Origin of the sequence: Pseudomonas sp. 2024-210, assembly GCF_045062345.1 — a bacterium.
Taxonomy (GTDB): Bacteria; Pseudomonadota; Gammaproteobacteria; order Pseudomonadales; family Pseudomonadaceae; genus Aquipseudomonas.
In genome coordinates this window covers 57,293-112,657 of record NZ_JBJGEJ010000002.1, presented here as the reverse complement: position 1 = coordinate 112,657, position 55,365 = coordinate 57,293, and the positions used below count along the sequence as shown (strand labels likewise).

The window sequence follows — 55,365 nt, the reverse complement described above, 5'->3', positions numbered from 1 at the left end:
GGCATTTTTCAAGGTGCTGGCCTTGGTGCAGCTTGTGAGTACGGCCTTGTCATAGGCAGCCCATGCGTCGGGACTGGAGGCACTGGCGTGAGTGGCCACAGCCGTCAGGCAAAGGAAGGTCAACGAGGAGAGTTTCATGGTTCGGTGCATCCTTGGGTGTCCGTTAATTGTTGAGATTTGAGTATTGCGCACAGGACAGGTTCAATAACCCCCTTAGCCCGTAAAGGACACACGTTCATGGCAACGCCAACGAAACAGCAGAAACACGCACAGCGGGCCAAATCCAAGGCCAAACAGAACCGCATGGGCAAGCCGGGTAAAACCACGTCTGCAACCCTCATCGACCACCCGTTCGATGACGTAAAAATCGACCTCAGCACCTTTGATTTTCAGGACATTAAAGAAAACGGCTTTGAACCGTCCGATTTCGATGATTTGTTTGAGGCCATGAAGGCCGCCGAAGCAAAAGGGCTGCAAGCGATGTGCAGCCTCTTTCTGCAATACCCGGTGCTGGAATTGGTGATCGCCGAGGAAGAGGAAGACGATGCCACTGACTTCCTGATGGGCTTGTTGATCGCCTTCCGCATGACCGTTCACGGTGATGACGAAGACAGTGCGATGGCGTGGGTCGAATCCCCCGAGTTTTCCAACGCCTACGTTGAGGCGTCGCGCCTGCTGGCTGAGCGGGGTGAGCGAAGCGCGCACTGACGGCAGGGAGGGGCCTTGGCGGCGGCGCTTCAGAGTGTGTGAACGTCAGCTCCCCTCACCCCAACCCTCTCCCGGAGGGAGAGGGGGCTGATAGGGTTGTTTTCGGATTCTGTGCAAGGCTTAAGAACCCCCCGAATCAGCTCTCTCAGTTGTTCACAATCAATAAAACCTGCAAGCATTCCCCGATCAGTCCCCTCGGTTGTTCAGAATCACTACACCCTGCAAGCATCCCCCGATCAGCCCTCTCGGTTGTTCAGAATCACTACAACCTGCAAGCATCCCCCGATCAGTCCCCTCGGTTGTTCAGAATCACTACAACCGGCAAGCATCCCCCGATCAGTCCCCTCTCCCTCTGGGAGAGGGCTAGGGTGAGGGGCTTATGAAGGCTTGCCATGAGATTGGCCGAGCGCTAAAGTCCCCAGCGTCGCGGTCAATCCCGCGGCCGGGCTTGGAAACCCGAATCGTAAACGGTGCTACAGCGCCAATGTGAGTATTTCAGGCGTTTTTTTTTGCCTGAAATAAAACTCTATGGCAGCTGTGCGTGGGAGGCCTCGTGCCTGCCGGGTTCCGTTTACCCCGGTTTTCCAACCTGCGCACGGCTGCCACCCATTCGCTTGGAAACGAACGTGGCAGCTCTCATCAGTAAACGGAGCTTCTCGAATGACCCACTTTCTTACCACCCCTCTCGCCTTCCACCCCACCGGACACGCTCGGCTCAATCAAATGCTGTTCAGCGTCACGCCCAATATTGCAGCCAGCGATGCCTTAAATAGCGCTTCGGACATCCTGTCAGCCGCCGCCCACTCACTGGAGGCCGCTGCAACCGGCGCCTGCATCATTGATGCTCATCAGGCCTTTTTGCTCTGCCACGCCCTGCGTGCGGCTAAAGCAACGGTGGATGCGCTCACTCAGTAACACGATCCATCCCCTGGCCCGCCGGACGGCAACCGTCGGGCTTATAGACCCGTGTGGTCGAAGCAGGATTGTTCGCCAGTTTTTCAGCCGGCCTACGCGGCCGCACCAGCAATTCGCCGCCGCAATTAGGGCAAAGCCCACCCAGCGCCTGCTCTGAACAAGACGCGCAAAACGTGCACTCAAAAGAGCAAATCCGCGCCAGGGGTGAATCAGGCGGCAATTCGCAGTGACAGCACTCACAATTGGGGCGTAATTCGAGCATGGGCACCTCACCTTGAACGAATAGATTTCCAGCCTACATTTAAGACGCTTCACACGATGTGCGACTCACTCGATAGCAAATTAATCGCACTTTTTTAATGCCGTGGCTTCAAATAGCCATGAGCGCTTATTTCATGCGCACCCAGAGAGCCCCGTAATAAGGCATGCCACATGACACTCCCCCCCCACCCTCGTCATCTGTGCTGAGCGCGCTGCGCGCCGGTACTCAGACCTTGCATGTTGCCCTCGAAAAACGCTTGCCGTTTTTCTCCGAGAGGCTTGATCTTGAGCGATACAAACAGTTACTGGCGGCGTATTACGGCTTCTATCAGCCACTGGAGGGCAACCTGCTGGCCTGTGAACTCCCGGAAGGGTTTGAGCTGTCGACACGGCTCAAAACACCGGCGCTGGAGCAGGATTTGCGCGCGTTGAATGTCCCCCTTCAGGCGTTACCCGTGTGCGACAACCTACCACCACTCGATCACCCTGCGAGCGTGCTCGGCGTGTTGTACGTACTGGAAGGTGCCACGCTGGGCGGCAATGTACTGCGCAAACACCTGTCCGAGCAGCTAGGTCTGGAGGCGGGCAACGGCTGCGCATTTCTCTATGTTTACGGGCAAGACACGGGGATGCAATGGAAGGCCTTTCTCGATTTTCTAGGCCGCGTGCCCCTCGATGCTCCGTCGCGAGCGCGGGCCGTACACGCTGCCTGTTCTACGTTTAGTTGTTTCGAGCAGTGGCTCGAACGGCAGGAGGTGTTGTTATGACCCCACTCGATCCTCAAGCCTTTGAGGTATTGCTGGCCAATTGTGCCGATGAGCCCATCCGCTTTCCCGGCGCCATTCAGCCACACGGCCTGTTGGTGACGCTGAGTGAACCCGATCTGCGAATTCAGCAAATCAGTACCAACGTGCACGCCCTCTTTGGATTAAGTGCCCAATCACTGCTGGGCCAGCCGCTCAGCGCACTGACTGGCGACGAGGCGGCAGTTGCCGTGCAACAGGCCAGTGCGTATCCGTCGTTGAGCGAAGCGCCGCCATTAGCCTTGAGCCTGCATGGCGGTGAGTACGAAGGCCTGCTGCACCGCGAACAAGGCGTCCTGGTGCTGGAACTGGAGGTCAAACCCGACGCCTCAGCGCTTGAGGGCACCATGAGCAAGTTGCGCAACCTGAGCCGCATGTTGCAACGGCTCCAGGCCGCAGCGACGCTGCCAGCGCTCTATGAGATCTGTGTGCGCGAAATTCAGGCGCTCACGGGCTATGACCGCGTGCTCATTTACCGCTTTGAGGAAGAGGGTCACGGGCAGGTGATTGCCGAAGCGTCCTCCCCGTCTATGGAATTGTTCAGCGGGATGTTTTTTCCCGCGTCTGATATTCCCGAGCAAGCCCGCGAGCTGTACCGCACCCATTGGCTGCGCATTATTCCCAATGCCGACTACCAACCTGTGGCGCTGCTGCCGCTTCTGCGCCCGGACACCGGGGCCGCGCTGGACTTGAGTGGCGCTTCGCTGCGCAGTGTTTCTCCGATTCACTGCCAGTACATGAAAAACATGGGCGTGCTCTCGTCCATGAGCATTTCTTTGATGGACGGCGACCGGCTGTGGGGCCTGATCAGTTGCGGGCATCGCCAGCCGCTGCACGTATCCCATGAGCTGCGCATGGCCTGTCAAACCATTGGCCAAGTGTTGTCATTGCAAATAAGCGCCCTGCAGACCCTTGAGATCAGCCGCCAGCGCGAGGCCAAGATGGATGCTCTGGTGCTCTTGAACACTGCCATGGTGAACAGCCCTGACGCCGTGTTCGATGGTTTGGTGCAGACGCCTGAGACGCTGATGCAACTGACGGGCGCCAGTGGTGTGGCGATTCTTGAAGACAAGGCACTGCATTGTTATGGCCTGTGCCCTTCGCCGCTGGCTATTCGAGAGCTGTATCAATGGTTCAAGGGCAGCGGCAAGTCGGTGTTCTCCAGCCATAACCTCTGCGGGGTCTATGCACCCGCTGAGCAGTACAAAGACGTCGCCAGCGGCCTGCTGGCCATGAGCCTGCCCAAACCGGTCGATAACGCGGTGATGTGGTTTCGCAGCGAAGTCAAAGAAAGCATTCAGTGGAGCGGCGACCCCAACAAGCCGTTGAACCTGGAGCCCAGTGCCAGCGGACTGCGGTTGAGCCCACGCACGTCGTTTGAAATCTGGAAGGTGGAGATGGAAGGCATTTCCACGCCCTGGAGCCACGGTGACCTGTTCGCCGCCAATGACCTGCGTCGCTCGGCGCTGGAGAATGACCTGTCGCGCCAAGTGCTGCGCGAGCAGGCGGCGGTTCGGGCGCGTGATGAGCTGGTGGCCGTGGTGTCACATGACCTGCGCAACCCCATGACCATCATTTCGATGCTGTGCGGCATGATGCAAAAAGCTTTCAGCAACAACGGCCCACACACCTCTAGGCGCATTACCTCGGCCATCGACACCATGCAGCAGGCCAGCAACCGCATGAGTGTGCTGCTCGATGATTTGCTCGACACCTCCAAGATCGAAGCCGGGCGCTACACCATCAGCCCGCAATCGCTGGACGTAAGTCAGATTTTCGAAGAGGCGTTCTCGTTGCTTACGCCGCTGGCGCTGGAGAAGGCTGTGGAGCTGACCTTTCACGCCGAGCCGGATCTGAAAATGCATGCCGACCCTGAGCGCCTGTTTCAAGTGCTGTCCAACCTGATCGGTAATGCGATCAAGTTCACCCCGGCACAAGGCAAGATCGGTGTGGTCGCGATGGCCAATGGCAATGACATTGTTTTCAGCGTGCGCGATTCAGGCAAGGGCATTGCGCCGGAGCAGTTGCCCCACATCTTCGACCGTTACTGGACAGCCAAAGAAGGCAATGCACTGGGCACGGGCTTAGGCCTGTATATCTCCCAGGGCATCATCAAGGCCCACGGCGGCCATCTGCTGGCCGAAAGCACGCTGGGTGAAGGCAGCGAGTTCCGCTTCACGGTGCCCAAAACGGCCTGACACCCCGCTAGCACCCACAAAAAAGCCGCCACCCCTAAGGGTGGCGGCTTGTTGCGTCACTCAACCGTTACACCGTCCTTGTGCTTAGCTGAGTACTGTTGCCCCCAGTCTCTCCATACGCCGACGGCGTGCCACCAACAGACCCGCCGTCACCACCAGAATGCTCAGCAACCCAGTGGCCATGATTTCCACCCGATGGGCTTCCTGAAACAGCATAACGGTCAGAATCGCCACGATAAACACGATCACCGCCCAGGTCAGGCCCGGAAACAGCCACATTTTGAACGAGATGGTCTCACCCAGCGCCATCCGTTTTTGACGCATGCGCAGTTGCGAAATGGCAATCACCAGGTAAACCAACAAAGCAATTGCACCGGAGCTGGCCAACAGGAACTCGAACACAGCAGCCGGCGCCACGTAGTTGGCGAACACGGCCAAAAAGGCTGCGCCTGTGGACATCATCACGGCCCAGTAAGGCGTGCCGCTGGCGTTGGTGCGCTTGGCCGCAGCCGGTGCGTCACCGCGCTTGCTGAGCGAGAAGAGCATGCGTGACGAGGTGTACAGCGCCGAGTTCAGGCAGCTGGTGACCGCGATCAATACCACAATATCAACGATCAGTTTGGCATTGGGAATGCCCATGCGATCGAGTACGGTCTGGTAGGAGCCAAATTGTGCAAGGCCCGCATCGTTCCACGGCACCAGGGCCACAACGATGAAAATCGACACCAGATAGAACAAACCAATCCGCCAGATCACCGAGTTGGTGGCCTTGGTGATTTGCTTGCTCGGGTCTTTGGATTCCGCCGCCGCGATGGTGACGATTTCGGTGCCCATAAACGAGAACATGGTGGTCAACATGGCGGCAAGCACCGCGCCCAGACCATTAGGCATAAAGCCGATGGTATCGACCAGATGCGACACGCCGCTGACCTGACTGTTCGGCAACAGGCCGAAAATCGCCATCACGCCCAAGATGATAAAGCCCACAATGGCCAGCACTTTGACCAGCGCAAACCAGAATTCGAATTCGCCGTAGTTTTTGACGCTGAACAGGTTGGTCGCGGTCAGTAACAGGGTGATGACCAAGGTAAACACCCAGACTTCGGTGCCCGGGAACCACGCATGCAGGATGGTCGCGGCCGCGACGGCTTCCAGCGGGATCACCAGCACCCAGAACCACCAGTACAGCCAGCCAATGGTGAAACCGGCCCAATGCCCGATGGCACGGTCGGCGTAGGTGGAGAACGATCCGGTGTCCGGTGAGGCAACGGCCATTTCGGCCAGCATGCGCATCACCAGTACCACCAATGTGCCCGCTGCGGCGTAGGCCAGCAGCACAGCAGGACCCGCTTGTGCAATTGCGTGTCCGGAGCCGACAAACAAGCCGGCACCAATGACCCCGGCAATTGACAGCATGGTGACATGCCGTGGCTTGAGCCCTTGCTCCAGGTCGTTAGAGGTTTGCGTATTGCTCATGGAGACTACCTTTGCAGTGAAAGCCATTCCGAGCGCCGTGTAACGTTACCTTCTCGTAAAAAGTAACCTACGGGGCGTTTAAAATTATTGACGCAATAAGTGCGCCAAAATGTGACAAGTGCACAGTTCTAGCGGGCTGCAACGAGGCTGTAGCCCCTTGCAACCGCCTGACAAAAATGGTTTTTCGCGAATTCGTTACCGTAACACTCAGTTACAGAGTGCCAGATGCACCAAAAATACCCAAAACGGCCTATATAGCCCAAAAGCGGTGCACAACTTGACCCTTTAGTAGGTTGGCGCTTCCAACACCGGGCCAAAGCTGGCAACATCGCGACCTTTTTTACGCGACACCTGTCTGGCCGAACGGCGCATAACAGGTTGGTTGTTGTCGACGCGACAGTCTGCTGTAGCGATGCGACACCCGACAACCTTGGCGCTTTTTTGTGCTGCGAGGGCGGCTGGTTGCCTTGGCGGCCTTATGCTAGCTTGGCCTGCGCCAGGCTCCACGCACGCCGCCCAACCGCAGGTTCGCACCCGAACACAATGAGGAACGCACATGGCTTTGGCCACGCCCGCGCTTGAAATCCGCAACTTGCACAAACGCTACGGCGAGCTTGAGGTCCTTAAAGGGATCTCGCTGACCGCACGCGACGGCGACGTGATCTCGATCCTGGGTTCTTCCGGTTCAGGCAAGTCCACCCTGTTGCGCTGCATCAACCTGCTGGAAAACCCGCATGAGGGCCAGATCCTGGTCGCCGGCGAAGCGCTCAAACTCAAAAAAGCCAAAAATGGCGAACTGGTCGCGGCCGATGGCAAGCAGATCAATCGCATGCGCAGTGAGTTGGGTTTTGTGTTTCAAAACTTTAACCTGTGGCCGCACATGACCATCCTCGATAACGTTATCGAGGCGCCACGGCGTGTGTTGGGCCAGAGCAAAGCCGAAGCCATCGAGGTGGCTGAAGCCTTGCTGGCCAAGGTGGGCATTGCTGACAAGCGCCACGCCTATCCGTCCGAGCTGTCCGGTGGCCAGCAACAACGTGCCGCCATTGCTCGCACGCTGGCCATGCAGCCCAAAGTCATCCTGTTCGATGAACCGACATCGGCGCTTGACCCGGAAATGGTCCAGGAAGTACTTAGTGTGATCCGCGCGCTCGCCGAAGAAGGCCGCACTATGCTGTTGGTCACCCATGAGATGGGCTTTGCTCGTCAGGTGTCCACCGAAGTGGTGTTTTTGCACCAGGGCCTGATCGAAGAGCAAGGGTCGCCTGAACAGGTGTTCGACAACCCGGTTTCAGCGCGCTGCAAACAATTCATGTCCAGCAATCGCTAACGGAGCAATACGAATGCAGAACTATAAAAAGCTTCTTCTGGCCGCTGCCGCCACGCTGGTGTTCAGCGCCAATGCCTTGGCTGTGGATAAGTACAAAGTGGGTATTGAGGGCGCTTACCCGCCGTTCAACAACAAGAACGCCAGTGGCCAAGTGGTCGGTTTTGACTACGACATCGCCATGGCCCTGTGCGCCAAGATGAAAGCCGAGTGCGAGGTTGTGACCTCTGACTGGGATGGCATCATCCCTGCCCTGAACGCCAAGAAATACGACTTCATCGTTTCGTCCTTGTCGATCACCGATGAACGCAAGCAGGCCGTTGACTTCACAGACCCGTACTACTCCAACAAGCAGCAATTCGTGGCCAAAAAAGGTGTCGATTTCAAAACCGATATCGAGTCACTGAAAAGCAAAAAGCTGGGCACCCAACGTTCAACTCAGGCCGCAACATGGCTGGAAGATAACGTAGGCGATGACATCGCGCTGTATGACACCCAGGAAAACGCTTATCTCGACTTGTCCTCAGGCCGTGTAGATGCGCTGCTGGCTGACAAGTACGCGATCTATGGTTGGTTGAAGGATGACCCGGCGGGCAAGGACTACGAGTTCAAAGGTGAGCCGATCAACGAAGACGACAAGGTCGGTATTGCTCTGCGTAAAGGCGAAAGCGAATTGCGCTCCAAGTTGAACCTTGCACTCAAAGAAATCAAAGAAGACGGCACCTACAAGAAGATCAACGACAAGTATTTCCCATTCAGCATTGAATGATCTGCCTGACCGGTGCTGCCTTGCGCAGCACCGGTCCCTAGCAAAGCCTGCCTAACCTATGACTATCGATTTATACGGATTCGGCCCGGCGCTTGCCGCTGGCGCGCTGATGACCGTCAAACTGGCACTTGCCGCATTGTGCCTGGGCCTGGTGCTCGGGCTGCTCGGTGCACTGGCCAAAACGTCCCCCTACAAACCCCTTAAGTGGTTGGGCGGCGCCTATTCGACGCTGGTTCGCGGCGTTCCCGAGCTGCTTTGGGTACTGCTGATCTACTTTGGCAGCGTCAACGCCGTTCGCGCTATCGGTGAGTTCATCGGTATGCCGGACCTCACCCTGAGCGCTTTCGCTGCGGGTGTAATCGCGCTGGGCCTGTGCTTTGGTGCCTATGCCACCGAAGTGTTTCGTGGCGCCATTCTGGCCATCCCCAAAGGCCACCGTGAAGCGGGCATGGCACTGGGCCTGTCCAAGCCGCGTATTTTCACTCGGCTGGTGTTGCCGCAAATGTGGCGCATCGCCCTGCCCGGGCTGGGCAACCTGTTCATGATCCTGATGAAAGACACCGCGCTGGTGTCGGTTATCGGACTGGAAGAAATCATGCGTCAGGCGCAAAACGCCGTGACCTTCGCCAAACACCCGTTCACCTTCTACATGGTGGCTGCCGTGATGTACCTGGGCCTGACCGTACTGGCCATGGGCACGATGCACGTGCTTGAAAAACGCGCGGCGCGCGGCTTCGTGAGGAGAACGTAATGTTGTTGGAACTCTTCATCAAGTGGCTGCCCAAGCTGATTCAAGGTGCAACCTTGACGCTGGAACTGACGGCGATCTCGGTCATCGCCGGTTTGATCGTCGCCATTCCGCTGGGCATCGCCCGCTCATCCAAGCTGTGGTACGTGCGCTCGTTGCCGTATGCCTACATCTTTTTCTTCCGCGGCACGCCGCTGCTGATTCAGTTGTTTCTGGTCTATTACGGCCTCGGGCAGTTTGAAGCGGTGCGTGACAGCGTGTTGTGGCCCTATCTGCGCAGTCCATTCTGGTGCGCGGTTATTACCATGACGCTGCACACGGCGGCCTATATCGCCGAGATTCTGCGTGGCGCGATTCAGGCCATTCCGCCGGGTGAAATCGAGGCTGCTCGTGCGTTGGGCATGTCGCGCTTCAAAACGCTGGTGCATATCGTGATGCCCCGAGCTGCACGCATCGGCCTGCCGGCGTACAGCAATGAAGTGATCCTGATGCTCAAGGCCAGCTCGCTGGCCAGCACCGTGACCCTGCTGGAACTGACGGGCATGACCCGCACCATCATTGCCCGCACGTACCAGACGGTGGACATGTTCCTGATTGCCGGACTGATTTATCTGGTGATGTCGTTTGTATTGATTCAAGGCTTCAAGCTGCTGGAGCGCTGGTTGCGCGTCGATGCCTGCCAAGGGCGCTGATCTGCTCGCCCACTTCGAGGCACTGGACACGTACCTGCGTGATCACCAGTACCTGTGGCGCCCACGGCCATTCACACAGTTGAATGTGCCGTGGGAAGCGCACCACCCGCACCTGTCACGGTGGCTGCGCCAGCGTTCGCTGCAAGATGCCGAAGCCAGCCATAACACCCCACACGATTTAATCGCGCCGGCGCCGTTCTCTGAATGGGCGGCGACCTCGCTTGCCTTGAGCGCAATGCCGCGACTGCCTGCACACCCGCTCACGCCCGCCCCCCAGCGCTTGCAGGTGGACGTGCCGGGCCGCAAATGGCAGCAAATCGAAGCCTTCGCGCAACGTCTGAGTTTCCAACACGCCCCTGATCACTGGCTCGACTGGTGCGCAGGCAAGGGCCATTTGGGCCGTCGGTTACTCCGCCCCGGCCAGCACCTGACGTGCCTGGAATACGACCCGGTGCTGATCAAATCCGGCCAGCAACTGAGCCAGCGCCATCATTTGCCTGCCCGGCATGTGCAGCAGGATGTGCTGCTTGCCGATGCAGCGTTACAGCTCACCGCGCAGATGACGCCGGTGGCGCTGCATGCCTGTGGCGATTTGCATGTGCGGCTACTGCAACTGGCCAGCGCTGCGGGCTGTGCACAACTTGCCGTATCGCCTTGCTGCTACAACCGGATTGCGGCGTCGCATTATCAGCCGTTGTCCACAGCCGCCAAATCGTCAACGTTACGTTTGTCGCAAGAAGACTTGAGCTTGCCCATGAGTGAAACCGTAACGGCCGGTAGCCGTGTACGGCGTCAGCGCGATGAGTCGATGGCGCGGCGCTTGGGGTTTGATCTGTGGCAGCGCCAGCGACGTGGCTGTGATGACTACTTACCCACACCCTCACTGCCCAGCGCCTGGCTAAACAAGCCATTTGCGCAGTATTGCGAGGACTTGGCGGCGCTCAAGCAGTTATCCACAGCAGGCGACGAAGACTGGGCGGCATTGGAAGCTGCAGGCTGGGAGCGACTGGCGCAGGTGCGCAATCTCGAACTGGTGCGCGGGCTGTTCCGCCGTCCGCTGGAGGTATGGCTGGTGCTGGATCGAGCGTTGTACCTGCGTGAAAACGGCTACGACGTGCAGGTCGGCGAGTTTTGCGACAGCCAGCTGACGCCGCGTAATTTGATGGTGCTGGCCCAGCGCTGTGGATAACTTCAAGGCCTGCCCTCACCCTAGCCCTCTCCCGGAGTGAGAGGGAACTAAAGGCAAAAGCCGATCAGCTCCCTCTCCCTTGGGGAGAGGGCTGGGGTGAGGGTGCTACTACGACCCGCGATAGGTCGAGAAACCATACGGGCTGAGCAACAACGGAATGTGGTAATGCTGGTCCACATTCTTCACTTCAAAAATCACCGGAATTTCCGGGAAGAAAGTGTCACGCCCAACCTTTTTGAAATACTCGCCCGTTTTGAACACCACACGATACTCGCCTGCCTCCAGCGCTTGCTTGGCCGGAAACAATTCGCCAATGCGCCCTTGTTCGTTGGTCACGCCCTGAGACAACGCCTGCCAGTCCTTGCCCACGTGTTTTTCCAGCGTCACGTTCACGCCCGGTGAAGGCAGGCCGTTCTCCAGATTAAGCACGTGCACGCTCAACGGGTTACCTGCCGCCAATACCAGGCTGGAGAAGGCGCTCAGGCCCAAAGCCGCTACGGTCATTCGCAAAGTATTCATGGTTCATCCTCAAGTAATGGTTAAAAAACGCTCAACTCAGCGTTGAGCTTTCAGGCCAATCTGTTCAGCGGCTTTGATTGCGCACGCTTCGTCTTGCTCCGCGCCTCCCGCGCCGGCTATCCCCAGGGCACCTACCAGTTCACTGTCAGCAAACAACGGCACACCGCCGCCCAACAACAGCAACTCGGCAATGGAGTTGAGGTTGGCCGCTTCAGGGTTGGTGCGGGCACGCTCGGCAAACAGCCGGGTCGGGGTTTTGGTCGACAGTGCGGTGTAGGCCTTGCGCTGGCTGGCCAACAAGTTGTGCGGGCCAACACCTTCCGGGCGCATGGCCGCCAGTACATTGCCGCCCCGGTCCAGCACGGTCAGCGCACCGGTGCACTGTGTGAGCGCGGCGTCGGCCAGTTGACGGGCGGTGGCCAGATCCAGGTCGGCATGGCGCACCAGATTCGGCGCGGCAATCGCACTGCCCGTTACACCCAGGGCAGTCCATATCAGTAGGGTTTTCAACATGATGAGCACACTCCTGTTCGAATGCGTCCACCTTAACCAGTGACCTCCGTCAGAACCCCGTCAGTTGGATTACAAGTTTGTAATAGGCAACCCGGGTGAACACGCCTAGCCTGTGCAGACGATTGATCGAGGTGTGCGATGCGTTTGTTAGTGGTGGAAGACGAAGCCAAGACGGCAGAGTTCGTGGCCAAAGGCCTTAAAGAGTCAGGTTTTGCAGTCGATGTAGCGCTGAACGGGCTGGACGGCCGTTACTTTATTGAGCAGCAGGAATATGACCTGATCATCCTCGACGTCATGCTACCGGGCCTTAATGGCTGGCAATTGCTGCAACTGATTCGCCAGCGCGGGGCTACGCCAGTGCTGTTTCTGACCGCCAAAGACGCCATCGAAGACCGCGTTCGCGGCCTCGAACTGGGCGCCGATGACTATCTGCTCAAGCCCTTTGCCTTTGCCGAATTACTGGCGCGGGTGCGCACGTTGCTGCGACGCGGCCCAATGCGCGAAGCCGAGTCCTACAGCATTGCCGACCTTGAGATTGACGTACTGCGACGTCGCGTCAGCCGGGGCGGACAACGTATCAGCCTGACCAACAAAGAGTTCGCGCTCTTGCAACTGCTGGCCAGCCGCCAGGGCGAGGTGTTATCGCGCACCTTGATCGCCTCTCAGGTCTGGAACCTCAACTTCGACAGTGACACCAACATGGTCGAAGTGGCTGTGCGCCGCCTGCGCTCCAAAGTCGACGACCCTTACATGCCCAAATTGATTCATACCGTGCGCGGCGTCGGCTATCAGCTGGAAGCCCCCGATGAGTAAATCCATCGCCTGGCGTCTGGCCCTGGCGATTGCACTGACCTGCGCCTTAGTCCTGAGTGTGGTCGGGGTGTTTCTGTATCGCTCGCTTGCGTCAGAACTGGCCTTTCGCGACGATCAGGCGTTACTCGGTCGCCTTGAGCAGGTACGCGCCCTGTTGCATGACAGCGACAGCCTGGAGGCCCTGCAAGAGCGCCCACGGCTGTACCAGAACATGCTGGGCAACGTGGACAGCGTGCTGCGGGTAGCGCGCGAAGATGGTAGCCCGCTGATTGCCATTAACCCGCATCAACAACCTTTGCCCAATGTGCCCGCCATTGCTCAGGCACAGGCGCCCCAACGCAGCGACATTCATACCGTGGACGCCATGATCGTACTGGCCGGGGTCGCTCAAGGCCCCGCCGGTGAAACCCTTAGCGTGCTGGTCGGTAAACGCCTTGATGAACGTGAGCACATGCTCGCCAGCTACCGTCTGCGCTTATATGCCGCGGTGGGACTGGGCGCCTTGGTGGCGTTCGGGCTGGGCTTGCTGCTCTTGCGCCGCGGCCTCTTGCCCCTGCGCGAACTGGCGCAAAGCATGCGCGGCATCGACCCGCGCAGCCTTGATCAGCGCATGCCCGCCGATGCGGTGCCGACTGAGCTCAAGGAGCCGGTACAGGCGCTGAATGCCATGCTGGCGCGCCTTGAAGACAGCTTTGCGCGGTTATCGCAGTTCTCGGCGGATCTGGCCCATGAAATCCGTACGCCTCTGCATAACCTGCTGGGCAGCAACAGCCTGGCCTTGAATCAACCTCGCAGTCCTGCCGAGTATCAGGACGTGCTGGCCTCAAATATCGAGGAATACGAGCGTCTTAACCGAATGGCCGAAAACCTGATGTTTCTCGCTCGCGCTGAACACGGCCAACGCCCCCTGCACCTGCAAACGCTGGATCTGCATGACGTGGGTGCCGAGCTCTGTGATTACTTCGAGGCGCTGGCCGAAGATCGCCAACTGAACATCGAGAATCAGCTCACTGGCTCACTGGTGGCCGATCAGCAACTGTTGCAACGGGCACTGGGCAACCTGCTGGCCAATGCCGTGCGCCATGCCCAAGCGGGTTCAACCCTGCACTTGCAACGCCGCGATGATGAGGCGATGTGCTGGGTGGGCGTGCACAACCTCGGCCAACCGATTGCCACGCAACATCTCGACAAGCTGTTTGATCGCTTCTACCGGGTCGACCCGTCACGCGCCCAACCGGGCGACTCGGGTGGGCTGGGACTGGCGATTGTGCAGTCAATCATGCACCTGCATGGCGGCCAGGTGCAGGTGCGCAGCGATGCTCACGGCACACTGTTTGAGCTGGGGTTCAGCAAGCCTGAGCATTCGGTTTGATAGGTCAACGCATCACTGATGGCATGCCCGCTGGCAGTGTTGTCGAAAATAAACCAATACTCGTTGGCTGACCTCGCCCGTGCGTGACGCGCCAAGGCCTGAAGCCGCGCCGCGCCATACTCGCTGTGGTAGATGCGCGGCGAACCATGCAAGCGCCAATATTGCAGCCCCGTCCAGCCCCCCGGCTCAACGCCAGCGCTCAACACCGCTGGATCGGCAGCGACGCGAGCGATGTGCAGGCTGCACATCAATGCATCAGCCGCCACCCACGAATCATGCCTGGGCTCCAGCGCCAATGCCCCTGCGTAGCGAGCACGCACTGCTTGCAAAAACGCCTGCGCGACGTGTGCGTCATAGACCAATGACGGCGGCAACTGCACCAGCACACACCCCAGCCGATCGCCCAGATGGCTGCATTGCGAAAAAAAGTCATCCAGCAGACCTTCACAATCTTTCAGGCGTCGCTCATGGGTGATGCTGCGCGGCAGTTTGACCGAAAAACGAAAATCCGGCCCTACGCTGTCTGCCCATCGTTTATACGTTTGCGGCCGATGAGGGCGGTAAAACGAGCTATTGATTTCCACGGCTGAAAATTGCCCCGCATAGCGCTGCAAATGAGTGCCCTGCTCCGCGAACCGTGGCCAATGGTCTCGCCCGATGCTCCAGCCGGCACAGCCAATGAAGACGCCGCTCAAAACAGCACCGGTGCGGCGTCACGCATGAAAATTTCTACGGTTTTAGGCCCAACCCCGTCGAACTCAAGTAAACGGCGCTCGAAGGCCTGCCGATCATTATTGGCGCTATACAGCGAACTGAAACTACCGCCGTACTCATTGACCAGTTTGAGGGCCAACGCGGACAGGCGGGTGGCCGTGGACTCGTCATAGCGCACGTAATGGGCCTTGCCGAGAATCGCCACCAGTTGGCGATGGGACAGTCGGGCCAGACGGTCTGGCGAGTCGCACCCATGCTCATTCACCAGCACGTGGTAAGCCTTGGCCGCAATAGGGGCCTGAATCCGCTTGCCCATCAAAAAGCTGGCCACAAACCATTTGAACAAGGCGCACTCATCTTTGGCGTCCAGCGTGATGCCCAAATCGTGGGCAGTGATCACTTCAGTCATGGCGCTTGCGCTCCTCAAACCCTGTACAGGTATGAAAAAGACAGCCGTCAGAAGTTCGATTTTTCGGGCCTGCCGACGAAAGAGTAAAAATAGTCTGTTATCAGGGGTTTACAAGCTCAAACATCCGGGTATACTCGTCGCCCATAACGCCGGTATAGCTCAGTTGGTAGAGCAACTGACTTGTAATCAGTAGGTCCCGAGTTCGACTCTTGGTGCCGGCACCATACAAAGCTTCACAGACAGTTTTCACAGTCTTTGAAGCTCCCGAAAAACCCGCCTTCTGGCGGGTTTTTTCGTTTCTGACTCTGATACGGACGAAGGCTGCCCATTAACCGGTTGCCGAGAACAATATTCACAAGGAGCTACACAGATGAAGAAGATTGAAGGTACGGATATTTGGTGGTCTGTTTTGAAAAAGACAGCAAGCAGCCTCATAGGCGCGGTGTTTGGTGCGGTGTTGACGTATTTTCTCGTGTGGGAAAACAGGGATATGCTGGTGCTTTCTTTCTTTATTCTTATTGGCCTCGGTGGATTACTCATCCTGTTCACGTGTTACATCTTCAAAAAACCTGTCGATCGAACCATCAGCGCTAATTATTCACGATACTTCGTCAGAGATGTTTTCAAATCTCTGTTCAACACCCTTCTATTCGCAGCGTCTCTTTTCAAATTAGCCCTCTGTGTCTACGCGTACAAAAGCACCGATAACGAAAGTTTTTACCTTGCTTTGCCTACGGCCTTCCAAAACCAAATCAGCGTAAACAGCCCAATGCTGGATGGTTTTTTAACTGTTTTGATCGCCTCGGCTATCTATATGGCGTTCAACATGACCATCAACTACATCACCGCCGACAGCGAAAAGAAAGCCAAAGACGCCCTAGAAGCTAAAAAATCACTAGCCAACGCGATGTAAGACAACGGCTACGATCAGGCAAAAAAAACGCCCCGAACGGGGCGTTTTTTATTCAGATGTCCAGCCTGTCTGTCAGGCCGGTAGCATCAGAAAATGCTGATCGGGTAATCAACATACACACGCACTTCGTTGCCGCCGACGTTGTAGGCGCTGGCGTTGTTCGACACACGCAACCACGAACCACGCAGGCGCACGCTCATGTCTTTAACCGGGCCGCTTTGCACAACGTATTTCGCCTGGTTGAAGATTTCACGCTCGGTGCCACGACCACGGCCTGTGCCGTCGTCGATGTTGGTGCCGCGTACGTAAGCAATGTTGTAAGTCAGACCCGGAATGCCTACGGAGCCGAAGTCGAAGCCGTAACCCAACTGCCACGAACGCTCGTCTTTGGCGTTGAAGTCCGACCAGTATGAGTTGGCCAGCAAGATGGTATTGCCGCCATCGCCCACGCCTTCCGCATTGCGGTAGCCGCCGTACGGGTAGCCGATTTCGCCGGTGCTGCTCTGGAACGCCAAGGTCACGGTATGCGCGTCAAAGGCGTAGGTGCTCGCCAAGCTCCAGATCTTGTTGTCCTGACCGTCAAGCTTCAGCACATCACGGGCATAGTCTTCGTTGAGGTGCGTACGGTAGCCGTTGAAGTCAAACGTCAGCGACTGTTTGTCTGGCAACGCAAGTACGTAGGTCATGCCCAGGTATTGCTTACGCAGCTCTTCTTTCATTTCGGAGCCGTACAGCGACGCCGTGAAGTTGTCGGTGAACTTGTAGCTACCGCCGAATACGTCGATGCGTTTCAGGTCACCACTGTCGCGGCCCTCGGCACTTTTACGCGATTCGGCGGTGAAACGACCGACATTCAACTCAAGGCCGTCGATCTCTTTGGAGGTCAACAGGGTGCCGGTGTAACTTTCAGGCATCAGACGCGAATTGTCGTACATCAATACCGGCAGGGCCGGCATTTGATCACCGTACTTGAGCACGGTGTTGGAGACGCGCACTTTGACCGCAGCGCCCGCTTTAGCAATGTCGCGCGCGGCTTTGCCGCTGTCACCTTGCTTAAAGAAGTCGATACCACCCGCGCCGCTGTTACCGCGGCCGCCGTCCAGGCGCAATGCGTAAATACCAAAAGCATCTACACCCACGCCCACGGTGCCTTGAGTAAAGCCCGAGGTGAAGGTGCCGAGAAAGCCTTGGCCCCATTCGGCTTTATCTTGTTTGTGGTTTTTGTAGTCACGGCTGATGTAGGCGTTACGCGCCAGGACATCGAGGTGGCTGTCTTCTACAAAACCTTTTGCATCAGCTTGATCATTAGCCATGGCTTGGGTAGCACTGAGTACGCCCAAAGCGATAAGGCCTATTCGTTTTTTGTACATATTATTTTCCTTATTTCTGAATAGAGCGCGCTGTGGATTTCAAGCTGAAACATTGAGTGGTGGTTGCTTCACATAAACAAAAAAGACCCGCACTCAGTTTCAGTGCCGGTCTTCCAAAAAGTTGGTGTATGGCTTTGCGCCACAGGCGTTGGCGCGAATCCTATCCGTCGTGAAGGCGAGGTGTCAATTTCGTGAAAAAATTGTTAATTGGCAGGAGATAGTTTCACTTAGCTGCAAATGACAGAAAGTGTGACTGATGATTAGGCTTGGGCATTACCTGTAGTCGCAAAATGGCACATGTCGGTGCGTCAGGTTTTACGACGGCTTTGCCGCCGATCGCAGCCTTCGTTCCTCGTCAGCGGCTACAGCAATCCTTAACCTGTAGCCGCTGCCGAAGGCTGCGATCGAGCGCGAAGCGGTCGCGGCCTTCGTTCCGCGTCAACGGCTACTCATGTTGTATCGCCTATTATGCTTTGTGCGGCGCGGGTTGCTGTTGAGTCAGGCAGTGAATGTTTCCGCCGCCCAGCAGCAACTCGCGGCCCGGCACCATGACCACTTCGTGTTGCGGGAAGAGGTTTTGCAAAATGACTTTGGCTTGCGCGTCCATCGGGTCGTTAAAGCTGGGGGCGATAATGCCGCCGTTAACGATCAGGAAGTTCACGTAAGAACCGGCCAAACGCTCGGACGGATTGCGATCCTGACTGCCCGCCACTTTATCGACGCCATCGCACTCTTCCTGAGTGGCATGAATCGGCCCCGGAATCGGCATTTTGTGCACCACAAACGGGCGACCTTTAGCATCGGTGCTGGTCAGCAACACGTTCATCGCCGCGTGGCAGCGCACATAGTTTGGGTCGCGTTCGTCGTCCGTCCAAGCCAATAACACTTCACCCGGCGCAACGTAACAGCAGAAGTTATCCACATGCCCGTCGGTTTCATCGTTGAACAAGCCGTCCGGCAACCAGATAATTTTATCCACAGCCAGATTGGAACGCAGGACGTCTTCAATCTCCTCGCGCGACAAGTGCGGGTTACGGTTACGGTTCATCAAACACTCCGCCGTGGTGATCAGCGTGCCTTCGCCATCGACGTGAATGGAGCCACCTTCCAGAACAAAACCCTCGGTGTAATAACGCGAGCACCGTTCAATTTCCAGCACCTTGCTGCCCACTTGCTGGTCGCGGTTCCACGGGAAGTACAAACCACCCTCAAAACCGCCCCACGCATTGAAGTCCCAGTTCACACCACGCACTTCACCCTTATTGTTGATCACAAAGGTGGGGCCGCTGTCACGTACCCACGCATCATCGCTGGACATTTCGACGACACGAATATTGGGCATATCCAGCTGCGCCCTGGCATTTTCGTATTGACCCGCCGATACGCCGACGGTCACCGGTTCGAAGCGTGCAATGGCCTTGGCGACAGCCACATGCGCGGCTTGCGCAGGCTTGCCGCCCAGACGCCAGTTGTCCGGACGCTCTGGCCAGATCATCCAGGTTTGGGTCTGCGGCGCCCATTCTGCGGGCATGTGAAAACCGTCAGCGCGGGGTGAACTGTGCAAAGTAGTCATCGAAATCGGGGCTCCTGAAGGCGGCCAAAGGGGAATTTCACAGGCGACATTTCTGAAATGTGGACACGAGCCTGGCGTGCATCAACTATAGGCGTCTTTATAGTCGATAAATATCCGCAATAAAACGGACTAATCAATTATTAAATAAAAATAAACTGAATATTACCGATATAAATCTATTTTGTGACGCGCCTGTCACGCCTGGGCAGTCAAAGACGCGACTGTTCTGACGTCTTGTACTTGCACCGCATCCGGACTGCCCACAAGCTATGCGCCTCACGTTTGCAGTCCATCAGGGAATAAGGAATATCCACATGCGTATTTTAGTCACCGGCGGCGCCGGTTTTATTGGTTCAGCGCTGATCCGTCATCTGATCCAGAACACTGCGCACGAAGTGCTCAACCTCGATAAGTTGACTTACGCCGGTAACCTTGAATCGCTGCAAAGCATTGCCACCGACACCCGCTACGAGTTCGTCCAGGCGGATATCGTCGATCAGAACGCCGTCAGCGCCGTGATCGAGCGCTTCCAGCCCCAAGCCATCATGCACTTGGCGGCCGAGTCGCACGTTGACCGCTCTATCGATGGCCCGTCGGACTTTATCCAGACCAACATTCTGGGCACCTATAGCCTGCTGGAAGCCACTCGCGCCTATTGGCTGACACTCCCAGAGCCCGCCAAAAGCGCATTCCGTTTTCACCATATTTCGACTGACGAGGTGTATGGCGATCTTCACGGTGTCGACGATCTGTTCACCGAAACGACCCCTTACGCACCCAGCTCACCGTACTCGGCCAGTAAAGCCGCCTCCGACCATCTGGTACGCGCCTGGAACCGCACGTACGGCTTGCCGGTATTGCTGACCAATTGCTCGAACAATTACGGCCCTTTCCACTTCCCGGAAAAGCTGATCCCGCTGGTTATTCTCAACGCCCTGGCGGGCAAACCGCTGCCGGTGTATGGCAACGGCCTGCAAGTGCGTGACTGGCTGTTTGTAGAAGACCACGCCCGTGCGCTGTTCAAAGTGGTGACCGAAGGGGTGGTCGGCGAGACCTACAACATTGGCGGCCACAACGAACAAACCAACATTGACGTGGTACGCGGCATTTGCACGCTGCTCGAAGAACTGGCGCCAGCACGCCCTGAAGGCGTCGCGCAGTTCGCTGACTTGATCACATTCGTCAAAGACCGTCCGGGCCATGACCAGCGCTACGCCATCGACGCCAGCAAGATCGAACGCGAGTTGGGTTGGGTGCCCGAAGAGACATTTGAAACCGGCCTGCGCAAAACCGTGCAGTGGTACCTGGACAACCTTGAATGGTGCCAGCACGTTCAAGATGGCAGCTATCAAGGTCAGCGTCTGGGGTTCACCGAGCCCAAGGATCTGCTGGCATGAACCACGGCACCCCGCCTCTGAAAATCCTTATCAGCGGCAAAACCGGTCAAGTCGCCATCGAGCTGCAAAAGCAGCTTGCCGGGCTTGGCGAGCTGATTGTATTGGGTCGCGACGAGCTTGATCTGAGCCAGCCCGAGCACATCCGCGAGCACGTTCGGGCCCACAAACCCGACCTGATCATCAACGCGGCGGCTCATACCGCGGTGGACAAGGCTGAGAGCGAGCCTGAACTGGCATTTGCAATCAATGCCACCGCGCCCGGCGTCTTCGCTGAAGAAGCGGCAGCACTGGGCATTCCGTTGATTCACTATTCCACCGACTATGTGTTCGATGGCACTAAACCCGCCCCTTACACTGAAGATGACACCCCTAACCCATTGGGCGTTTACGGCCAAAGCAAGCTCGCGGGTGAGCGCGCCATTGCCGCCACAGGCGCCCAGCATCTGATCTTGCGCACCAGCTGGGTGTACTCCACCCACGGCAAAAACTTCTTGCTGACCATGCAGCGTTTGCTGCAAGAACGGCCTGAGCTGGGCGTGGTGGCTGATCAGATTGGCGCGCCGACGTGGGCGGGAACCATTGCCCGAAGCACGCGCGCGCTGATTGAACGCTGGCGAACAGGTCAGGCCGGCGCCTGGGGGGTTTACCACCTCACCGCACAAGGCGAGACCTCATGGTTCGGTTTTACCCAAGCCATCGCCGAGCCGCTGATCGCAGCGGACAAACCCTGCGCTGCGCTCAAACCGATCCCTGCCAGCGCTTATCCGACGCCGGCTGCCCGGCCTCAGAACTCGCGTCTGGATTGCAGCCGCTTGGGCCGTGAATGGGGTGTCACCCAGCCCGATTGGCGTACAGCTCTGAGCGAATGTGTCGCTGAGCAACGCTAACCGCGTGGTGGCTCCGGCAATGAAAAGCTTGAGCCACTACAAGCTTAAATTGGCGTAGGACGCTTCTGATTTCTACGGGCGTGACTTTTTTAACGCAAAAATTCGGATAGGGTCGGTGCTCTTCAGGGCATCGCACTCACCTAGACGGATTTACCATCATGCGGCGAATAGCGTTCAGCAACAAAAAGGTTCGGGGCGTGACAAGGCGGCTCAAAGCGTTGTCACGCTGGGCCAACAGCTTCAAAAACTACTTCCCCGACGACCTCGCTCAATCCTTGCGCTATCGCAACTTCAAGATTCCCGTGCTGGCCACCCTGGTTGAAGGTAAACAAGCCACAGACGCTATTCGCAGCCAGTGTGCGCAACAGTTAATCAACGCCTGCCAACACTTGATCGACGCCCGCCCCAGCGATGCACCCGATTGCCTGGTGGTTGCCTCAATCGCCCTGCCGGACATGTTCTCCAGCGAGGTCTGCATTTACACCGACCGGGATTATCACCGCGCGCATATGCAACCGTCGCACGATCAACATTGCCATAGCCAACCGATTACCGATCAAAACCTCGCCGAACAATGGGGCCTGAAGATCCCCGAAGGCATGCAATGCATTGGGCTTTCACTTGAATGCAAAGCGCTTGACGGGTTGGAGAGCGAGTTTCGTGGGCAACGCTGGTATTTCGGTGAAATCACCCACTCAGCCCCAACACAGCCTCAGTAGCCACCACAAAGAATGGGGTTCGCATTAAGGCTGGGTATACTGCGCCGTACTCTTGCGGCGCATGTATTTGATGATCACGACTCCCTCAGTTCCTCATAGACCCCGGTGGCGTAGCCTCGCCTTGCTGGTGCTGTGCCTGGCGCCCCTGCTGTGGCCGCTCCAGCACTTGGCCGAGCGTTATTACCGCAGTGAACTGGCCGGACAAAACCGGCAGACCCTCGACCTGTACGTCGCTAACCTGTTGGGTTCGCTGCATCGCTATGAGGTGCTGCCGCAAATTCTCGGTGAGTTGCCTGATCTGCGCGCCGTACTCGCCGACCCGGAAAACCCGCAGGTTCAGGCCCGGGCCAATGAGCTGCTTAAAGACATCAGCAACCAGACCGGTGCCGTGGTCATGTACTTGATCGACGCCCATGGCGATACATTGGCCGCCTCCAACTGGGATAAAAGCGACAGTTTTATCGGGCGTAATTTCGCTTTTCGTCCCTACTTCAGCGAGGCGATGCAAGGCAAACTGGGGCGATTCTTCGGGCTGGGCACCACCTCGGGCAAGCGCGGCTATTACTTCGCCGCACCGATACTCGACGACGACAAGAACATCGGGGTTCTGGTGGTCAAGGTCGACCTGGATCACACCGAGCAATTGTGGGGCAACACACCCGAGCAATTGCTGACGACCGACAATAATGGCGTGGTCATTCTAACTTCTCGCCCAGAGTGGCGTTTCAGAGCCACCCGCGAACTCAGCCCGGCGGAGCGTCAGGATATATTTGCCATCCTGCCCTACCCGACACGCGACCCGCAGCCGCTCAACCTGAACTGGAATGCCTGGCTGGTGCAAACCCAGGAAATCGACGAAACCGGCTGGCGCGTCAATATTCTCGCCCCACGCACACTGATCGACCGTCCGGTGCGTACCGTGGTGGCCATTGGCGCCGCCACCTTGTTGGTGATCGTGTTGCTCATCGGCTTGATGATGCAACGCCGACGCCACTATCTGGACCGCATCGCTTTCGAAGGCAAGGCGCGTCGAGAACTGGAAATGCGTGTGGCCGAACGCACCAGCGACCTCGAAGGGCTTAACCAGCGGCTGCGTAAAGAGGTGCTGGAGCGCGAGCAGGCGCAGCAAGAGCTGGTGCGCGCCCAGGACGATCTGGTGCAGTCGGGCAAGCTGTCAGCGCTCGGCACCATGTCGGCCAGCATCAGCCACGAGCTCAATCAACCGCTGGCCGCTATCCGCAGTTACGCTGAAAACGCCGAAGTATTACTCGATCACCAGCGCCTCGACGACGCTCGCGGCAACCTCAAGCTGATCAACGAACTGACCGGACGCATGTCATCGATCATTGCCCATCTGCGCGCCTTCGCCCGGCGTGATCGGCATGCGCCGGAAAGTGTTGCCTTGCAACCGGCGCTGGACGATGCGTTGGCATTACTGGCCAAGCGGCGACGCAGCATGGAAGTTGAGTTGATTCGCGACCTGCCCGCGGCCACCCTGTGGGTCGAGGCAGGTGAAACGCGCTTGCGCCAAGTCTTGGGCAACTTATTGGCCAATGCACTGGATGCCTTGACCGAAAAAGGCCCGCCGCGCCGCTTGTGGTTGAGTGCCCAAGCCACCGAACAGGGCGTCACGGTCTACATTCGCGATAACGGCCCGGGGTTTTGCCTGGAAGCCTTGGGGCGGGCTGGTGAGCCGTTCTATACCACCAAAACCCGAACGCAGGGTTTGGGGCTTGGACTGGCTATCTGCGACACGCTGATCCGTGCCTTTGGGGGTGAACTCCTGTTCGCCAACCACAAGGAAGGCGGCGCCTTAATTACCTTACGACTGCGCGCTGGAGCGCCGGGCGTGAGTTTGCAAGCCAGTGAGGACTCCAGATCATGAGCCAACCCATTGACCCGACCGTACAGGTCATCCTGATCGATGATGACCCGCATCTGCGTCAGGCCCTGTATCAAACACTGGACCTGGCCGGGCTTAAGGTCTTGCCTCTGGCTCAAGCCACCGGCCTTGCCGACCGTGTTGGCCGTGACTGGCCAGGGGTCGTGGTCAGCGATATTCGTATGCCGGGCATGGACGGCCTTGAGTTGCTAACCCAGCTCCATGCTCAAGACCCAGACCTGCCAGTGCTGCTGATCACCGGCCACGGCGATGTTCCGCTGGCGGTACAAGCCATGCGGTCGGGCGCCTACGACTTTCTGGAAAAGCCCTTTGCCAGCGACGCGTTGCTCGACAGCGTGCGCCGCGCGCTGGCCCTGCGTGCGCTGGTGCTGGACAACCGCAGCCTGCGCCTGGCCTTGAGTGATCGCCAGTCACTGAGCACCCGATTGGTGGGGCTGTCCCCCCCCATGCTGCGCCTGCGTGAACAAATTGGGGCGCTGGCAGCGACCAAAGCCGACGTGCTGATTTTGGGCGAAACCGGCTCAGGCAAGGAAGTGGTCGCCAGGGCATTGCATGACCTGTCGAGCAGACGCAATGGACCCTTTGTAGCGATCAACGCGGGGGCGCTGGCCGAGTCGGTGGTTGAAAGTGAACTGTTTGGCCATGAGCCGGGCGCCTTCACGGGTGCGCAAAAGCGACGTATTGGCAAATTCGAGTTTGCCAATGGCGGCACCTTGTTCCTTGATGAAATAGAAAGCATGAGCCTGGATGTCCAGGTCAAACTGTTGCGCCTGCTGCAAGAGCGGGTGGTTGAACGCTTGGGTGGCAATCAGCTGATTGCGCTGGATATTCGAGTGATTGCAGCCACCAAAGAAGACCTTCGCCAGGCGGCCGATCAAGGGCGATTCCGCGCCGATTTGTATTACCGTCTCAATGTTGCACCGCTGCGCATTGCGCCCCTGCGTGAGCGGGGTGAAGACGTGCTGATGCTGTTCCAGCATTTTGCCGACGAAGCCAGCGTCCGCCACGGCTTGACGCCCAATGCGCTGCAACCGGCGCAACGCGCACTGTTGCTGCGCCACACCTGGCCGGGCAATGTGCGTGAGCTTCAAAACGTCGCTGAGCGCTTTGCGCTAGGTCTGGAGTTGGCCCTCGATGATGGCGCGCGCGAGGGCAACCCCATGGCTGACGATGAGGTGGGCGGCCGCTTGAGCGATCAGGTTGAACACTTTGAAAAAAGTTTGATTGCGGCCGAGCTAGAACGCTCCCACAGCTCCCTGCGAAGCCTGGCTGAGGCCTTGGGTGTGCCGCGTAAAACCTTGCACGACAAACTGCGTAAACATGGCCTGCACTTCGAAAGCGGCAGCCATTCCAACCCTGAAGAGTTCGATTGAGAGGCCTGGGTATGATTCGCGACAGTGGTTATCTGGAGTCTGTCCTCCACCACGACATTCCACTCACGCAAGACATGGGACTCAAGGTGTTGAGCTGGCAGGCTCACCAGCTACGCCTGCACTTGCCGCTCACGGCCAATATCAACCACAAAAGCACCATGTTTGGTGGCAGTTTGTATTGCGGTGCGGTGCTCGCGGGTTGGGGCTGGTTGCATTTGAGCGTGCTTGAGGCCGGTATTGAAGACGGGCACATCGTGATTCAGGAAGGGCACATTACTTACCCGCTGCCCGTGACTGCGGACGCTATTGTGCTGTGTGATGCGCCCACCCCCGCGGCGTGGAACAAGTTTTTGGCCATGTACAAGCGGCATGGGCGAGCGCGATTGACGCTGGATACACGCGTCATTAATGCCGAGGGCGGGGACGATGCGGTGCGGTTTAGCGGGCAGTATGTGTTGCATCGTTGAACGCTCCCTCACCCTAGCCCTCTCCCAAAGGGAGAGGGAACTTGATCGGGGGCGTTACGCAAACCTGCTTTTAGTCCCCTCTCCCTCCGGGAGAGGGTTAGGGTGAGGGGCTCTTGACCTTGGCTAAATCCAGCAAGGCCTTGCGCCACGGCGCCTGCGCTGGCAACGCCAAAAAGCTCTCATTGAGCAACGATTCCCGCGCCGGGTAACTGAACGGCTCACCATCGAGTTGCAACACAACGCCGCCAGCACCTTCCAGCACCCCTTGCGCCGCCGCCGTGTCCCATTGCGAAGTCGGCGCCAGACGCGGATAGCAATCGGCCGCCCCTTCAGCCAATAAACAAAACTTCAACGAACTGCCCACGCTGACTAACTTCAACTCGCCCAACTGTTCACTCAATCCAGCCAACAAACGCTCTTGCGCAGGACTGGAATGCCGACGGCTGGCCACCACCGTCAATGCCTCACCCGCAGGCGGCGCGTGACGAACGCTAATGGGCACAATGACGTCGCCATCGGCACGCCAAGCACCCAAACCGGCACCACCGTAGTAACAACGACCGCTGGTGGGCATGGAGACCACACCAAACACGACGCGCCCGTGCTCAATCAGCGCAACATTGACGGTGAACTCCTCACTGCCGCCGATAAATTCTTTGGTGCCGTCCAACGGGTCAACCAACCACCAGCGCGTCCAGCCCGCACGAATGCATTGCGCGATATTGGCGTCCTCCTCAGACAATACCGGGATGCTCGGGTCCAGGGCCGTCAAACCGTCCAGCAGCACATGGTGTGCCGCCACATCCGCCGCAGTGACCGGCGAGTTATCTGCTTTGGCGGTCACTGCGACATCTGCACGCCAGAACGGCAGAATGGCGTCTCCTGCGGCATGGGCCAGTTGGATAACGCCTTGCAACAACGGATGCGGCCACTCACTCACGGCTGAAACTCCCCACGCTGGGTCAGCACATCTCGCGCCAGATACAACGCTGCCAATGCACGGCCTTCGCTGAATTGAGGGTTGAGCACCAAGCTCGACAACTCGCGCAGGTTGACCCGATCAACACGCATGGGTTCAGGCTCATCGCCCTCCAGATGCGCCTCATAGAGGTCAGTGGCCAACACCACCTGAATTTTTTGACTCATGTAACCGGGAGACAGTGACAGTTCGGTCAAATGCTCCAGCTGATGCGCGCCGAAGCCCGCCTCTTCTTTCAACTCACGATCGGCAGCGGCCAGAACGTCTTCACCCGGCTCAATCAGGCCTTTAGGCAAAGAAATTTCGTACTCGTCAGTGCCGCCGCAATATTCTTCAACGAGAATCGCGTGTTCAGCGTCGACCATCGCCACAATCATGACCGCGCCATAACCGTTACCGCGCCCCACTAACCGCTCATACGTGCGTTCAACGCCATTGGAAAAGCGCAGCTGCACTTCTTCGACCCGAAACAATCGGCTGCTGGCAACAATTTCGCGGGCAAGTACGGTGGGTTTTTGGCGCATAGCGGCTCCTCAATATGAACGGGTTACTATACCCCGGCTTTTCCGATTGTCTGTGTCGGATGTTTTTCAATTGCGGGAGAAGTTTTACATGACAGCCTTACCTTGGGGCGACATTGATACCGTATTGCTCGATATGGACGGCACGTTGCTCGACCTGCATTACGACAATCATTTTTGGCTGGAACATTTGCCACAGCGTTATGCCGACCTGCATGGCATCAGCCGGGCGATGGCCGACCTGGAACTGACACCGCTGTTTGAACGCAATGCGGGTCTGCTGAAGTGGTACTGCCTGGATTTCTGGAGCGCCGAACTGAAAATCCCGGTGCGCGAACTCAAGCTCGAAACAGCGCACTTGATTGCGTTGCGCCCTGATGCAGACACCTTTCTGGCCGCAGTCAAGCACGCCGGTAAACGGGTGATCATGATCACCAATGCTCACCGCGATTCGCTTTCATTGAAACTGGAGCGCATTGAGCTGGCCCCTTACTTCGAACGCCTGATCAGTTCTCACGATTACGGCTTCCCCAAAGAAAGCCCGGCATTTTGGGATGCTTTGCAGGCCGATATTGGTTTTGATCCGGGCCGCAGCCTGTTTATCGACGACACCTTGCCGATCCTGCGTAGCGCCCGTGCATATGGCGTGGCTCACTTGCTGGCGGTCAAACAGCCAGACAGCAACAAGGGCCCGAAAGACACCGAGGAATTTGCCGCGCTGGGGGATTATCGAGCGTTACTGGAAGGGCTGTAAACCGATCCGGTGCAGTCGCTGCCGAGGCTACGAAGGGGCGCGCAGCAGCCCGCATAAGCGAGGCCGTCAGCCCATCGCAGCCTGCGGCAGCGACTACAGAGGTTTACTCAGGAATACGCAAGGTCTGGCCCGGGTAGATTTTGTTCGGGTCTGACAGCATAGGTTTGTTGGCTTCAAAGATTTTCATGTACTTGGAGCCATCGCCGTATTCAACCTTGGCGATAGCGCTCAGCGTATCGCCCGCTTTGACCACCACAAAGCGTGCAGCAGTAACCGCTGGCCCGCTCACTGTAATTTGATCATCAACGGTGGCCACACCCGCAATATTGCCCAGTGCCAGCAGGATTTTTTCTTTCTCTTCCTGGGTGGGGACCTCACCTTTGACGGTCACTTTGTCGCCATCGACCTCAGTGGTGATATTGGGATTGCCCAACCCTACCTTTGCCACGTGCTCTTTCAGTTGATCACCTGCATGGGCATTGCCCGGTGTCAGTAAGTCGATCACTTTTTCGCCAGCTTCTTTGATAAAGCTAAAAATACTCATGAATCACGCTCCTAGGGTTGAGATATCCAGATACATAAGCGTAGACCAACATTGGCAGAGTACGTTTCATGGTTGGCACGATAGAATCTGACGGTGAATCACCCGTGGAGCGACGATGGACATTAAACAGCTGAAATTCCTGATTGCCCTCGACGAGACTCGGCATTTCGGACAAGCCGCCGCCCGTTGCCACATCACCCAACCCACGCTGTCCATGCGCCTGCGCAGCTTGGAGCAAGAACTCGACCTGCAACTGGTCAATCGCGGCCAGCGCTTTGAAAGTTTTACCGCGCCCGGCGAACGCGTGCTCGCCTGGGCCAGAGCGGTGCTGGCTGCCTACGACGGTCTCCAGGCCGAGGCAGCCGCCTGTCGCGGTAATCTGATCGGTACGCTGCGCATGGGTGTGGTGCCATTGTCGAGTTTTGACCCGCTGCCTCTATTGCAGCGCTTGCACCAGGAGCATCCCGAACTGCGCTTTGAGCTGTCAGCACTCAGTTCCGAACAAATACTTGAGCAACTCGCCAGCAACGGGCTGGACGTGGGCGTGTCTTACCTCGACCGTCTGGATCACGAACGCTTTGATTTTCTGGCACTCGGTGAAACCCGCATGGGACTGCTTTACGACCAGCGGCATTTCAGCTTCGGCGAGCAGCCCTTGAGCTGGGAAGCGCTGATTGAATTGCCACTGGGCCTGCTCAGCGGTGGCATGCACTTTCGTCAATCCATTGATCATAACTTTCACAGTCGAGGCCTTAGGCCCAAGCCCTTGATCGAAACCGATGCAGTCCATCAATTGCTACAAGCCGTTCACGGCGGGCTCTGCTGTGCTGTGATGCCGCTGGAGGGTGGCCTTGAAGCCCTGACCGATGACTTGCGGCTGCACCCCATTGCAGAGGCCAAAACCCTGGCTCAACTGGGCCTGATCATGCGCCGGGAGGCCCCGCGCTCCGCCCTTGCGGAAGCCTGCTTTGCGCTCTACCAAAAATCACTTAGCCCTGCATGATCGACGCCATCTATCGCTAGATCAATGCTAGCGATTAGACGCGACCTTGTGTCGCGCCTAGGCTTAGTACTGACCCAAACGTCGGTACTGCCTTATGAACGCCAAGCGCCCGGTGTGCGCGGCGCCCGCCTCTATGTCGGCCGCGCCCGCTGCCAGCCAGACCTATCACTACACGTCAATGGACCACAGCAGCAGTGGTGAGACTGCGTTGGCCGAAGAAGTCGCATTGGCGATTGCCTATAACGGCATCAGCCAAGCCGTGATGCTGGTCACCCCCACTGACCTTGAAGACTTTATTGTCGGCTTCAGTCTGGGCAGCGGCATCATTCATGACGCCAGCGAAATCTACGACCTCAAGCTGACCGGCCAAGGCTCGGCTCAGTATGCTCAGGTCGAAATCGCCAGCCGTGCCTTCTGGAATCTCAAACAACAGCGCCGCCAGCTGGCTGGCACCAGTGGCTGTGGCCTGTGCGGCGTTGAAGCGGTTGAGCAAGCGCTGCCTGATCTCAAGGTACTGGCGGGCGCTGCGTTGCCTCCCGCCCAGTGGCTTGACGGTTTACGCCAGCGTATCAGCGACTTTCAACCGTTGGGCCAGCACTGCGGGGCCGTCCATGCTGCGGTGTTCATGGACAGTCAGGGTCAGTTGGTGATGGGCCGCGAGGACATCGGCCGGCACAACGCCCTTGATAAATTGATCGGCGCACTGATTCGTCAACACATTGATCTGGCCGGGGGTGCTGCCATTGTTACCAGCCGGTGCAGCCTTGAGTTGATCCAAAAGGTGCTGCGCGCGGGCATTCAAACCCTCATCAGCCTGTCGTCGCCGACCGGCCTGGCGTTGCAATGGGCCCGTCGGCACAACCTCAACCTTATTCATCTGCCACAAAAAAGCGCGCCTCGGGTGTACAGCCCGGCGCAGGAGAATCAACCGTGAGCACGCATCATCAAGCCGATAAAACCCCGACTCCACGCTATAAGCCTTACAAAGGCCCGGCAGGCGGCTGGGGCGCGCTGATCAGTGTGGCGCAAGCGTGGTTGACCAGTGACAACGCGCTGAAAAACCTGCGCATGATGCTCAAGACCAACCAGAACGGCGGTTTCGACTGCCCTGGCTGCGCTTGGGGCGATTCGCCTGAAAGCGGGCTGGTGAAGTTCTGCGAAAACGGCGCCAAAGCGGTGAACTGGGAAGCGACCAAACGCCGAGTGGATGCCGCGTTCTTCGCCAAATACAGCGTCAGCGCATTGCTGGAGCAAAGCGACTACTGGCTGGAATATCAGGGTCGACTGACTGAGCCCATGCGCTATGACGCCGACAGCGACCGCTATGTGCCCGTCAGTTGGGAAGCCGCATTCGCGTTGATCGCCCGGCATCTGTTGAATCTTTCTAGCCCTGACGAAGCCGAGTTTTATACCTCGGGACGCGCCAGCAATGAAGCCGCCTATCTGTACCAATTATTTGTACGGGCTTATGGCAGCAACAATTTCCCGGACTGTTCAAACATGTGTCACGAGGCCAGCGGCGTGGCGCTGGCACAAAGCATTGGGGTGGGCAAAGGCACCGTGACCTTTGACGACTTTGAGCACGCCGACGCGATTTTCGTGCTGGGGCAAAACCCCGGCACCAACCATCCACGTATGTTGGAGCCACTGCGTGAAGCCGTTCAGCGCGGCGCTCAGGTGGTGTGCGTAAACCCGCTCAAAGAGCGCGGTCTGGAGCGTTTCCAACACCCGCAACACCCTCTCGAAATGCTCACCAACGGCGACCGTCCGACCAACACTGCTTATCTGCGCCCGGCGCTGGGTGGCGACATGGCACTGCTGCGCGGCATGGCCAAGTTCCTGCTGCAATGGGAGCGCGACGCTCAAGCCGCAGGCGAGCCAGCAGTGTTTGATCACGCGTTCTTGAATGAGCACACCGCCGGTGTGCTGGATTACATCGCCAGCCTTGATGACACGCCGTGGGATCACATCGTCGAACAGTCAGGCCTGACACTGGTCGACATCGAGCGTGCCGCACGCATGTACCTTAAAGGTAAAAACGTCATCATGTGCTGGGCGATGGGTATCACCCAACACCGGCATTCGGTGCAAACCATTCAGGAAATCGCCAACCTGATGCTCCTGCGCGGCAATATCGGCCGCCCCGGCGCGGGTCTGTGCCCGGTACGTGGCCACAGTAACGTGCAAGGCGACCGCACCATGGGCATCAACGAACGCCCGCCCGCCGCGTTTCTAGATGCGCTGGAGCGTCGTTTCCAGTTCAAAGTACCCCGCGAAAACGGCCACAACGTGGTTGAAGCCATCCACGCCATGCTTGAGGGGCGCGCCAAAGTGTTTCTCGCGCTGGGCGGCAACTTTGCCCAAGCCACGCCGGACAGCCCGCGCACAGCTGAGGCGCTGCGCAATTGCGACCTGACGGTACAGATCAGCACCAAGCTCAACCGCAGCCATTTGATGCACGGCAAAGAAGCCTTGATTCTGCCGTGCCTGGGCCGCACCGATATCGACATTCAGGCCGAAGGCCCGCAAGCGGTGACTGTCGAGGACTCGTTCAGCATGGTGCATGCCTCAAACGGGCAATTGCAGCCGTTGTCGAACCAGATGCGCTCGGAGCCCGCCATCATTGCGGGTATTGCAGCCGCCACGCTGGGCACGCATCCCATTGACTGGAACTGGGCCGTGGCTGACTACCGCCGCATTCGCGACCTGATTGCCGACACCATTCCCGGTTTTAAAGATTTCAACGAGCGGATTCAGCATCCCGGCGGCTTCTACCTCGGCAACTCGGCAGGCGCCCGGCAGTGGAACACGCCGAGTCAACGCGCCAACTTCCGGCCTAATCAATTGCCGCGTGACCTGGTCGATGCCCGCGCTCGGGCCAATGGCCGCCTGCCTGATTTGATTATGCAATCGATGCGCTCGCACGATCAGTACAACACCACCATTTATGGTCTGGATGATCGCTATCGCGGCGTCAAGGGACAACGTGACGTGCTGTTTGTGAATGAAGCCGACATCATCCGTCTGGGCTTCAAGCCGGGACAGAAGGTCGACATCATTTCAATCTGGAATGATGAGCGTGAACGTCGGGTGAAAAATTTCACGTTGCTGGCTTTCGATATTCCGGCAGGTCAGGCTGCTGCTTACTATCCTGAGGTCAACCCGTTGGTACCGCTTGAGAGCACAGGGGATGGCAGCCACACGCCGACCTCCAAGTTCGTCGCCATCTATCTGGAACCCGCGACAGCCTCGAACATGATTGTGGCCAAGGCCGGTTAAACGCAGGAGGCGAGTGGCGGCCCAGCCGTCACTCACCGAAAAACCTCACCCACAAAAAAGGCCGTTTCCCCACGAAAACGGCCTCATCGAACTAACAAACAGACCGCTTAAAACCTATTAAGTTCCCTATCAAAAACAATAACTTAGGTAATTGTGTACAACTCGTGTTACTGGTCGGATTTCGATTGTAACCAACCCCTTTGAGGCTCAGGATCGCGCCGTCATCCATTTGAGACTCACCTATGAAGCTCACCTCTATTCTCTTGTTGTCCCTTGGCCTGGTCAGTGGCGTTGCCTCGGCCGGTGGCACCACCGAAGCCGGTGTAGGCGGCGCATTAGGCGGAGTTCTTGGCGCCGTAGTTGGACAACAGCTCGGCGGCTCGACTGGCTCTGCGATTGGCGCAGGCGTCGGCGGCGCAGCCGGCAGCGCCGTAGGTGCTGACAAACGCAGCCGTGGCGAGGCTGCCATTGGCGGCGCGCTCGGGGCCGCAGGCGGCAACGTTCTGGGTCGCAGTGTCGGCGGCGGCACCGGCGCACTGGTCGGTGCAGCCGCGGGCGGCGGTGCAGGCGGTGCGCTGGGCAATTACATGGGTAATAAAAGCGACGCCGATGATCGCCGTTACAACAATCGCGATAATCGCCGCTATTACCGCGATGATCACCGTGGCCGCGGCCATGCGTACGGTCATCGCAAAAAGAACAAACATCGTCATCATTGATAACCAACAACGGGAGCCCACAAGGCTCCCGTTTTTGTTGGCGCTCTTAAAATTGTTTCAATGCATTACGCCCGCTTGTTTAGCCTCCATCATGCAAGCTGCATGACCCGGTAAAAAAGTTATTTTTTTAACTACCTGAAAAATATATAAAAAGTCCAAAACACAGATTGGCACAACCTCTGCAATCTCCTGAGTGAACGACACATCCAGTCACTTCAGGAGCACAACAACAATGATCGGGACAACAGAAAATTACCCCGCTGCCCTGCAAGACACCTCAGGACACTCAGGTGTTTCCTGGGCTACCATCTTTGCAGGTGCCGCCGCTGCCGCCGCACTCTCTTTGCTGCTCCTGATGCTGGGCGCAGGACTGGGCTTTTCCGCCGTATCGCCTTGGGCGAATGAAGGTGTAGGGGCCAAGGGGCTAGGCATTACGGCCATTATCTGGCTCGCTGTTACACAAATTATCGCTTCGGGCATGGGCGGCTATCTCGCCGGCCGTTTGCGCGTCAAATGGGCCAGCCTGCACGGCGATGAAGTGTACTTTCGCGACACCGCGCACGGCTTTCTATCGTGGGCAGTCGCCACGCTGGTGACGGCCACGTTGGTAGCAGGTTCCGTCAGCAGCGTGATTGGTAGCGGTGTGCAAGCGGGTGCCAGTGTGGCCTCGGGTGCCGCCACGGCCATGAGCAGCGCAGCCGGTAGTGCAGCAGGCAGCCAAGCGAATAAAGGTGCAGGCAATGGCACTGATTACTTTATCGACACGCTGTTTCGTGATGATCGCGGCACCGCAGTCAGTGAAGACGCTGCCCACGGCATCGTGACCCGCATCTTTGTACGCAGCCTGGGCAACGATGGCCAACTGAGTAACGAAGACCGTACGTACTTGGCGCAGATCGTCGCTCAACGGACCAACCTGAGCCAGCCAGAAGCTGAACAACGGGTTGATCAGGTCTACGCCAAAGCTCATCAAGCCATCGAAGACGCCAAAGTAAAAGCCAAGGAAGCCGCCGACACCGCAGCCAAGGTTGCCGCCTGGACCACCCTGTGGATGTTCATCACCCTGTTGATCGGCGCGTTCTTCGCCAGCTTGTGCGCAACCTTCGGCGGTCGTCGCCGCGATGCAGTGACGTACGTTGACCACACCACTACTACCCTTCGTTAATTCTGGAGAATAAAAATGCGCTCACTTCTGCTGTTATTTCTCGGTATTCCAATCCCGATCATCATCCTGATTGCGCTGTTTGTTCATTGATCAAACCGCAATAAGCCCAGAACGGCCTTCTCTTTGAAGGCCGTTTTTTTTTGCGGGCTAACCAGACAAGCAAGGGCAATCTGACCCGTGTTTTCAGCTTGGAACTGCAACAGGTCTGCACCACCAGGGCACGGTGCGACTGATTTCGGGGTAATAGCTGGCAACGAATCCCTACAGGGGCGTAAACGCTTTGCATCTAGGCTTTGCCGTAAGCCCGGACAAGGACCTGTCTGAGCACGTGCTTGCAGGAGCGTTTATGCACACCGCCCCACCCCATGATCAGTGGTTGGATCTCACCACCCTTCTCCCTCATTTGCTCACCCAGGGCCGCGTTCATCACGCATGTGCCGAACAGGCCATGATCCGCAGCCGCGAAGCCCTTCAGAAGCACGGGCACCCCTTGGTGTTTCTGGCCAGCCAGCAGCTCAGTGACCCCAGCCGACCCGGCAAAACCCTCGATATTGAAACCCTTACCGCCTGGCTGGCCCATCAGTGCCATTTGCCTTATTTGCGCATCGACCCGCTCAAAATTGATGTGGCCGTTGTGACCGGGCTGATGTCGTTCGCGTTTGCTCAACGCCATCAAATCCTGGTCGTGGCGACAGATGAGCACACCGTCACCATTGCTTGCACACAGCCGTGGGTGCGCAGTTGGGAGGCAGATCTCAAACAGGTGCTCAAACGACCTATCAGACGAGTCATGGCCAACCCACAGGAGATTCAGCGTCTGACGGTGGAGTTTTACACCTTGGCAAAATCGGTCACTGGCGCAGCGTTAAATGATCAAAAAAACGCCAGCCAGCCTCACCGCGAACAACTGCTCACCCTCGGTTCCAGCCATCCAGAGCCTGATGCCAATGATGCGCACATTGTGAACATCGTGGACTGGCTTTTTCAGTACGCCTTTGAACAACGCGCCAGCGATATTCATATCGAGCCGCGTCGAGAGCAAGGTTGCATGCGCTTTCGTATCGACGGCGCACTGCATGACGTTTACCCCTTCTCAGCACAGGTCACGATGGCGATCGTTAGCCGCCTGAAAACCTTGGGCCGCATGAACGTTGCCGAAAAACGCAGACCGCAAGACGGCCGCTTGAAAACCCGAACCCCAGCCGGGGCGGAAGTTGAATTGCGACTTTCCACGTTGCCCACCGCCTTTGGCGAAAAATTGGTGATGCGTATTTTCGATCCTAAAGTGCTGCTTAAAACCTTCGATCAGTTGGGTTTTAACGCCGATGATTTGCAGCGCTGGGAGCGTATGACCCGTCAAACAAGCGGTATTATTTTGATAACAGGGCCTACCGGCTCAGGCAAAACCAGCACCCTCTATGCCACTCTCAAACAACTGGCCACGCCGCAGGTCAACTTGTGCACCCTGGAAGACCCGATCGAGATGATTGAACCGGCGTTTAATCAAATGCAGGTGCAACCCACTATCGACCTGACGTTCGCCAGTGGTTTGCGCGCCCTGCTGCGTCAGGACCCGGACATCATCATGCTGGGTGAAATACGCGATCTGGAAACGGCTGAAATGGCGATTCAAGCCGCGCTGACCGGCCATTTGGTGCTGTCCACCCTGCACACCAACGATGCGCCGAGTGCCATCAACCGCTTGCAAGAACTCGGTATTGCCCCCTATCTGATAAAAGCGACGCTGCTCGGTGTCATGGCGCAACGGCTGGTTAAAACCCTGTGCCCGGATTGCAAGGCCGAACAGCCCTTAAAGCAAAGTGACTGGCAGAGCTTTGCTACCGACTGGCCCACCTCGGCGCCTGAACACACCTGTCATGCGAAAGGCTGTCAGGCGTGCCGGGAAAGCGGTTACAGCGGGCGAGCCGGGGTTTACGAGATCATGTTGATGAGTGACAGACTTCGCGCCCTTATTGGCCCGCAAACCGATGTAAGCGCCCTGCGTCACCAAGCCTGCGCTGAAGGCATGCAACCCTTGAGAATGGCGGCAGCCCGCAAAGTGGTCGCGGGCCTGACGTCAATGGCAGAAGCATTACGTGTGACGCCCGAATTGGGCTCGCAACGGGCCATTAATATTTAGGACGATGGCGGAGCCACAGCGGAACTAGACTGACATATGGAGTATCAAACACTCATATTATGTCTTCGGAGTTACCGTTATGCGCCTCAAATATGCTGTCGCCGCTATCGCCCTGTTGTCCCTTCCTGTTGGCTCAGCCATGGCCGACACATTCTGGCGTAATGTGTTGTCTTCGGGCGCCACAACCGGGTCCACCTACCTGACCTTCAAAAAAGACCGAAAAGTCATTGCCGCCCAAGATGATGCGGGCAGCTTTGTCGCCAGCAACGGCTCGATTCGTGGCCCGTACCTCGAATCGGCCATGCAACAAGTGCGCGCTGATAACCCGCAGTTAAACGTCAGCGACATGGAATTGGCCAACGCCATTCTGGCCAAGAACGCTACAGCGGAGTAATGCTCCCAGCTCCCGTAATGACCTGAACGGCCCAAGCCGCGACGCGGTCATTACGGGATGCTGACCTGCCATTCAGCCCCCATACAGAAATTTCACCCGATGTGAGTCACGCTCTGGGTATGATCGGAGCCTGTGTTCCCATACCTATTCACATCGGACGTCTTGCCGCTATGAGCTCACTGCCTTTCCTGCCGTTTTCAAAACCCACTATTGATGAAGCCACCATTGCTGCCGTGGGCGACGTGTTGCGCTCAGGCTGGATCACCAGCGGGCCAAAGGTTCAGGCGTTCGAAGCCCAGCTTTCCGAGTATTTTGGCGGTCGCCCGGTGCGTACCTTCAACTCCGGCACCTGCACGATGGAAATCGCTCTGCGCATTGCGGGCATCGGTGCTGGAGATGAAGTCATCACCACCTCTATTTCATGGGTCGCCACCGCCAATGTAATTCTCGAAGTCGGCGCCACCCCTGTATTTGCCGATATAGACCCGGTGACTCGCAATATTGATCTGGCAAAAGTCGAGGCGGCCATCACGCCCCGTACCAAGGCCATCATCCCCGTCTATCTGTCGGGCTTGCCGGTGGACATGGAAGCACTCTATGCACTGGCCAAAAAATACAACCTGCGGGTGGTTGAAGATGCCGCTCAAGCCTTGGGCTCCAGCTGGAACGGTCAACGCATCGGCGCACGCGGTGATTTTGTGTCGTTCAGTTTTCAGGCCAACAAAAACATCACCTCATCCGAAGGCGGTTGTTTGGTTCTGAATAATGAAGAGGAAGCACGTCTGGCCGAGAAGTACCGCCTGCAAGGTGTGACCCGCAGTGGCTTTGACGGCCTGGACGTCGATGTGCTGGGCGGCAAATTCAATATGACGGACATTGCGGCCGCCATTGGTCTGGGCCAGTTTGCCCATATCGAAGCCATTACGGCGCATCGTCGGGAGTTGGCTAAGCACTACTTCGACTGCTTCGGCCCAGAGTTTGAGGCGCAGTACGGGGCACAACTGCCGGTGGCTGACTTTAATAACACCAACTGGCATTTGTTCCAGCTCGTGCTGCCGGAACGCAAAGACGGCGAACCTGCCCGCGCCACCTTCATGAAAGAGATGCAGGCGCTAGGCGTTGGCGTGGGTTATCACTACCCTCCGATTCATTTGTTGAGCTTGTATCGCGCGCAAGGGTTTGGCGAAGGCATGCTGCCGATTTCCGAACGGGTCGGCCGCCTGATCGTGTCGCTGCCGATGTTTACAGCAATGACCAAAGCCGACGTAGAGCGTTCAGTGGCGGCGGTGAAAGCGGTATTGAAAGACGCGTAAACCACATCTCCCGTAGCAGCTGCCGAAGGCTGCGTCCGGCGACACCGTCGTCGTAAAACCTGTGATCACGGTCTATCAATAAAATCGTGAGCACCGAATTTACGATTGCTACGCAACCGAACGCCGCCTGCGGCAGCTGCTACAAGAGTGGTTTACTCGCCAATCGTGGCTTTGTAACCGGCAGCGTCCAGCAGTTTTTCCAGTTCAGCGGTATCGCTTGGCTTGAGTTTGAAAATCCAGGATCCGTACGGATCAGTGTTCAGGCCTTCCGGACTGTCAGCCAGGGCTTCGTTGACCGCGATCACTTCGCCCGACACAGGCGCGTAAATGTCCGAGGCGGCCTTCACCGACTCCACTACGCCTGCCGTATCGCCTGCGGCAAATACTTTGCCGACTTCGGCCAGCTCAACAAACACCACATCCCCCAAGGCTTCCTGAGCGTGATCGCTAATGCCCACGGTCACCGTGCCGTCAGCTTCCAGGCGGGCCCACTCGTGACTTTCGGCAAAGCGCAGGTCGGCAGGGATATTGCTCATATTCAGTGTCCTCAAAAGGGATTGTCAGCGGCTTGCACAGGGTGCAAGCCTGCAAGTAAAGGTTAGATCAAGGCTTTGCCAAGACGAACAAAAGTCGGTTTAACCACGCGAACCGGATACCACTTACCCCGAATTTCGACCTCGGCACGGTCAGCCGTAGCGGTCGGAACTCGCGCCAAAGCAATCGATTTGCTTAGCGTAGGAGAGAAACTACCACTGGTGATCTCCCCTTCGCCAATACCCGCGATACGAACGACCTGATGCGCACGCAATACGCCTCGTTCTTCAAGCACCAAACCCACCAGTTTGAGGGGCACGCCGCCGGCTTTTTCAGCCTCCAGCGCCGCGCGCCCAATAAACTGACGTGAAGCGGGTTCCCACGCAATGGTCCAGGCCATATTGGCTGAAAGTGGCGAGACAGACAGGTGAATATCCTGCCCATAGAGGTTCATACCGGCCTCAAGACGCAAGGTATCGCGCGCGCCCAGGCCAATAGGGGATATACCGGCGCCCACCAGATCGTTGAAGAACGCCGGAGCCTGGTCAGCCGGGAGCAGAATTTCCAGGCCATCTTCACCGGTATAGCCGGTGCGGGCGATAAACCAGTCGCCGCAGCTCTGCCCTTCAAAGGGTTTGAGCTCCTGGATAAGCTGGCCACGGGCCTGACTCACCAGCTCGGCGACTTTGTGTCGGGCTTGCGGGCCTTGTATGGCCAGCAGCGCCAGCTCGGGCCGCTCCAGCAGTTGCACGGCATAACCTTTAGCCTGAGCCGACATCCAGGCCAGATCTTGTTCACGGGTAGCGGCATTGACGACAAGCCGATAACCCGTGGGCATCAGGTAGACGATCATGTCGTCTACCACTCCGCCTTGTTCGTTGAGCATGGCGCTATACAGTGCGCGGCCGGGCGTGTTCAAACGGTCGACATCGTTGGCCAACAAATGCTGTAGCCATTCCTTGGCCTGATCCCCGATGACGTCAATCACGGTCATATGCGAGACATCAAAAACCCCACAGTCGCGGCGCACCTCATGGTGTTCCTCAACTTGCGAGCCGTAATGCAGGGGCATATCCCAACCGCCAAAATCGACCATTTTCGCGCCTAGGGCGAGATGCAGGTCATACAGAGGCGTACGCTGTCCCATGGGTTTCTCCTTCCGGGCGTGGCGAAGGTGCGGACAGGCGTGCTAAACGATTCAGATCTCACGCACAGACCTTGAAGCGTTTAACAGAGAACCCGGCCTGACAGACAAACCGCACCGAATGCGGCGCATTGTAGCCGCATGGGCAAGCACTGGCACCTAACCGTTGCGATGGGCGGAGCGACGAATTAACCCGATGACCGGCAGCAGCCCGACCAGCACCAACGTCAGCGCTGGCAAAGAAGCCCGCGCCCATTCGCCTTCACTGGTCATCTCAAAAATACGCACCGCCAGGGTGTCCCATCCAAATGGACGCATCAGCAGGGTGGCTGGCATCTCTTTGAGCACATCGACAAACACCAACAACGCAGCACTCAACGTACCGGGCAGTAATAAAGGCAGATACACGTTGAAAAAAAGTCGTGGCCCGCTGACGCCCAAACTCCGGGCGGCTTCCGGCAATGAAGGACGAATGCGCGCCAGACTGCTTTCAAGCGGGCCATAAGCCACAGCGATAAAGCGCACCAGATACGCCAGCAGCAAGGCTGACAGGCTGCCGAGCAAGAGCGGCTTGCCCGCCCCGCCCAACCAGCCAGACAGCGGAATCACAAGCTCACGATCCAGGTAGCTGAAAGCCAGCATGATGGAGACCGCCAACACTGACCCCGGCAAGGCATAGCCCAGGTTGGCCAGGCTGACCCCGGCCCGGATCGCTGGAGTGGGTGCCTGACGTCGGGCAAACGCCAGCACTAATGCGACGCTGACCGTAATCAACGCGGCCATGGCACCTAAATACAAGGTATGGAGGATCAGCCCGGTGTAGCGCTCATCCAGATCAAAGCGTCCGCGCTGCCAGAACCACACCACCAGTTGCAGCATGGGAATCACAAAGGCGCAGGCAAAGACCAGCAGGCACCAACCACTGGCCAACCATGCCTTGGGCCCACGCAAGTGATACAAGGCCTTGACCCTTGGCCGCTCGTTGCTGGCCCGGCTGGCACCACGTGCCCGGCGCTCGCCGTACAGCACCACCATGACCACCAGCAACAACAAACTGGCCAGTTGCGCAGCCGTCGACAGGCTGAAGAATCCGTACCAGGTTTTGTAAATGGCAGTGGTAAAGGTGTCGAAATTAAACACCGACACCGCGCCGAAATCAGCGAGGGTTTCCATTAATGCCAGTGCAACGCCAGCCCCAATCGCCGGTCGCGCCATCGGCAGGGCGACGCGCCAGAACGCCTGCCACGGGCTTAGGCCCAGCACGCGAGCGGCTTCCATCAAACCTTTGCCCTGAGCAAGAAATGCCGTACGCGCCAGCAGGTAAACGTAGGGATAAAACACCAGAATCAGCACGATGATCACACCGCCGGTGGATCGCACCCTCGGCAAGCGCAGCCCCATGCCAAACCATTCTCGCAACAGGGTCTGCACGGGCCCGGCAAAATCCAGCAGGCCGACAAACACAAACGCCAGCACATAGGCCGGGATCGCAAAGGGCAGCATCAGCGCCCAGTCCAGCCAGCGCCTGCCTGGGAATTCGCACAAGCTGGTCAACCACGCCAGGCTGACACCCAGCAGCGTCACGCCAATACCGACCCCGACGATCAACGTCAGGGTGTTGCCCAGCAAGCGCGGCATTTGCGTGTCCCAGAGGTGGCTCCAGATCTGCGAGTCGATACTTTGCCAGGAGAGCAACAGGACGCTCAGCGGTAACAGCACTAGAGCTGCAACGGTAAAAACCAGCGGATACCAGCGACGTTGGGCAGGATGGGCCACAAATAACTCTCGGAAGGTGGTGAATGCAGCCCTCACCCTAGCCCTCTCCCAAAGGGAGAGGGAACTGTTTTGAGGTGTATCGAAGATCTGCTTTAGTCCCCTCTCCCTCTGGGAGTGGGAACTGATTTGAAGTGTATCGAGGATCTGCTTTTAGTCCCCTCTCCCTCCGGGAGAGGGGCTTTTCATCAATTCCAGCCCGCGCGATCCATCATGCGTATCGCTTCGGCCTGTCGCTTGCCTGCCACTTCAACCGGCAGCGCGTCAGCCTTGAAACTGCCCCAGCTGGCCACTTCAGCCGAAGGCTCAACCGCGGGGTTAGCCGGAAATTCCTGATTAGTACCGGCAAAAATCGCCTGCGCCTCTGGCGTAGTCATCCATTCCACCAGCGCCTTGGCAGCTTCAGGATGCGGGGCGTATTTGGTCAAACCGATCCCCGACAAGTTGACGTGCACGCCACGGTCCGCCTGATTTGGCCAGAACAGCTTCACACCCAGATCCGGCTTTTGCTTGTGCAGGCGGCCGTAGTAGTAGGTGTTGACGATGCCGACGTCGCATTGCCCGGCGTTGATGGCTTCAAGCACCGCGATGTCATCGGAGAACACGTCAGTGGACAGGTTATTGACCCAGCCCTTGAGAATTTCTTCGGTTTTCTGCGGGCCGTTCACTTCGATCATCGTGGCCGTGAGCGACTGGTTGTAGACCTTTTTAGCCGTGCGCAGACACAAGCGGCCTTCCCACTTCTTGTCGGCGAGCGCTTCGTAAGTCGACAACTCTTCTGGTTTCACCCGGTCTGTGGCATAGGCGATGGTGCGTGCACGCAGGCTCAGGCCTGTCCACTGGTGGGATGAGGAGCGGTACTGAGAAGGGATGTTTTTATCAATCACGTCGGACTTGAGCGGCTGCAAAATGCCCATTTGCTCAGCTTGCCAAAGGTTACCGGCGTCTACAGTGAGCAACAGGTCGGCGGTGGCGTTTTCACCCTCGGCCTTGATGCGCTGCATGAGTGGCGCTTCTTTATCGGTGATGAACTTGACCTTGACCCCGGTCTTGGCGGTGTAGGCATCAAAGACCGGCTTGATCAGCTCGTCGATACGCGAGGAATACACCACCACTTCATCGGCGGCAGACACACTGCTCGCAAAAACGGTAAGGGCCAGGGCAGTCAGTAGACGCTTGGGTGCCAGCATGGGAGGCGGTCTCTCGTGATGCGAATCGGGTGTAAATGGTAGTGAATCACATTTGCCATCTCAACCGAACTCGCCCTCGAGCCGTTACGAGATGTTACTAAAAAGGCATGAGCCCATTAAGCAACCTCTTCACGCCTTGGCCAACGGCGGCAAATCGCCGCTCAAGCCCAGCGCTTGGCGTACGAACAGCGCTTTCGCTTCAGGCATTTTATCGACCCACTTCAAACCGGTATTGCGCACCAGCCGCGCCGTCAGCGAATTGGACTGAAACAGTCGCTCAAAACCTTCCATCGCGGCCATCAGCGCCAAATTGTGCGGCATGCGGCGACGTTCATAACGGCTCAGTACCTGCACATCCGCCAGGCGTTCACCACGGTCCTGCGCATGCAACACCACATCGGCCAACACGGCGGCATCCAGAAAGCCCAGATTCACCCCCTGCCCGGCGAGCGGGTGAATGGTGTGCGCCGCATCGCCGATCAAGGCGAGGCCTTCGGCCACGTAGCGCTTGGCATGACGCTGGCGCAGGGGAACGCACACCCTTGGATCAGCGCTGAGCACAGCGCCCAGTCGCCCCTCAAAAGCGAATTCCAGCTCGCGGCAAAACGCCTCGTCATCCAGGGCCATCAACTGTTCGGCTTGTTCAGGCGTGGTCGACCAGACAATAGAACACCAGTCTTGCTCGCCTTCACGTTCCAATGGCAGGAATGCCAGTGGCCCGTTGTCAGTAAAACGCTGCCAGGCGGTTCGCTGATGCGCCTGCGCGCAGCGCACACTGGTCACGATGGCGTGATGCTGGTAATCCCACTCGCGGGTCTCGCAGCCCGTGAGGCGGCGCACAGCGGAGTTGGCACCATCGGCAGCAATGACCAGTGGCGCACGCAAGGTGCGGCCATCGGCCAACGTCAGCAGCCAGTCGTCACCCGAGCGGCGCATCTGCTCAAGTCGCGCATTGGCTAGCATTTCAATGTCAGCCCCCTGCAAACACTCCAGCAACGCGTCCTGCACCACGCGATTTTCGACAATATGCCCCAGCACCTCGGCATGCACACTGGCTGCCGAGAAGTGAATCTGCCCGGTGCCGCTGCCATCCCACACGTGCATGTGCGAGTACGGACTGACACGCCGCCCAGTAATGCCCTCCCACGCCCCCAAACGCTCAAGAATGCGTTGGCTGGCCGCCGATAATGCGCTCACGCGAGGCTCGAAAGGGTCTTGGGCCGTGAAGGGTTTAACGCTCAGGGGGCTGCCATCCAGCAACAGGATATTCAGCCCGCTGTTTTTGAGCGCCAGCGCCAAGGCGCTTCCGACCATTCCGGCCCCAACAATCAGCAAATCTGCGCGCATTTCCATGCTTTAAGCCTGTCTCGTGAGCGGCAACGGCCGCATCTGAAAAAAGGATTCGACCCGGCACAAGAGCGCCGGTCGTTATCAACTGTCTGCGCGAGTGCCCAGCCCCATGGCCTGACGGGCAAACCAGCGTTTGGCTGGCGGCATCAGGTCAAGGCCCAGCAAACCCAGGTTGCGGCCCAGCGATATCAACGTTTGATCGCTGCCAAACAAACGCGTCACTTGGTCCGAGAAACCAATGGTCAGTTGCTGATCAGGCGTCTGGTGCTGTTGATAGCTCAAGAGCGTCGCCAAATCTCCGGGCTTTTTGTCACTCGCCAACAGCACATCCGCTAAGGCCTGGGCATCGCGCAGCGACAGGTTAAAGCCCTGTCCCGCGATCGGGTGCAGGCTGTGAGCCGCATTCCCCAGCACCGCCAGATGCGGCCGGACCTGTTCTTCAGACTCGACCAGTGTCAGCGGGTACAAATGCCGCGCACCGACTTGTTTAAGCGTGCCCAGACGATAGCCGAACACGCCCTGCAATTCGCGCAAAAAGCTGCGCTCGTCCACATCAGCCAGACGTTTGGCATCCATTCCCAGACGCGTCCACACCAATGCGCAGCGATTGTCGGGCAAGGGCAACAAAGCCATCGGCCCTTCGTCGGTGAAGCGCTCAAACGCCATGCCTTCGTGGGGCTGACTGGGGGTGATGTTGGCAATGAGCGCGCTTTGGTCGTAAGGCCGCTTACGCACATGGATACCCAACTGTTCGCGCAACCCTGATCGTCCGCCATCAGCCAGTACCGCAAGGTCGCAGTCCAGCGATGTTTCGTCGTTGAGGGTCAAGCGGTAGCCCGTGTCCATCGGCTGCATGTGGATAACTTCTGCCGGACACCGCCAGCTGATCACTTCAGGGTCCAGACTTTTCCACAAACATTGACCCAGCCAGGCGTTTTCGACCACATAGCCCAACGCCGGAACACCTTCTTCACGAGCGGACAAACGAGCGGTGGAGAAGCGACCGCGATCAGAGACGTGAATATCCTTGATCGGCTCGGCACGCTCGGCAATCGCCGGCCACACGCCCATGCGCTCATAGATAAGGCGGGCACCATAGCTGAGTGCCGAAGAGCGGGCGTCATAACTCGGCTGGTAACTGTGGCCGGGCGCAAAAGGTTCAATCAGGACGATTTTCCAACCGCGCGCCTTCGCCCCGGCTTGCAACGCCAAGGCCAGGCTGGCACCGACCAGACCTCCACCAATGATTGCCAGACTGACACGGCTCATGCTGCGCTCGTCCGCGCAGAGGCCATCAAGGCTTCGATTTCAGCGACGGTTTTAGGCACGTCGCCCGTCAGAATTTCACAGCCATTTTTAGTGACCACTACGTCATCCTCGATGCGAACACCAATGCCGCGCCATTTTTTTGCGACGTGCATGTTAGAGGGGCTGATGTAGATACCCGGCTCAACCGTCAACGTCATACCGGGTTCCAGCACGCGCCATTCACCGCCGACCTTGTATTCGCCAACGTCATGCACATCAAGCCCCAGCCAGTGCCCGGCGCGGTGCATATAAAAGGATTTATAGGCTTCGCTGGCGATCAGCTCATCGACATCGCCCTGCAACAAACCGAGTTCAACCAGCCCCGCAGTGATGACCTGAACCGTGGCTTCGTGTGCCTGGTTCCAGTGTTTGTTGGGTGCAATCTCGGCAAAAGCGGCTTCTTGCGAGGCCAGCACCAGCTCATAGATGGCTTTTTGTTCCACCGAGAACTGGCCGCTGACAGGGAACGTACGGCTAATATCGCTGGCATAGCAGTCAATCTCACAGCCCGCATCAATCAACACCAGATCGCCGTCCTTGAGCAGGGCGTCATTCTCTTGGTAGTGAAGGATGCAGCTGTTATCGCCCGCAGCGACGATTGACCCATAGGCGGGCATTTTTGCCCCGCTTTTGCGAAATTCGTAATCGAGCTCTGCTTCAAGGCTGTACTCGTGCAAACCGGCCCGACTGGCCTGCATGGCACGGATGTGGGCACGGGCCGAGATCTGCGCAGCGTGGCGCATGACCTTGAGTTCAGACGCTGATTTATACAGCCGCATATCATGCAGCAGATGGTCCAGCGCGACGAACTCCTCCGGTGGCTGGGCCCCCAGGTCGGCCTTGGAGCGAATCGTATTGATCCATTCCATCAGGTGACGATCGAAGGGTGGGTTGCTACCCATCGCCGAATACACCCGGTCACGCCCTTCAATCAAGCCCGGCAGGATGTCGTCAATGTCAGCGATAGGGAACGCGTCATCTGCGCCAAAGTCGCGAATAGCGCCTTCTTGCCCCGCGCGCAGACCATCCCACAGCTCTCGCTCGGGGTTGCGCTCGCGACAAAAGAGCACGTATTGCCCGTGGGCACGACCGGGGATTAAGACGATCACCGCCTCAGGCTCGGGAAAACCGCTCAGGTATTGGAAATTGCTGTCCTGACGGTAAAGGTATTCGACATCACGATTGCGAATGGCCACTGGCGCAGCAGGCAATATCGCGATGCTGTTAGGCCCCATCTGCTCCATCAGTGCCTTGCGGCGACGTGTGTATTCCGATTTCGGGATATGGATCATGGGCAGACGGGTTCCCTCTGGCGATCAATCAGTGCAGTGAAGGCTTGGCAGCCGGCGCGTCGGTCTTTTTGGTTTCGGTAAACAGCAACAGCGGCGCGACACGCAGGTATTCCATCACTTCCATGTAGTCGGTTTCGCCGTCTTCGGACTCTTCCAGGGCGTCTTGCACCTGAGAAATAGCCGCCAGGTCGCGCAGCACTTCGCTGGCTTCATCGCTCATCGCATATTCGCGACGGGTCAGGCCGAAACCACTGAGGAAACCCCGGCACCACTCGCCCAGCGCTGCGGCCCGCTCGGGCAACGGTGCGTCGTCAGTTGGCAACAGCAATACGACGGTCATGTCGTCACTGGTCAGTTCACCTTTGACCATCTCTTGCAAACCGATCAAGGCATTGCGTACGTTGTCCTGCGGCTCGCCGGAAAGTAGCTCAGTGGCCTCAGCCAACCAGCTATTGTTATCAAAACCGGCGCCAGCACAACTGCGGCCCAATAAATGGCCGTGCAGTTCAGCAGGCGAGACGGAATGGCCGCTGGCAGTCAGCAGGGTTACAAAGGCTTGATACGGGGAATTCTGAATAGGCATGGTCAGCTAGGCGCCAAGCGGCGCTATGTCTAGAATGGAGGCCTTGTATCGTAGCATCGGCAGACGAGCCAGACCATCAAGGCGTCAATACGGTTGACTTTTACCCTCCATCAGAAAAACACAGTAGGACCTAATGGAAGACACTGACCTGCATGCACTGATGGCTAGACTTGAATTACTGATTGCGCGAGTCGAGCAACTTAACCGCCAAAACGGACTCTTAGTAGCTCAGGAAAAGACTTGGCGCGAGGAACGCGCGCACCTCATTGAAAAAAACGAAATCGCCCGACACAAGGTGGAATCGATGATTTCGCGCCTCAAAGCCCTGGAGCAAGACTCATGAGTTCAAGTAACAGCATCACCGTACAGATTCTCGATAAAGACTATTCGATCATGTGCCCCCAGGAAGAACGCAGCAATCTGGTGAGCGCCGCTCGGTATCTGGACGGTAAAATGCGCGAAATTCGCAGCAGTGGCAAAGTTATTGGGGCCGACCGTATCGCCGTGATGGCCGCGCTGAACATCACGCACGATCTGTTGCACAAACAGGAAGTCGCTGAAGTTCAGACCAACGGTTCCACCCGCGAACAGGTGCGCGATCTGCTCGAACGCGTCGATGTGGTGCTCGCCGCTGATCCGAACGAACGTCAAAGCTGATTCAAAAGGTTTCTTTGGGGTATACTCGCGCCACTCCCTGGAGTATTCGCCAGTTAGCGATGTCCCTGAGCCGATTCGCACTACCCTGGAGCTTGCACGTTGGGCCGGTGTGCATGTCCGCTAGACGGAAAGCCTTAAGGTCTACTGCAACTTCCACCTTGAACTTTCGGGTTCAAGGGCCAAGCCGACAGCGGTACGTCGGGGAGCCTGATTTATTAGCGCAGTGCCAGCTTCTTGCTGGCATTGGCTTTCACGGGTACACCGTCCGGTGACTCGACCTTGAATTGCACGCCACCATGACCGAACCGGTGACACGCCCGCAACTTCGCCGACAATTGCGCAAAGCGCGCCGCGAACTATCGCCCTGCGAGCAACGTCAGGCCGCGCGCGATCTGTATCGACAATTGGCGCAACACCCGCTGTTTCGCCGCGCCAAACACATTGCCCTGTACTTGCCAACAGACGGTGAAATCGACCCGCGGTTGCTGCTCAAAGAAGCTCAACGGCGGGGCAAGGTCACCTACCTGCCGGTGCTTAGCGCGTGGCCTAAAACCAAGATGGTGTTTCAGCGCATCGCTCCGGGCGAGAAACTTATGCCCAACCGTTTCCGCATTCTTGAACCGTTTATCAATCGCGCACGTCAACGCAAGGTCTGGGCACTCGACCTGGTGCTGTTGCCACTGGTTGGGTTTGATGCGACAGGTGGGCGGCTGGGCATGGGCGGCGGCTTTTATGACCGCAGCCTGGCGTATCTGGCGCGACGTCAATGCTGGCGCAAGCCAACGTTACTGGGGCTGGCCCATGAATGCCAAAAAGTACCGACACTGGCCCAAGCCAGCTGGGATGTGCCATTACAGGGCACCGTCTCGGACAGTCGTTGGTACGTCGCCCACTGACAGCCAGGGCATCACTGAAAAAAGCGATACCCGAACCGGAAGGTGCTTAGCGTTTAAACGGTGGGACTTGCTGTTGCGCCAGTTCAATCGGCGCGTCGATCGAGTTAGACCAGAGGCTTTGCGCATAACCGGTTGTAACCACGCCCAAACCGAACAAAATAACCAACATCCACAGTAAATCCGGTTTGCGTTTCATTGATTGCCCCCCTTCAGGCACATCAATACGATGACAGCAACGGTTTTTGTTATAGGCCGTGCAGCAGCGTCAAGCTTAAAATCCCGGCATTCTGAGGCAACACGACAGGACACGCAAATGCTGACGTCAACCGACTGTCGGTTTGCAAACCGCTTGCCAGACAATATGACCACGCAGCATTTAAGGAGCCGCAAAAATGGCCTATTGGTTGATGAAATCCGAGCCGGACGAGTTCTCGATCAAAGATTTGCAGAAGCTGGGCGAGGCCCGTTGGGACGGTGTTCGTAACTATCAAGCACGCAACTTCATCCGCTCCATGGCCGTCGGTGACGAATTCTTTTTCTATCACTCCAGTTGCCCACAACCCGGGATTGCCGGTGTGGGGCGAATTGTTCAGGCGGCCTACCCGGACCCTACTGCGCTTGATCCACAAAGCCACTACTTCGACCCCAAAGCAACCCCCGAGAAAAACCCGTGGAGCGCCCTGCAAGTGGCCCACGTACAGACCTTCCCCAAGGTCATCACGCTTGACTACCTGAAACAACAAACTGCACTGGCCGAGATGCCACTGGTTCAAAAAGGTAGCCGTCTTTCTGTGATGCCCGTGACACCCGAGCAATGGGCGGCTATCGCAGTGCTGCACGCTTGAAGCTGAAAACTTACCGCCGACCGCTCAAATGCCGTCTAAGCTCTCGACTTCCTTTGATTGGAATCAAGGTCCATCGGACTTGAAATCGTCAAACTAGAGCGCTCAGTGACACAGGATGTCGGCATGTCCACTAATAACCGTATCTCCCATTACTTTGTTATTCCGTTGGCAATTTTGCTGATCGCAGCAGGCGGATTCGGTTACTGGAAGTCCCAACATGATCGCCTCCCCGAAGGCATCGCCATGGGCAACGGTCGGCTCGAATCCACCGAAGTGCAAATCGCCGCAAAAATCCCGGGCCGTCTGGCCGAAGTACTGGTAGACGAAGGCGACCACGTCACCAAAGGCCAGCTGCTGGCACGCATGGACACGCGCACGCTGGAAGCCTCCCGCGCACAGGCACAAGCAGAAGTACAAAGGGCCCGTGAAACCCTGGCGGCCAACGAAGCCAACGTCAAACTGCGCCAGAGCGAAAAACTGCTCGCCAGTCAGGAACTCAAACGCATTAGCCAACTGGCCCAGCGCGGGTTTGCCAGCGGTCAACAGCTTGATCAACTACAGGCGAAATTCAGTACCAGCAACTCCGCCGTCTCTGCTGCGCAAGCCCAAGTCGCCGCCGCCCGTGCCGCCATCGTTTCCAGCGAAGCGCAGGTGGCGCAACTGACCAGCGAAATAGAAGACAGTAGCCTGCGTGCGCCTATCAACGGGATCATTCAGTTGCGCCTGGCTGAGCCGGGTGAGGTGCTCGGTTCGGGTGGCCGCGTCTTCATGATGATTGACCCCAGCGATCAGTACATGAACCTCTACTTGCCCGCCGCCGTGGTCGGCAAACTCACCGTCGGTGGTGAAGCCCGTATCGTCCTTGATGCGCTGCCCGATCAGCCGCTGCCGGCAAAGGTTTCGTTTGTCGCCGACAAATCGCAATTCACACCTAAAGAGGTCGAAACACGCGATGAGCGGCAAAAACTGGTGTTCCGCGTCAAACTGCGCCTGACCAATCCCGGCGCCGTACCGCAAGCCAAACCCGGCATGCCAGGGGCAGGTTATGTGCGAACTGCTGACGTAGACTGGCCGGCCAATCTGCAATGACCGCCCCGGCGATCAACGCCAGTGGCATCAGCCACCGGTATGGCAAACAACAGGCGCTAGCGCAGGTCACCTTCAGCCTGCCTAAAGGCACGCGCTGCGGATTGATCGGCCCCGATGGCGCTGGCAAATCGAGTCTGCTCGGGCTGATTGCCGGGGTCAAAAAGCTTCAGCAGGGTGCGCTGGAGGTACTGGGCGGCCCTATCGATGATCGTCGCCATCGCAACACGCTCTATCCGTTGATTGCCTTTATGCCCCAAGGGCTGGGCGGCAACCTGTATCCGGAACTGTCGATCAGCGAAAACATTCGCTTTTTCGGCACTTTGTTCGGCCTGTCAAAAGACGAATGTGAACAGCGCATGGCGCAGTTGCTTAAAGCCACTGACCTTGAGCGCTTTGCCGAACGTCCGGCGGGCAAACTATCGGGCGGGATGAAGCAAAAACTCGGCCTGTGTTGCGCCTTGATCCATGAACCCGACCTGCTGATCCTCGACGAACCCACCACCGGCGTAGATCCGCTGTCACGCCGTCGTTTCTGGGAGTTGGTCAACGATGTACGCAGCCAGCGACCCCAGTTGACGCTGCTGGTGGCCACCGCCTACATGGAAGAGGCTGAACAATTCGAGCATTGCCTGATGCTTGATCGGGGCACCTTGATTGCTACCGGATTGACTCAGGATTTGGCCGCCGTTTCACCCACCGGCAAACTCGATGAAGCCTTCACTCATTTTCAGGGGGACAGCGGTCACAACAATGAACCGCTGGTGATACCGCCGCGCGCCAATGACAACAGCGATATCGCGATTGAAGCGCACGACCTGACCCTTAAATTCGGTGATTTCACGGCCGTGAACAACGTCAGCTTTGCCATTGGCCGTGGTGAAATATTCGGCTTTCTCGGCTCAAACGGCTGTGGCAAAACCTCCACCATGAAAGTGCTCACGGGGCTGGTTCCCGCCACTGAAGGCAGCGCCGAACTGTTGGGCAACCCGGTGAACGCCAGCGACTTGGCCACACGTAAACGCGTGGGCTTTATGTCGCAGAATTTTTCGCTGTATGGCGAACTGAGCGTGCGCCAAAACCTGGTGCTGCATGCCCAACTGTTTGACATGGCCAAAGACGACAGTCGAGCGCGCATCGAAGAACTGATTGAACGCTTCGACCTCGGCGATGTGGCCGAGCAGCAATCCGGCGAGCTGCCTCTGGGGCTACGTCAACGTTTGTCACTGGCGGTGGCGGTGTTGCATCGTCCTGAGGTGTTGATCCTTGATGAACCGACTTCCGGGGTCGACCCGGCCGCACGCGATGACTTCTGGCGCTTGCTGATCGAGTTGTCGCGTGATCAAGGGGTGACAATATTCTTGTCGACTCACTTTATGAACGAAGCCCAACGCTGTGATCGCATCTCGCTGATGCACGCAGGCAAGGTACTCGCGTGTGATACACCGGCCGCCTTACAGCAGCAGTTCCAGGGCGATACTCTGGAAGCCGCTTTTGTCACCTGCCTTGAGCAAGCGCAAAACGAACAAACTCCCACGCCTGCCGAAACCGCAGCCAGCTCCGTGGTAAACACACCACCGCCGCCTAGCAAAAGCGGTTTTAGCCTCACGCGTTTGTTTGCGGTGGCCAGCCGCGAAACCAAAGAGCTGTTACGCGACAAGGTGCGTATGGCGTTCGCCTTGCTAGGTGCCGTTTTCATGATGGTGATCTTCGGCTACGGCATTTCGCTGGATGTGGAAAACCTCGCGTTTGCCGTTTACGATCAGGATCAAAGCCCGCAAAGCCGTGCCTACCTCGAAGCCTTTCGTGGCTCGCGCTATTTTGAAGAACACGCGCCGATCCACAGCGCCGAAGAACTACACGAACGTCTGCAACGCTCGGAAATCAAAATCGCGCTGGAGATCCCTCCAGGCTTTGGCCGGGATCTTTACGCCGGTCGCCAGCCTACTGTTGCCGCGTGGCTCGATGGCGGCATGCCATTTCGCGCAGAGACCAGTCGCAGTTACATTCAGGCCGTGCACCAAGCCAACCTTGAGCAGTTGGCCGCCCTGAGCAGTCTGGCGCAAAACAAACAGGCGGCGGCAAAGCTCGAAACCCGGTTTCGCTACAATCAGGACGTCATCAGCGTCAACGCCATCGGTCCCGGTGTGATGGCACTTATTCTCGCCTTTATCCCGGCGATGCTCACAGCACTCGGCATCGTGCGCGAAAAAGAGCTGGGGTCGATTACTAACTTCTACGCCACTCCCCTCACGCGTCTTGAGTTCCTGCTGGGCAAACAGGCGCCCTATCTGGCAGTTAGCCTGGTCAATCTGGCATTGCTGGTGGCCATGAATCGATGGCTGTTTGGCGTTCCGTTTAAAGGCAGCGGCCTCACTCTGGCGCTTGGTGGCCTGTTGTATGTCCTGTCGACCACCAGCATGGGTCTGTTGATTTCCGCGTTCACCCGCACCCAAATTGCAGCCATCCTGGGGACCATGATCATCACCAGTCTGCCCACCATTCAGTTTTCCGGATTGCTGGTGCCGCGCTCCTCGCTGGAGGGTGCATCGGCCATGATGGGCATGCTGTTCCCGGCCGGGCACTTCCTCGATATCGCGGTGGGGACCTTCACCAAAGCACTTGATCTTCGCCAGCTATGGCCACAATGCCTGGCGTTGTTCGGCTTTTTTGTCGCCTTTACCGGGCTGAGTCTGATCATGCTTAAGAAACAGGAGGTTTGATGCACAAGCTCTCACACATCCTGCGACTGGGCCTCAAAGAGTTCACCAGCCTGCGGCACGACAACGTCCTGCTGCTGTTTTTGCTTTATGCCTTTACCGTAGCGATCTATATGCCGGCATCGAGCTCTATCATTGGCGTGCACAACGCCAGTGTTGGCTTCATTGATGAAGACCACAGCACCCTGTCGCGCAAACTCAGCGAGTCGCTGCTGCCTCCAGAATTCAAGACACCGCAAGCCTTGCCCTATGACCAGTTTGATCAGGCGATGGATAACGGCCAATACACGTTTGTGATCAATGTGCCTGCCAATTTTCAGGCTGACCTGCTGGCGGGTCGCGAACCCAGTGTGCAGGTCAACGTCGACGCAACCGCCATGAGTCAGGCTTTTATGGGCGCAGGTTACATCGGCCAGATTTTCCAGCGAGCACTGCTTGATTACGCAGGCCAAAGTGACGCCGCTGCAAATACCCCCGCGCGGATTTCAACCCGCGCACTGTTCAACTCCAATTTGGAAGGCGGATGGTTTTTGGCGGTGATCCAGATCGTCAACAACATCACCATACTGGCGATCGTGTTGACCGGTACTGCGCTGTTGCGCGAGCGTGAACACGGCACCCTCGACCACTTGCTGGTACTGCCGCTGACGGCACTGGAAATCATGCTGGCGAAAATATGGAGCAACATGCTGGTTGTAGTGGTGTGCACCTGGATATCGCTGGAGGTCATCGTGAAATGGGCGCTGGGCATACCGTTGGCCGGATCGATGGCGTTGTTCTTGCTGGTAACGGCGCTGTACCTGTTCGCCAGTACGGCGCTGGGGATATTCCTCGCCACATTGGCCCGCTCTACGCCGCAGTTCGGCTTGCTGGCGATCCCGGTGGTCATCCCGATGCTGCTGTTATCAGGCGGCAGCACACCGCTGGACAGCATGCCTGAGTGGTTGCAATGGGTAATGCAGTGCTCACCCTCGACCCACTTTGTCAGCTTGAGCGCCGCCATACTGTTCCGCGGTGCGGCGGTTGAGGTGGTGTGGCCGGACTTATTGGCACTGATCGCCATTGGCCTGGTGTTTTTCGCCATTGCGCTGGCGCGTTTCCGTAAGAGCCTGGCGTCCTAGGCACGAGGCAGCGGCCGGCTGCGAAGC

The 55,365-nt window shown here is 57.7% G+C and carries 55 protein-coding genes, 1 tRNA gene and 1 other RNA gene (1 of these 57 running past the window's edge); 36 read left to right on the top strand and 21 right to left on the bottom strand.

Features of this window, described 5'->3' with window-relative positions; all coding sequences use genetic code 11:
• On the bottom strand, nt 1–138 hold the 5' portion of the coding sequence (locus tag ACI7MX_RS03190; protein ID WP_405584815.1) for a hypothetical protein. 183 nt of this gene lie to the left of the window's left edge; only the first 138 of its 321 coding nucleotides appear in the window; its start codon is at nt 136–138; its stop codon lies off the left edge, out of view.
• A gap of 99 nt (nt 139–237) precedes the next feature.
• Here ACI7MX_RS03190 and ACI7MX_RS03185 point away from each other — a divergent pair, with 99 nt between their 5' ends.
• Together ACI7MX_RS03185 and ACI7MX_RS03180 are read left to right on the top strand one after the other, a co-directional pair.
• On the top strand, nt 238–708 hold the full coding sequence (locus ACI7MX_RS03185; protein ID WP_405584812.1) for a hypothetical protein: 471 nt from the start codon (nt 238–240) through the stop codon (nt 706–708).
• Between the two features lie 660 nt (nt 709–1,368).
• Entirely contained in the window at nt 1,369–1,623 is a 255-nt protein-coding gene (locus ACI7MX_RS03180; protein ID WP_314492082.1) for a hypothetical protein, read from the top strand.
• Here ACI7MX_RS03180 and ACI7MX_RS03175 read toward each other — a convergent pair.
• Nucleotides 1,613–1,885, bottom strand: coding sequence for a DUF1272 domain-containing protein (locus ACI7MX_RS03175; protein ID WP_314492085.1), 273 nt, complete (start codon nt 1,883–1,885; stop codon nt 1,613–1,615). The genes ACI7MX_RS03180 and ACI7MX_RS03175 overlap by 11 nt on opposite strands.
• Before the next feature lie 163 nt (nt 1,886–2,048).
• Here ACI7MX_RS03175 and ACI7MX_RS03170 point away from each other — a divergent pair, with 163 nt between their 5' ends.
• Nucleotides 2,049–2,651: a biliverdin-producing heme oxygenase gene (locus ACI7MX_RS03170; RefSeq protein ID WP_405584807.1), complete on the top strand. Its 603-nt coding sequence runs from the start codon at nt 2,049–2,051 to the stop codon at nt 2,649–2,651.
• Nucleotides 2,648–4,885, top strand: a complete 2,238-nt coding sequence (locus ACI7MX_RS03165; protein ID WP_405584804.1) for an ATP-binding protein — start codon at nt 2,648–2,650, stop codon at nt 4,883–4,885. Before ACI7MX_RS03170 ends, ACI7MX_RS03165 begins: the two co-directional genes overlap by 4 nt.
• Before the next feature lie 84 nt (nt 4,886–4,969).
• On the opposite strand, the gene gabP is transcribed toward ACI7MX_RS03165, so the two are convergent.
• Entirely contained in the window at nt 4,970–6,361 is a 1,392-nt protein-coding gene (gabP, locus tag ACI7MX_RS03160; protein WP_314492093.1) for a GABA permease, read from the bottom strand.
• A gap of 556 nt (nt 6,362–6,917) precedes the next feature.
• Between gabP and ACI7MX_RS03155 the strand changes: the two genes are divergently transcribed.
• From ACI7MX_RS03155 to ACI7MX_RS03135, 5 genes are read left to right on the top strand one after another with little or no spacing between them, the layout of a single operon-like run.
• Nucleotides 6,918–7,691 (top strand): ABC transporter ATP-binding protein, encoded by a 774-nt coding sequence (locus tag ACI7MX_RS03155; RefSeq protein WP_314492097.1) that lies wholly within the window; start codon nt 6,918–6,920, stop codon nt 7,689–7,691.
• 13 nt (nt 7,692–7,704) lie between these two features.
• Nucleotides 7,705–8,457 (top strand): transporter substrate-binding domain-containing protein, encoded by a 753-nt coding sequence (locus ACI7MX_RS03150; protein WP_405584799.1) that lies wholly within the window; start codon nt 7,705–7,707, stop codon nt 8,455–8,457.
• 58 nt (nt 8,458–8,515) lie between these two features.
• Nucleotides 8,516–9,208 (top strand): ABC transporter permease, encoded by a 693-nt coding sequence (locus ACI7MX_RS03145; RefSeq protein ID WP_405584796.1) that lies wholly within the window; start codon nt 8,516–8,518, stop codon nt 9,206–9,208.
• Complete coding sequence (locus tag ACI7MX_RS03140; RefSeq protein ID WP_314486050.1) at nt 9,208–9,897, top strand: ABC transporter permease; 690 nt, start codon at nt 9,208–9,210, stop codon at nt 9,895–9,897. The genes ACI7MX_RS03145 and ACI7MX_RS03140 overlap by 1 nt, the downstream gene beginning before the upstream one ends.
• Nucleotides 9,878–11,086 (top strand): methyltransferase, encoded by a 1,209-nt coding sequence (locus ACI7MX_RS03135; protein WP_405584793.1) that lies wholly within the window; start codon nt 9,878–9,880, stop codon nt 11,084–11,086. Before ACI7MX_RS03140 ends, ACI7MX_RS03135 begins: the two co-directional genes overlap by 20 nt.
• A gap of 108 nt (nt 11,087–11,194) precedes the next feature.
• On the opposite strand, the gene uraH is transcribed toward ACI7MX_RS03135, so the two are convergent.
• Both uraH and ACI7MX_RS03125 read right to left on the bottom strand, forming a co-directional pair.
• A complete protein-coding gene (gene uraH / locus ACI7MX_RS03130) occupies nt 11,195–11,605 on the bottom strand; it encodes a hydroxyisourate hydrolase (RefSeq protein ID WP_314486046.1) in 411 nt (136 codons plus the stop codon).
• 36 nt (nt 11,606–11,641) lie between these two features.
• Nucleotides 11,642–12,118: a heme-binding protein gene (locus ACI7MX_RS03125; protein ID WP_314486044.1), complete on the bottom strand. Its 477-nt coding sequence runs from the start codon at nt 12,116–12,118 to the stop codon at nt 11,642–11,644.
• A gap of 138 nt (nt 12,119–12,256) precedes the next feature.
• Here ACI7MX_RS03125 and ACI7MX_RS03120 point away from each other — a divergent pair, with 138 nt between their 5' ends.
• Together ACI7MX_RS03120 and ACI7MX_RS03115 are read left to right on the top strand one after the other, a co-directional pair.
• A complete protein-coding gene (locus ACI7MX_RS03120) occupies nt 12,257–12,931 on the top strand; it encodes a heavy metal response regulator transcription factor (RefSeq protein WP_314486042.1) in 675 nt (224 codons plus the stop codon).
• Complete coding sequence (locus ACI7MX_RS03115; RefSeq protein ID WP_405584790.1) at nt 12,924–14,303, top strand: heavy metal sensor histidine kinase; 1,380 nt, start codon at nt 12,924–12,926, stop codon at nt 14,301–14,303. The genes ACI7MX_RS03120 and ACI7MX_RS03115 overlap by 8 nt, the downstream gene beginning before the upstream one ends.
• On the opposite strand, the gene ACI7MX_RS03110 is transcribed toward ACI7MX_RS03115, so the two are convergent.
• Both ACI7MX_RS03110 and ACI7MX_RS03105 read right to left on the bottom strand, forming a co-directional pair.
• Nucleotides 14,252–14,998 carry a DUF72 domain-containing protein gene (locus ACI7MX_RS03110; protein WP_405584787.1) on the bottom strand — a complete coding sequence of 249 codons (747 nt, stop codon included), beginning with the start codon at nt 14,996–14,998 and terminating at the stop codon, nt 14,252–14,254. The two genes, ACI7MX_RS03115 and ACI7MX_RS03110, sit on opposite strands and share 52 nt — an antisense overlap.
• Nucleotides 14,995–15,426: a DNA methylase gene (locus ACI7MX_RS03105; RefSeq protein WP_405584784.1), complete on the bottom strand. Its 432-nt coding sequence runs from the start codon at nt 15,424–15,426 to the stop codon at nt 14,995–14,997. Before ACI7MX_RS03105 ends, ACI7MX_RS03110 begins: the two co-directional genes overlap by 4 nt.
• A gap of 148 nt (nt 15,427–15,574) precedes the next feature.
• Between ACI7MX_RS03105 and ACI7MX_RS03100 the strand changes: the two genes are divergently transcribed.
• Together ACI7MX_RS03100 and ACI7MX_RS03095 are read left to right on the top strand one after the other, a co-directional pair.
• A tRNA-Thr gene (locus ACI7MX_RS03100) sits at nt 15,575–15,650 on the top strand.
• A 146-nt stretch (nt 15,651–15,796) separates the two neighbouring features.
• Nucleotides 15,797–16,339, top strand: coding sequence for a hypothetical protein (locus tag ACI7MX_RS03095; RefSeq protein ID WP_405584781.1), 543 nt, complete (start codon nt 15,797–15,799; stop codon nt 16,337–16,339).
• 86 nt (nt 16,340–16,425) lie between these two features.
• Here the strand turns inward: ACI7MX_RS03095 and ACI7MX_RS03090 are convergent, their stop codons facing one another.
• Together ACI7MX_RS03090 and aguA are read right to left on the bottom strand one after the other, a co-directional pair.
• Nucleotides 16,426–17,709 carry an OprD family porin gene (locus ACI7MX_RS03090; RefSeq protein ID WP_314486031.1) on the bottom strand — a complete coding sequence of 428 codons (1,284 nt, stop codon included), beginning with the start codon at nt 17,707–17,709 and terminating at the stop codon, nt 16,426–16,428.
• A gap of 466 nt (nt 17,710–18,175) precedes the next feature.
• Nucleotides 18,176–19,282 (bottom strand): agmatine deiminase, encoded by a 1,107-nt coding sequence (gene aguA, locus ACI7MX_RS03085; protein WP_314486029.1) that lies wholly within the window; start codon nt 19,280–19,282, stop codon nt 18,176–18,178.
• A gap of 314 nt (nt 19,283–19,596) precedes the next feature.
• Here aguA and rfbB point away from each other — a divergent pair, with 314 nt between their 5' ends.
• The 6 genes from rfbB to ACI7MX_RS03055 all read left to right on the top strand — a co-directional run bounded on the left by rfbB (nt 19,597) and on the right by ACI7MX_RS03055 (nt 26,028).
• Nucleotides 19,597–20,679 carry a dTDP-glucose 4,6-dehydratase gene (gene rfbB, locus ACI7MX_RS03080; protein ID WP_314486027.1) on the top strand — a complete coding sequence of 361 codons (1,083 nt, stop codon included), beginning with the start codon at nt 19,597–19,599 and terminating at the stop codon, nt 20,677–20,679.
• Nucleotides 20,676–21,566, top strand: coding sequence for a dTDP-4-dehydrorhamnose reductase (rfbD, locus tag ACI7MX_RS03075; protein WP_405584776.1), 891 nt, complete (start codon nt 20,676–20,678; stop codon nt 21,564–21,566). Before rfbB ends, rfbD begins: the two co-directional genes overlap by 4 nt.
• A gap of 158 nt (nt 21,567–21,724) precedes the next feature.
• Nucleotides 21,725–22,285, top strand: a complete 561-nt coding sequence (locus ACI7MX_RS03070; protein WP_405584773.1) for a DUF3916 domain-containing protein — start codon at nt 21,725–21,727, stop codon at nt 22,283–22,285.
• Nucleotides 22,286–22,355: 70 nt separating this feature from the next.
• Nucleotides 22,356–24,170: an ATP-binding protein gene (locus tag ACI7MX_RS03065; protein ID WP_314486020.1), complete on the top strand. Its 1,815-nt coding sequence runs from the start codon at nt 22,356–22,358 to the stop codon at nt 24,168–24,170.
• Nucleotides 24,167–25,561 (top strand): sigma-54 dependent transcriptional regulator, encoded by a 1,395-nt coding sequence (locus ACI7MX_RS03060; RefSeq protein ID WP_314486018.1) that lies wholly within the window; start codon nt 24,167–24,169, stop codon nt 25,559–25,561. The genes ACI7MX_RS03065 and ACI7MX_RS03060 overlap by 4 nt, the downstream gene beginning before the upstream one ends.
• A gap of 11 nt (nt 25,562–25,572) precedes the next feature.
• A complete protein-coding gene (locus ACI7MX_RS03055; RefSeq protein WP_314486016.1) occupies nt 25,573–26,028 on the top strand; it encodes a thioesterase domain-containing protein in 456 nt (151 codons plus the stop codon).
• A 97-nt stretch (nt 26,029–26,125) separates the two neighbouring features.
• Here ACI7MX_RS03055 and cysQ read toward each other — a convergent pair whose 3' ends face one another.
• Nucleotides 26,126–26,968 carry a 3'(2'),5'-bisphosphate nucleotidase CysQ gene (gene cysQ, locus ACI7MX_RS03050; protein ID WP_405584768.1) on the bottom strand — a complete coding sequence of 281 codons (843 nt, stop codon included), beginning with the start codon at nt 26,966–26,968 and terminating at the stop codon, nt 26,126–26,128.
• The gene (gene nudE / locus ACI7MX_RS03045) at nt 26,965–27,531 is read right to left on the bottom strand and encodes an ADP compounds hydrolase NudE (RefSeq protein ID WP_314486012.1); all 567 of its coding nucleotides are present in this window, start codon (nt 27,529–27,531) and stop codon (nt 26,965–26,967) included. Before nudE ends, cysQ begins: the two co-directional genes overlap by 4 nt.
• An 88-nt stretch (nt 27,532–27,619) precedes the next feature.
• Between nudE and yrfG the strand changes: the two genes are divergently transcribed.
• Nucleotides 27,620–28,282, top strand: a complete 663-nt coding sequence (gene yrfG / locus ACI7MX_RS03040; protein WP_314486010.1) for a GMP/IMP nucleotidase — start codon at nt 27,620–27,622, stop codon at nt 28,280–28,282.
• Nucleotides 28,283–28,385: 103 nt separating this feature from the next.
• Here the strand turns inward: yrfG and lysM are convergent, their stop codons facing one another.
• On the bottom strand, nt 28,386–28,826 hold the full coding sequence (lysM, locus tag ACI7MX_RS03035; protein ID WP_314486009.1) for a peptidoglycan-binding protein LysM: 441 nt from the start codon (nt 28,824–28,826) through the stop codon (nt 28,386–28,388).
• A 115-nt stretch (nt 28,827–28,941) separates the two neighbouring features.
• Here lysM and ACI7MX_RS03030 point away from each other — a divergent pair, with 115 nt between their 5' ends.
• The 8 genes from ACI7MX_RS03030 (at nt 28,942) to ACI7MX_RS02995 (ending at nt 38,839) form a co-directional block, all read left to right on the top strand.
• The gene (locus ACI7MX_RS03030) at nt 28,942–29,829 is read left to right on the top strand and encodes a LysR family transcriptional regulator (RefSeq protein WP_314486007.1); all 888 of its coding nucleotides are present in this window, start codon (nt 28,942–28,944) and stop codon (nt 29,827–29,829) included.
• A gap of 94 nt (nt 29,830–29,923) precedes the next feature.
• Nucleotides 29,924–30,763 carry a formate dehydrogenase accessory sulfurtransferase FdhD gene (gene fdhD, locus ACI7MX_RS03025; RefSeq protein ID WP_405584762.1) on the top strand — a complete coding sequence of 280 codons (840 nt, stop codon included), beginning with the start codon at nt 29,924–29,926 and terminating at the stop codon, nt 30,761–30,763.
• Entirely contained in the window at nt 30,760–33,108 is a 2,349-nt protein-coding gene (locus tag ACI7MX_RS03020) for an FdhF/YdeP family oxidoreductase (RefSeq protein ID WP_405584760.1), read from the top strand. The genes fdhD and ACI7MX_RS03020 overlap by 4 nt, the downstream gene beginning before the upstream one ends.
• 242 nt (nt 33,109–33,350) lie before the next feature.
• Nucleotides 33,351–33,827 (top strand): YMGG-like glycine zipper-containing protein, encoded by a 477-nt coding sequence (locus tag ACI7MX_RS03015; protein ID WP_314486001.1) that lies wholly within the window; start codon nt 33,351–33,353, stop codon nt 33,825–33,827.
• Nucleotides 33,828–34,059: 232 nt separating this feature from the next.
• The gene (locus ACI7MX_RS03010; RefSeq protein WP_405584756.1) at nt 34,060–34,992 is read left to right on the top strand and encodes a hypothetical protein; all 933 of its coding nucleotides are present in this window, start codon (nt 34,060–34,062) and stop codon (nt 34,990–34,992) included.
• A 346-nt stretch (nt 34,993–35,338) separates the two neighbouring features.
• Nucleotides 35,339–37,132 carry a GspE/PulE family protein gene (locus ACI7MX_RS03005; RefSeq protein ID WP_405584753.1) on the top strand — a complete coding sequence of 598 codons (1,794 nt, stop codon included), beginning with the start codon at nt 35,339–35,341 and terminating at the stop codon, nt 37,130–37,132.
• Nucleotides 37,133–37,211: 79 nt separating this feature from the next.
• A complete protein-coding gene (locus tag ACI7MX_RS03000) occupies nt 37,212–37,526 on the top strand; it encodes a DUF2388 domain-containing protein (protein WP_122785315.1) in 315 nt (104 codons plus the stop codon).
• 170 nt (nt 37,527–37,696) lie between these two features.
• Nucleotides 37,697–38,839: a DegT/DnrJ/EryC1/StrS aminotransferase family protein gene (locus tag ACI7MX_RS02995; protein ID WP_314485995.1), complete on the top strand. Its 1,143-nt coding sequence runs from the start codon at nt 37,697–37,699 to the stop codon at nt 38,837–38,839.
• Between the two features lie 152 nt (nt 38,840–38,991).
• On the opposite strand, the gene gcvH is transcribed toward ACI7MX_RS02995, so the two are convergent.
• From gcvH to ACI7MX_RS02955, 8 genes are all read right to left on the bottom strand, one after another.
• Nucleotides 38,992–39,375 carry a glycine cleavage system protein GcvH gene (gcvH, locus tag ACI7MX_RS02990; protein WP_405584749.1) on the bottom strand — a complete coding sequence of 128 codons (384 nt, stop codon included), beginning with the start codon at nt 39,373–39,375 and terminating at the stop codon, nt 38,992–38,994.
• A gap of 62 nt (nt 39,376–39,437) precedes the next feature.
• Entirely contained in the window at nt 39,438–40,520 is a 1,083-nt protein-coding gene (gene gcvT, locus ACI7MX_RS02985; protein WP_314485991.1) for a glycine cleavage system aminomethyltransferase GcvT, read from the bottom strand.
• A gap of 156 nt (nt 40,521–40,676) precedes the next feature.
• Nucleotides 40,677–42,293, bottom strand: coding sequence for an ABC transporter permease (locus ACI7MX_RS02980; RefSeq protein WP_405584745.1), 1,617 nt, complete (start codon nt 42,291–42,293; stop codon nt 40,677–40,679).
• Between the two features lie 185 nt (nt 42,294–42,478).
• Nucleotides 42,479–43,480: an extracellular solute-binding protein gene (locus ACI7MX_RS02975; RefSeq protein WP_314485988.1), complete on the bottom strand. Its 1,002-nt coding sequence runs from the start codon at nt 43,478–43,480 to the stop codon at nt 42,479–42,481.
• 129 nt (nt 43,481–43,609) lie between these two features.
• Complete coding sequence (locus ACI7MX_RS02970; protein WP_405585336.1) at nt 43,610–44,827, bottom strand: 2-octaprenyl-3-methyl-6-methoxy-1,4-benzoquinol hydroxylase; 1,218 nt, start codon at nt 44,825–44,827, stop codon at nt 43,610–43,612.
• An 84-nt stretch (nt 44,828–44,911) separates the two neighbouring features.
• A complete protein-coding gene (gene ubiH / locus ACI7MX_RS02965; protein ID WP_405584742.1) occupies nt 44,912–46,099 on the bottom strand; it encodes a 2-octaprenyl-6-methoxyphenyl hydroxylase in 1,188 nt (395 codons plus the stop codon).
• Entirely contained in the window at nt 46,096–47,430 is a 1,335-nt protein-coding gene (gene pepP, locus ACI7MX_RS02960) for a Xaa-Pro aminopeptidase (RefSeq protein WP_405584739.1), read from the bottom strand. Before pepP ends, ubiH begins: the two co-directional genes overlap by 4 nt.
• 28 nt (nt 47,431–47,458) lie before the next feature.
• Entirely contained in the window at nt 47,459–48,013 is a 555-nt protein-coding gene (locus tag ACI7MX_RS02955; protein WP_405584735.1) for a YecA family protein, read from the bottom strand.
• A 133-nt stretch (nt 48,014–48,146) separates the two neighbouring features.
• Between ACI7MX_RS02955 and ACI7MX_RS02950 the strand changes: the two genes are divergently transcribed.
• From ACI7MX_RS02950 to ACI7MX_RS02935, 4 genes are all read left to right on the top strand, one after another.
• Nucleotides 48,147–48,356, top strand: a complete 210-nt coding sequence (locus tag ACI7MX_RS02950) for a TIGR02449 family protein (protein WP_122785325.1) — start codon at nt 48,147–48,149, stop codon at nt 48,354–48,356.
• Nucleotides 48,353–48,670 carry a cell division protein ZapA gene (locus tag ACI7MX_RS02945; RefSeq protein WP_314485979.1) on the top strand — a complete coding sequence of 106 codons (318 nt, stop codon included), beginning with the start codon at nt 48,353–48,355 and terminating at the stop codon, nt 48,668–48,670. Before ACI7MX_RS02950 ends, ACI7MX_RS02945 begins: the two co-directional genes overlap by 4 nt.
• Before the next feature lie 31 nt (nt 48,671–48,701).
• Nucleotides 48,702–48,879: non-coding RNA, 6S RNA (gene ssrS, locus ACI7MX_RS02940), on the top strand.
• Between the two features lie 87 nt (nt 48,880–48,966).
• Nucleotides 48,967–49,566: a 5-formyltetrahydrofolate cyclo-ligase gene (locus ACI7MX_RS02935; protein ID WP_314485977.1), complete on the top strand. Its 600-nt coding sequence runs from the start codon at nt 48,967–48,969 to the stop codon at nt 49,564–49,566.
• Between the two features lie 46 nt (nt 49,567–49,612).
• Here the strand turns inward: ACI7MX_RS02935 and ACI7MX_RS02930 are convergent, their stop codons facing one another.
• Entirely contained in the window at nt 49,613–49,762 is a 150-nt protein-coding gene (locus ACI7MX_RS02930) for a hypothetical protein (RefSeq protein ID WP_314485975.1), read from the bottom strand.
• A gap of 196 nt (nt 49,763–49,958) precedes the next feature.
• Between ACI7MX_RS02930 and ACI7MX_RS02925 the strand changes: the two genes are divergently transcribed.
• From ACI7MX_RS02925 to ACI7MX_RS02910, 4 genes are all read left to right on the top strand, one after another.
• Nucleotides 49,959–50,411, top strand: a complete 453-nt coding sequence (locus ACI7MX_RS02925) for an EVE domain-containing protein (RefSeq protein WP_314485973.1) — start codon at nt 49,959–49,961, stop codon at nt 50,409–50,411.
• Nucleotides 50,412–50,534: 123 nt separating this feature from the next.
• The gene (locus ACI7MX_RS02920) at nt 50,535–51,500 is read left to right on the top strand and encodes an HlyD family secretion protein (RefSeq protein WP_405584728.1); all 966 of its coding nucleotides are present in this window, start codon (nt 50,535–50,537) and stop codon (nt 51,498–51,500) included.
• Nucleotides 51,497–54,220 carry a ribosome-associated ATPase/putative transporter RbbA gene (rbbA, locus tag ACI7MX_RS02915; protein WP_405584725.1) on the top strand — a complete coding sequence of 908 codons (2,724 nt, stop codon included), beginning with the start codon at nt 51,497–51,499 and terminating at the stop codon, nt 54,218–54,220. The genes ACI7MX_RS02920 and rbbA overlap by 4 nt, the downstream gene beginning before the upstream one ends.
• Entirely contained in the window at nt 54,220–55,338 is a 1,119-nt protein-coding gene (locus tag ACI7MX_RS02910; protein WP_314485970.1) for an ABC transporter permease, read from the top strand. Before rbbA ends, ACI7MX_RS02910 begins: the two co-directional genes overlap by 1 nt.
• Nucleotides 55,339–55,365: the final 27 nt, after the last annotated feature.

Bases quoted from the DNA above. Each gene is read 5' to 3' on its own strand.
- gcvT (WP_314485991.1), bottom strand. From the start codon at position 40,520: ATGGGACAGCGTACGCCTCTGTATGACCTGCATCTCGCCCTAGGCGCG.
- ACI7MX_RS03125 (WP_314486044.1), bottom strand. From the start codon at position 12,118: ATGTTGAAAACCCTACTGATATGGACTGCCCTGGGTGTAACGGGCAGT.
- fdhD (WP_405584762.1), top strand. From the start codon at position 29,924: ATGAACGCCAAGCGCCCGGTGTGCGCGGCGCCCGCCTCTATGTCGGCC.
- ubiH (WP_405584742.1), bottom strand. From the start codon at position 46,099: ATGAGCCGTGTCAGTCTGGCAATCATTGGTGGAGGTCTGGTCGGTGCC.
- rbbA (WP_405584725.1), top strand. From the start codon at position 51,497: ATGACCGCCCCGGCGATCAACGCCAGTGGCATCAGCCACCGGTATGGC.
- rfbD (WP_405584776.1), top strand. From the start codon at position 20,676: ATGAACCACGGCACCCCGCCTCTGAAAATCCTTATCAGCGGCAAAACC.
- ACI7MX_RS03175 (WP_314492085.1), bottom strand. From the start codon at position 1,885: ATGCTCGAATTACGCCCCAATTGTGAGTGCTGTCACTGCGAATTGCCG.
- ACI7MX_RS03140 (WP_314486050.1), top strand. From the start codon at position 9,208: ATGTTGTTGGAACTCTTCATCAAGTGGCTGCCCAAGCTGATTCAAGGT.
- ACI7MX_RS03120 (WP_314486042.1), top strand. From the start codon at position 12,257: ATGCGTTTGTTAGTGGTGGAAGACGAAGCCAAGACGGCAGAGTTCGTG.
- ACI7MX_RS03105 (WP_405584784.1), bottom strand. From the start codon at position 15,426: ATGACTGAAGTGATCACTGCCCACGATTTGGGCATCACGCTGGACGCC.
- ACI7MX_RS03065 (WP_314486020.1), top strand. From the start codon at position 22,356: ATGATCACGACTCCCTCAGTTCCTCATAGACCCCGGTGGCGTAGCCTC.
- ACI7MX_RS03170 (WP_405584807.1), top strand. From the start codon at position 2,049: ATGCCACATGACACTCCCCCCCCACCCTCGTCATCTGTGCTGAGCGCG.
- ACI7MX_RS03095 (WP_405584781.1), top strand. From the start codon at position 15,797: ATGAAGAAGATTGAAGGTACGGATATTTGGTGGTCTGTTTTGAAAAAG.
- lysM (WP_314486009.1), bottom strand. From the start codon at position 28,826: ATGAGTATTTTTAGCTTTATCAAAGAAGCTGGCGAAAAAGTGATCGAC.
- ACI7MX_RS03135 (WP_405584793.1), top strand. From the start codon at position 9,878: ATGCCTGCCAAGGGCGCTGATCTGCTCGCCCACTTCGAGGCACTGGAC.
- ACI7MX_RS02970 (WP_405585336.1), bottom strand. From the start codon at position 44,827: ATGCGCGCAGATTTGCTGATTGTTGGGGCCGGAATGGTCGGAAGCGCC.
- ACI7MX_RS02930 (WP_314485975.1), bottom strand. From the start codon at position 49,762: ATGAAACGCAAACCGGATTTACTGTGGATGTTGGTTATTTTGTTCGGT.
- ACI7MX_RS02945 (WP_314485979.1), top strand. From the start codon at position 48,353: ATGAGTTCAAGTAACAGCATCACCGTACAGATTCTCGATAAAGACTAT.
- ACI7MX_RS03185 (WP_405584812.1), top strand. From the start codon at position 238: ATGGCAACGCCAACGAAACAGCAGAAACACGCACAGCGGGCCAAATCC.
- rfbB (WP_314486027.1), top strand. From the start codon at position 19,597: ATGCGTATTTTAGTCACCGGCGGCGCCGGTTTTATTGGTTCAGCGCTG.
- ACI7MX_RS03115 (WP_405584790.1), top strand. From the start codon at position 12,924: ATGAGTAAATCCATCGCCTGGCGTCTGGCCCTGGCGATTGCACTGACC.
- ACI7MX_RS03150 (WP_405584799.1), top strand. From the start codon at position 7,705: ATGCAGAACTATAAAAAGCTTCTTCTGGCCGCTGCCGCCACGCTGGTG.
- gabP (WP_314492093.1), bottom strand. From the start codon at position 6,361: ATGAGCAATACGCAAACCTCTAACGACCTGGAGCAAGGGCTCAAGCCA.
- ACI7MX_RS03145 (WP_405584796.1), top strand. From the start codon at position 8,516: ATGACTATCGATTTATACGGATTCGGCCCGGCGCTTGCCGCTGGCGCG.
- pepP (WP_405584739.1), bottom strand. From the start codon at position 47,430: ATGATCCATATCCCGAAATCGGAATACACACGTCGCCGCAAGGCACTG.
- aguA (WP_314486029.1), bottom strand. From the start codon at position 19,282: ATGACTACTTTGCACAGTTCACCCCGCGCTGACGGTTTTCACATGCCC.
- ACI7MX_RS03015 (WP_314486001.1), top strand. From the start codon at position 33,351: ATGAAGCTCACCTCTATTCTCTTGTTGTCCCTTGGCCTGGTCAGTGGC.
- ACI7MX_RS03005 (WP_405584753.1), top strand. From the start codon at position 35,339: ATGCACACCGCCCCACCCCATGATCAGTGGTTGGATCTCACCACCCTT.
- ACI7MX_RS02925 (WP_314485973.1), top strand. From the start codon at position 49,959: ATGGCCTATTGGTTGATGAAATCCGAGCCGGACGAGTTCTCGATCAAA.
- ACI7MX_RS02950 (WP_122785325.1), top strand. From the start codon at position 48,147: ATGGAAGACACTGACCTGCATGCACTGATGGCTAGACTTGAATTACTG.
- ACI7MX_RS03055 (WP_314486016.1), top strand. From the start codon at position 25,573: ATGATTCGCGACAGTGGTTATCTGGAGTCTGTCCTCCACCACGACATT.
- uraH (WP_314486046.1), bottom strand. From the start codon at position 11,605: ATGAATACTTTGCGAATGACCGTAGCGGCTTTGGGCCTGAGCGCCTTC.
- ACI7MX_RS03155 (WP_314492097.1), top strand. From the start codon at position 6,918: ATGGCTTTGGCCACGCCCGCGCTTGAAATCCGCAACTTGCACAAACGC.
- ACI7MX_RS03165 (WP_405584804.1), top strand. From the start codon at position 2,648: ATGACCCCACTCGATCCTCAAGCCTTTGAGGTATTGCTGGCCAATTGT.
- ACI7MX_RS03060 (WP_314486018.1), top strand. From the start codon at position 24,167: ATGAGCCAACCCATTGACCCGACCGTACAGGTCATCCTGATCGATGAT.
- ACI7MX_RS03010 (WP_405584756.1), top strand. From the start codon at position 34,060: ATGATCGGGACAACAGAAAATTACCCCGCTGCCCTGCAAGACACCTCA.
- ACI7MX_RS02920 (WP_405584728.1), top strand. From the start codon at position 50,535: ATGTCCACTAATAACCGTATCTCCCATTACTTTGTTATTCCGTTGGCA.
- gcvH (WP_405584749.1), bottom strand. From the start codon at position 39,375: ATGAGCAATATCCCTGCCGACCTGCGCTTTGCCGAAAGTCACGAGTGG.
- ACI7MX_RS02955 (WP_405584735.1), bottom strand. From the start codon at position 48,013: ATGCCTATTCAGAATTCCCCGTATCAAGCCTTTGTAACCCTGCTGACT.
- ACI7MX_RS03070 (WP_405584773.1), top strand. From the start codon at position 21,725: ATGCGGCGAATAGCGTTCAGCAACAAAAAGGTTCGGGGCGTGACAAGG.
- ACI7MX_RS02975 (WP_314485988.1), bottom strand. From the start codon at position 43,480: ATGCTGGCACCCAAGCGTCTACTGACTGCCCTGGCCCTTACCGTTTTT.
- yrfG (WP_314486010.1), top strand. From the start codon at position 27,620: ATGACAGCCTTACCTTGGGGCGACATTGATACCGTATTGCTCGATATG.
- nudE (WP_314486012.1), bottom strand. From the start codon at position 27,531: ATGCGCCAAAAACCCACCGTACTTGCCCGCGAAATTGTTGCCAGCAGC.
- ACI7MX_RS03180 (WP_314492082.1), top strand. From the start codon at position 1,369: ATGACCCACTTTCTTACCACCCCTCTCGCCTTCCACCCCACCGGACAC.
- ACI7MX_RS02995 (WP_314485995.1), top strand. From the start codon at position 37,697: ATGAGCTCACTGCCTTTCCTGCCGTTTTCAAAACCCACTATTGATGAA.
- ACI7MX_RS03000 (WP_122785315.1), top strand. From the start codon at position 37,212: ATGCGCCTCAAATATGCTGTCGCCGCTATCGCCCTGTTGTCCCTTCCT.
- ACI7MX_RS03030 (WP_314486007.1), top strand. From the start codon at position 28,942: ATGGACATTAAACAGCTGAAATTCCTGATTGCCCTCGACGAGACTCGG.
- ACI7MX_RS02910 (WP_314485970.1), top strand. From the start codon at position 54,220: ATGCACAAGCTCTCACACATCCTGCGACTGGGCCTCAAAGAGTTCACC.
- ACI7MX_RS02935 (WP_314485977.1), top strand. From the start codon at position 48,967: ATGACCGAACCGGTGACACGCCCGCAACTTCGCCGACAATTGCGCAAA.
- ACI7MX_RS03090 (WP_314486031.1), bottom strand. From the start codon at position 17,709: ATGTACAAAAAACGAATAGGCCTTATCGCTTTGGGCGTACTCAGTGCT.